Origin of the sequence: Methanobrevibacter sp., assembly GCF_045539575.1 — an archaeon.
Lineage (GTDB): Archaea > Methanobacteriota > Methanobacteria > Methanobacteriales > Methanobacteriaceae > Methanocatella.
The window spans coordinates 1-57,671 of the sequence record NZ_JAZQFM010000011.1 but is presented as its reverse complement, the minus strand read 5'-3'; the positions used below and the strand labels follow the sequence as shown (position 1 = coordinate 57,671).

The following is a 57,671-nucleotide window of genomic DNA, read 5'->3' as shown; positions in this document are numbered from 1 at the left end:
GTTTTAAAGGTCGTTGAAAAAAGAAATATGGGATTTTTACTCGTTAGTCATGATATGGATTTGGTTGATACAATCTGTGACGATAAAATTTACTTAAAAGATATTAATGGTGCTTAATCATTAATATTCATTAATTTTTTAATCTGCCAATCTGCCCAAATCATAGTAATGTTATTTGAAACAACCTCGCCTAAAACAATACCCATCCAGGCTCCCCAAACGCCATATCCTAAAACGACACCCAACAATACCGCAAAAAATATTGTGAATCCTGTTTCACGCATAATTGTCTGAAACATTGCAGTTATGCCTTTACCGATACCCTGGAAGACATATGTTGATGCAACACCAACCGCCATTGTAGGATAATAGATTACAATCCAAGCAAGAAAACTTGTCAACTCAGGAGCAATCCTTACGCTGCTTCCGCTTGAAGCGAAAACTGACGCAATATCTCCCGCAAACACATTTGTCAGAATAGCTACGATTACAGCAATGACAATTGAAACCTTCATTGCATACCTGTGGGCCACCTGAATGTTTTTATAGTTTTTGGCACCATAATTTGCCGCAATGACACTGATTAAAGCAGTTCCGATTGCCAGAAGAGGAGTTGTTCCTATAGTGACTATTCTCCAGCCTGTTGAGTAGACCGCCACAGAATCAGTTGAGCCGACGAAGGTCAGTAATGCTGAGAAAACCGCTGCAAAGAATGCATTGTTTAAAAGCTGAATGCTTGCAGGAATTCCCACTTTGACAATGTCGATTGAAATCTCCTTTTTGAAATCAAAGTTGGACACATTTGGCTTCAGGTAAGTGTCCTTTTTGACATAAAACCAATACAGCAAAACTAAAATGACAAATATTGATGAGATTATTGTTGCAATAGCCGCACCCTTAACGCCCAGATTCAATGTGTAGATGAAAATAGGATCAAGAATCATATTGAGAATAGCCGATGCAATCATCGCATACATAGGGCGTGTGGTGTCGCCTTCCCCTCGGAAAATGCCGTACAGTGCATTTGAAAGAATTATGAAAATTGACCCCAAAAGGATAATTACTCCGTAGTCTGTTGCATAACTGATTGTTTGACCAGCACCCATTGCATTCAATATCGGATTTAGGAAAATCAATAGAATTACCGTAATTAAAACTGATACAATAACATCTATAACTATGGAATGAAATGAAGCGTTATCCGCCTTCTTTTTGTTGTCCTCACCGAGATACTTTGACAAAGCAAATGCCGCACCTGAACCCAAACCGTTTCCAAATCCCACCAGAATCATGAAAATCGGCGTGAAAAAACCTACTCCCGCAAGCGCATCCGCTCCAAGGCCAGAAACCCATGCAGCATCGATTAAATTATAAAAACTAGTTATAAGCAATGAAACAATAAGAGGTATGGACATGCTGATTAATGCCTTTTTAGGATTTTGAAGCATTAAATCCACACTATTTGAAGAATCATTACTTAACATATGTAATTATTAAAAGTTATTCAAATATAAAAGTAGTTATTTAAAAAAAAAGAATAAGTGAAATGTCCTAAAGACATTTCAAGCAATTAAAGATTATTTATCTCATCAAATTTCAGGATATCATCGCACAATACGTCGAGCAGTTCTTCATCATGGCTAACGGCCAATATACCAATATTATTTGCTTTGCAATGATTTATAAGCGCTTCCCATATCTGCACCTGAGTTACTGCATCAAGCATTGTAGTTATTTCATCAGCAATTATGAATTTTGTGTTGGGATTAAGTGCTCTCAATATGCTGAAACGTTGCAATTCTCCTCCAGAAAGTTCACTTGGCCAACGTGTTAACCAGGAATCTTTTAAACCAAAAGTATTTTTTAAATCTTGAGGAGGATTCCAGGATTCATTTAATACCTTTTCCATTTTCCATTTGGGATTCATAGTTTTTTCAGGATGCTGAAATATTAATTGTACCGGATAAAATCCTTTATCCTGAATTTTGTTACCATCTAAAGTAACCTCACCTGAATAATGAGATATATGGCCGGATAGAATTTTACATAATGTGGATTTACCACTACCACTATCCCCCATTAACCCAATTATTTCATTGCTGTTAAGAGATAATGAAACATCTTTTAATATTTGTCTTTTTTTAGTATATGAAAAAGAAATATTGCTTGCCTTAAGATTCATCATTAACCCCCTCAAAATTAAAACATCTAATCATTACCCCATCTTGATCAACTAATTTTGGCTTATTATTTTCACATTTATCCAAACGTATCGGACAATTTTCCCAATAAGGACATCCTGCAACTGCATCCAATGGCTGAACACCCTCAGTTAAGTTAAAACCATTTTTAGGAAGTGAATTAATCAATGCTTTAGTATATGGGTGCAATACATTATCCGCATTTTTGAAGTTTTCAACAGTGTTTATCTCAATTACATAACCTGAATAGAATATTGCAATTCTGTCTGCAGTTTTTAAAGCAACATCTATTTCGTGAGTAATTAATAACACGCCTTTACCATTTTCCTTTAGATTTTTAATATCTTCAATAGTTTCTTCAACACTTTTTTTATCAAGTCCTGGTGTCGGTTCATCTGCAATTAATAACTTAGGATCTTCAATTAATGCTGTGGACAATAAAACTTTCCTTGCCATTCCACCAGACAATTCGAATGGATACAAATCATCCACACTTTCATCCAAACCGTATTTTGCAAAGATTTCCCTTTGTTTGATTTTTTTCTCATCATGTTCTTTTTCATCATTGCATTCACCAATTGCCTGCTCAGATACTTTCATGAGAGGATCTAGGAAATTTACTGATTGAGGTATTAAGCATATTTCATTTCCTCTTAATTTTTCTTTTAGTTCCTGATTTAAAACATTGCCCTGATATTTTATTTCCCCTTCAACATGAGAGTTATAAGGCAGGATCCCTAAGATTGAATGAGCTAAAAGGCTTTTACCTGAACCGCTAGAACCTAAAATGGCAACAATTTCACCTTCAGCAACATCGATTGTTAAATCAGAAATCACCTTTAAATCGTGCCTATTCAGTCCTTGAACATACTGTGTAAAAGATATTGATAAATTATTTACTTCTAATAATTTTTCCATAACATCACCCAATCTATTCGTTTGCCTGTGAAGGGTCAAATAATCGTTTTAGATTATCCCCAATAATATCAAACAATAATACAACAATCAGCAATGCAGCACCAGGGAAGAATGCCAACCACCAAGCGCCCATTGCAAGATAAGACATGGATTCTGATAAAATAATACCAATTGCAGGTTCATGAGGTGATAAACCGAATCCCAAAAATGTTACGCTTGATTCGTGCATTATTGCATGAGGGAACACTAATAAAGTTCCTACAAATATCTGAGACAATACTAACGGCAGGATATGTTCTTTTGCAATCCAGAGTTTGCCTTTACCGAATCTCTTAGATAATGCAACATATTCTGATGTATTAATCTGCAATACTTCAGCTCTAAGAACCCTTGTCAAATTCACCCAATGTGTAAATGCTACTGCCATCATTACACCAAATGCACCTTTACCCAATCCAATAGATATCATCATGATTAACAATATATGAGGTACTGATGCAAATAAATCAATTAACCAAGATATGAATGAATCACAGAACTTATTAACACTTGCAACAAATGCTAAAATTGTAGCAATGACACTGGATATAACTGAAGCCGCCAATCCAATCATGATACTTAAACTTAAACCTTTCAATGTTCTTATGAACATGTCCCGACCCATCCAGTCAGTACCAAAAGGATGTTCTAAAGAAGGTGGTTTCATTTTAATGGCAAAGTCTGTTGGTAAATTGGCATCGATTAAATATCCGCAAATAAATATTACCGCTAAAACTAATCCTGTAAGAGCAATAGTTAAAAGAGTTTTTTGCCTTAGATTTAGAGAACTGAAAAGACCCCTATTATACCATGGAAGTTCACTCATCATCCTCACCCCTTAGTCTTGGGTCTACATATTTATAAATCAAATCTGCAATAAGATTTCCCATAAATACAAAAATTGCACTGATAATTACAATTCCCAGCAATAATGGGACATCAGATCTCAATCCTGCAGCAACAGTAGCCTGACCAATACCAGGATATGCAAATACCTGTTCAACAAGGATTGTTCCACCAAACAATTCATTAAATGATAAGAATTGGATTGTAATTGCTGGAAGTAAAATATTTCTTATTCCATGATTTTTAATGATACCCCAAAAGCTTTCACCTCTTGCCTGTGCAAATAAGAAATAATCGCTTTTTTTAACGCTGATAAGTTTATCCCTAGTATACATTGTAAGAGATGCAATTCCCACAATACTTAAAGTTATTGCAGGCAATATCAACCTATATAACCATTGCCAAAATGTTACTGTATCAGACAATTGCCCAATTGGTACTGAAAGTCCAATAGGGAACCAGCCTAAATATACTGAAAAAACCATTAAAAGTACTAATCCTATCCAAAAGGTAGGTGTAGATTGTAATATGTAACAATAAGTTTTAATTGCCTTGTCAATCCAGGTTCCTTCTTTTGCACCGGCAATAACTCCCAAACCAAAACCTACAATCGCAGATATTACCCATGAAACAATCATGAGAGTAAATGAAGCGGTGAATTTTTGCACAATTACTTCAGTTACAGGAACCCTATAGATTAATGAGAAACCCATACTTCCAGATGCTAAAGTCTGAAGCCAACCAATTACTCTTTCACCCAAAGACAAATTTGTTCCCCAGTATTCACCCATAATTGCCAATTGTTCTTGACTTACAATTCTTTGGCCAAGATAAGCTTTAACAGGGTCAATAGGTGATAATTGTATCATTATAAAACTGATTGCTGCAATAACAATTAATAAAATTAGTAATCTAATAGCTTTAAATCCTAAAAACTTAGCTAATTTTTTATTGTTAATTTTAATCAACTCATATAATTTATTCAAAAAAAAGAATAAAAATGATTTATATAAATAAATCATTTATTTTTTCAATTATGCTTCTGTTTCGTTAATACGTTTCCAATCGTAGATGTTACCCCAGATATCTCCACCGTGCGGGTAGATGAGGTGAGTACTATTGGAAATATCTAAATCATCACTTACAAAGTAAGTGTAGTCAACTGTTCCAATCCATAAGTAAGGATAGTTGGATGTTGCTTGTTGAGCTGCTTGAGACCAAGTAGCATAAGAGCTGTTTAAGTCTTGAGCCATAGCTGCATCAATTAATAAATCAACTGCAGTGTCATTAAGACCTTCAGAGTTATCATATCCTACACAAGCTACTCTTGAATCATATTGGTGCTCAATTTCGAATGGGTCAGCTGAACCGAATCCCCATACTACACCTTGACTGTATTTATTAGGGTCGATGTCATCCCAGCTTCCACCAACAGGTTCAATTTCAATACCTATTTCTTTAGCTTGTTCTGCAACAGCTACTGCAATTGCTTGTCTTTCGGATGCTTGGGAGTTGTAGTAAACTGAGAAGGATGCTTTGGTACCGTTTTTATCAACGATTCCATCACCGTCAGTATCGTTCCATCCTGCATCTGCAAGAACTTGTTTTGCCTCATCAACTTTACCATCTTCAAATGTGGAGTCAAATGCCCAAGGCAATTGGCTAGCTACACCATTGTATGATACATTACCGTATCCGTTGAATGCACCGTCAAGCAATGCTTCTCTGTCAATACCTATGTTTAATGCTTCTCTGATAGCTGGATCTCCAGTGACATTGTTACCAATAGTAATATTGTCTTCACTTAATTTACCTTCGTCCATTTGTGTTGGTAATGATATACCACGTACATCAATGGAATCGAAGTATTCTAAATGATATCCTTCAACGGTTTCATTTGCATATGCTAATTGAACTTCAGCAATATCCACATCTCCGTTTTTAACTGCTGCAAATGCTGCATCTGGATCTAAGAAAAGATTTGTAATTTTTTCGAAGTATGGTTCTTCTCCGTAATAATCAGGATTTTTCTCTAAAATGAATTGTTGACCTTTATCCCATTGAGCCAATTTATAAGGTCCTGAACCTATAGGGTTTTGACCATATGTGTCTTCATTATAGTTAGCTTCCGGAACAATACCAACATCAGTTAATTTATTGATGAATGTTGAATCAGATTTATTTAAAGTGAAAACAACTTTATTCCCATCTGCTTTAGCTTCATTCATGGAACTTAAGTCTGCTCCTTCACCCAATTCTTTTGCTTTATTGTATGAAAATGCCACATCATTTGCGGTTAATTTTGAACCGTCAGTGAAGTTTACATCATCACGAATTGTCACAGTGTATGTTTTATAATCGTCTGAAATTTCATAATCTGTAGCAAGGTCATTTACGAAATTATTGTCCTTGTCTCTTTTGAGAATTGTACTTTGAATTAGTGGCTCTGTTCCTGAGTCATGATATCCCCAACCATGCATTGGGTCAAAACCGAATTCCGGTTCTTCACCATGAGCCGCAACACAGGCTACCAATTCATTAGCAGCATGTTCTGTGCTTCCGCCTCCTAAGGCAAAAGCCGCTACACCAATTATTGCAATTACTGCAACAACTGCTCCTATAATAATTTTGTTATTCATTTTAATTTTCCCCTTAAAAAATTACTCATAAATTAATTCAAATAATATCATTTAATAGTATTACAAAATTATAAAATTATAATATTTTAGTAATACTTTTAATAATAAAGATATTACAATTAATAAATTGTAAAGTTAAAGTATATAAAAATTACTATCAATTTAGAAAAAATCAAAAAAAGAGAATATTGTTAAGAAAGTTAAACTTTGATAATGTCAATAAAAATAAGATAAAATAAAAAAAAGAAGGGAAAAAATGAGAAAATTATTCTTTTTTCTCAATATAAATTTCTTGCTTTGTATCCATGTTTGCATCATAAACTATGTCTTCTGCGTTTTCCCTCATGTCCTGGAATGTTTCTTCTGCATCTTTTTTAGCTGAAATCACACCAGCCATTCCTTTGGTAGCAAGGTCTTTGGTAGTTTGTGATTTTAAGATGTGAGCGCCAATGATTGCAGTAGCTATTCCTCCAGCAAAAAGCAAAGCATGTTTATGTTCTTTAATGAATGGATGTAATTCTCTTTGAACCATACTGCCACCCCTGAAAACTATTTTTTAGATTTTTTGGATTTTTTTGAAGTTTTTTCTTCTACTTCCTCAACTTCAATTTCCACTTTTTCTTCTTCGCATTCTTCTGCGCAAGCGATTGCTTCTGCATCTTTTTTAATTTCATCCACTTTTTCTTCAGCGTCTTTTTTAACAGATATTACACCTGCAACAGCATTGGTGGTGGCTTCTTTTACTGCATCGGATTCCAATATTTTTTTACCTACTACAGCAGTAGCTATACCTGCAGCGAAAATTAATGCATGTCTATGTTCTGTTGCGAAATCAACTATTTTTCTATGTACCATAATAACACATCTCCCGTTTTTTGAAAAATAGTTCCTCAACAAAGACATTTAATAATGCCTAAATTTTTATTCCTCAATAAGTTTTCCTCAGTTAATATAACATTAAATAAATCATAGTATATAAACTATTCGTTTTTTAAAGTGTTTTTAGGTTCAACAAAGAATAAATATTTAGTTATACCAAATTTAAGGCAGTCTAAATTCTTTAAAAATTTTTGATATCCTAAAAAAATTTTAGGTTAAAAAAAAGTTAAAAAATTAGAATAGTGGATCTTTCACCATTCCAATTCTAAATGAGTTCAGAATAACAAGCAAGGTCAATCCCAAATCTCCAAATCCAACTGACATCATCAGAGTGATGATTCCTAAAATTGCAAGCACTACACATAGCAGCTTAACTGCAATGGCCACGGTGATGTTCTGCTTGATGATTCCCATTGTCTTGTGAGATAATGAGAAGAGATATGGAAGTTTTGAAATGTCATCCTGCATCAGTGCAACGTCCGCTGTTTCAATAGCCACATCGGAACCTGCAGCACCCATTGCAATACCTATGTTTGCACGTGCAAGTGCCGGTGCGTCGTTGATTCCGTCACCAACCATTGCGACATTACCGAATTTGTTTCTGATGGTGTCAAGGAGATTCAGCTTGTCTTCAGGCATCAGGTTGGAATATACATAGTCGATTCCAATGTCATCAGCTACGCTTTTTGCCGCAAGCTTATTGTCCCCTGTAAGCATTACAGTCTGTATTCCTTTGTTTCTTAAATCACTGACGACCTCATGAGCATTGGACCTGATTTTATCAGATACTGTAATGATAGCTAAAACTTTTTCTGAATTTCCAATGAAGACTATTGTTTTACCTTCCGCAGAATACCTGTTGATTTCATCTCTTGAAATGTCAAATGAACTTCCTTCAATCAGGGATTCGTTAGCCGCATAATATTCCTCTCCGTTAATGTTACCGATGATTCCTTTACCCGGAACATTCCTGAAGTCATCTATTTCACTGAATTCTATGTCATTCATTGTAGCATAGTTTACGATAGCTTCTGCAATTGGGTGAGATGAACCCTGTTCAAGTGATGCTGCAATGGAGACAATATCATCTTTAGAGCAGTTTTCATCTAAAACTTCAACTTCACTTAAAACCAATTTACCTTCTGTTAAAGTACCGGTCTTATCAAAGATAACCGCTTTGATATCACGCATCTCTTCAACATATGTACTTCCCTTAATCAGTACACCGTTTCTGGTTGCTGAAGTAATAGCTGACACCATACCCACAGGTGTTGAGATTAAAAATGCACATGGACATGAAATTACGAGAAGTGAAAGTGCCTTATATACCCAATCAACTAACGGTTGGCCGAACAGCAATGGAGGAATGAATGCAACGCAAGCCGCTGCAACCATCATTACCGGAGTGTAGTATTTTGCGACCTTTTCAACCAGAGATTCTGTTTCGGACCTGTTGAGCTGTGATCTTTTAACCAGTGTTACGATTTTTGAGATAACTGAATCTTTTGCCTTTTTGGTTACTACCATTTCAAAGTATCCGTCGACGTTTACAGTACCTGAAAATACCTCGTCACCGATTTCCTTATGTACAGGCACGCTTTCACCAGTAATTGAAGCCTGGTTGATTGAAGATGAACCGGAAATAACATTTCCATCAAGTGGAACTTTATCTCCAGGTTTAACAATTACTATTTCACCAATGTTCACATCATCAACGTTTCTAAGCTCTTCCCCGTCACCGACTTTGACCCTTGCGGTTTCAGGAGCGATTTCAACTAAGGATTTGATGGAACGTTTTGCTCTGTGTTCAGCATAATCTTCCAGGAATTCTGCAATATAATACAAGAATGTTACAGCAGCACCTTCTTCAGGGTGTCCTATGATAAATGAAGCTACACATGCAATACACATTAACATTGCCGGACCGACAGTGTGTCTTTTAACTAAAGATCTGTATGCCATAATGGCTATTTCGTAACCTGCAATTAAAGCGCCCAACATGAACACTAAGGTTACCAGAGTCGGATTAAATGATAAGAATTCTAAAATGTGACCTGCCGCAAAACAAATTCCGCTCGCAACGATGATTTGAATCGGCCTGTTAGCTATCAGTGGTTTTCCTTCAGCCAATAACTCTTCTTCGCCATGTTCGTGGTCATGGTCATCGTCCGCACAGTCAGGACAACCACAGATGCTTATGTCGACAGCATCATGGTCGTGGTCATGACATCCGCAATCAGGGTCGCTGCAAGTGTCTTTTTCTTCATGTTCATGATGGTGATGCTCATGCTCATCATGACAACCACAATCAGAATCAGAACAAGAATCCTCCTCATGCTCATGGTCGTGGTCATGTTCGTGCTCATGCTCATCATGACAACCACAATCAGGATCAGAACAAGAATCTACCTCATGCTCATGATGATGGTGGTCGTGGTCATGATGGTCATGGTCGTGGTCATGATCATCTGCACAATCAGGACAGCCACATATACTTATGTCAACATCTTCATCATAGTCTATTTCTTCTCTGTGGTCAAATACGCTTAAATCAGTTTTTGCCTGATAATCTCTTAGTAACTGTTTATCATAATGATTAGAATCTTCACAATGAGTTTCTTCACATTCAGGGTCAAAACAGATGTAGTTGTAATGTTCTGGATTGCGGCAATTTTCATCCATACAATCCGCATCATAACATCTATTTTCTGCCATGCTATCACCAATTAAAAATTATTCTAATATATGTTCTAACCCTACCTTGTAAATCATTTCTATATGAAGGTCTGTGAGTGAATATCTTGCCATTTTACCTTCTTTTTGGTATTTGACAATGTTATTTGCCCTCAATATTCTCAATTGATTTGAAACAGTTGTCTGGTTCAAGTCAAGTGCATCGCAAATATCACAGACACACAAATCCTCAATACTTAGCAGGGAAATAATTTTTAATCTTGTCGGATTTCCAAATATTTTGAAGAATTCTGACAGCTCAGCGAATTCAGTTTCATCAGGTATGCGCTCTTTTACACGGTCAACAACATCCTCATGAGAGTTGAAGACCTCACACATATCATCATTATTATTTTCAAGATTATTATTTTCCATAGTCATCACATATATTATATATTTACATATTATGATATGATTATGTATTTAAATGTTTTCATATCATGATATCGTGATATGTTAATTTGAAAAAAATAAATGAAAATAAAATTATTTTTTAACGACACCAGTCAGTGTTCCATCGATAATCAAATCAAAATCGACCTTTTCAGGCCAACCCGCTTTCACAAACATATCCATGAAGCAAAGGCCAACCAGTTTTCCGTCATCTTTTAAAATCTCATCGACGACACCGTTCAGCTCATCAGTATCAATATCTGCCTTAGGCATGCTGAGGCCACCCAAAAGGACAACCACATCTGAATCATGAGGATCGGATACCTCTTCCTTTAGACTCATACCCCAAGGTTTCAGCTCAAATTCATGGCTTGTATCAACATCTATGAAACTTATGAAATGATTTTCCTTATCCCTTACAGCATATGCCATCAGTGCTGCAAATGGAGTGCACACGCTTGGTGAACCCATAAAAGTTATTTTCTGCGCATCGCCAACTGCATTTTTGAATGCTACAATCTGACCGTTGATTCCTTTCCAATTTTCAATATCTTCCACATTAACACCTCAAACATCATAATAAGTTATATTTTCATATAGATACTTCACATCCTCAACCAATAGAACATCCTTAGGATATTTTACATTCCCCATTGAATGGTTTTCCAGAACTTTACATTCGAAAACCTCTGTAATAGCCACATCGGTAACAAATTCAGAGTGAAGCTGGCCTGCATCATGAGAGTCCATTATCACAAGGTAGTCAAGTGAATGAAAAACAGACTTATTTCCAAGAGATTTCATCCAATTTAAAGTCTCATTGTCATAACCCTCATAATACGGTTCGGTTTCAACGTCCTCAATCAATTGGGAAAGGTTAAAAGGTCCTTCAGATGATACGTTCAATTCAACTTTTTTTGAAGAATCATTTATTACCTGCGGATTGTCCATGGAATATCCTACAAATACTGCAAAAACAAGTACTAACAAAGCCAAAAGTATGATTAAAATTTTTTTGTTCATTTTATCACCCTTTGTGAAACTCAAACTCGAATTTTAAAACTTACTTAAAATTATCTATATAATATAATATTATTTAATAATTATTATAAAAATGATTAAATTTAAAAAAAAGTTTATATAAGGTAATAATAAAATAAATAATTAAGAACAATTTTAATTGTTATATTGTAATTTATTTTTAAATTAAAGGAATAGGAATTGAAAAATGAAACGTTCAAAGAAACTGATTATAGCTATTTTACTGGTAATCCTTATCGGAATATGGGTCTTTATAGCTGGAGCATTATTCATCTCTGGTCCGGACTTGACTTCTGAAAGCAAGGATATACTTGTTTTAGCTGGAGACAAATATGAACAGCCAAATGGTGCAGTCGACATGGCATTCATGGTTCATTTGGAAAATGGATCATTAGCTAATTACACACCAGTATACCCAGGAGGAATGTCTCACCCTTCACGAGCCGCTCCGGGAGGAATTGGTGGAAATATGATGCTTCACGACTGTCTATGGGACGGTGCAGACCAGGGTATGACCTATGCTCAAGAAATTGTTGAGGCAAACACAGGAATGCACTCCGATGCAGTGGTTGTTATTTACAGTGAAGGTTTAGACAACATTATTGATTCCATTAGGCCTCTTTATATTGACGGTGAAGTAAGTAACCTCAGTGCAGAAGACATGGTTAGGCAAAATGACGCATATAACGGTTATGCAGGTAATGAAAACGTTCAAGGAACAATGTCCAGAGGAGATGCAGTAATGGTATTGGCTAAAGCATTGGCTAACGTTACAAAAGACCCTGACAAAAAGAATACCATGATTCAAGAAGCACTTAACCAATATTCACAAGGAAACATCCTCATGAAACCTGAAGGTTCATTCGTGAAATTGATGGCTACTAAAGGAATCGAAAAACTAGCGTGACGAATTTAATCTTTAAAGAATTTATTTCTTTAAAGAACTTTTTTTATTTATTATTCAACATCTTTCAAGGCTTCAACCATATTCAAGTCACTTATTTTATCTGAAAACAACAGATTTACGCCTATTGATATTGCAAATGTTATTGCCGCAGACAACAGTATATTTCCCCATGTCAATGTAGGAATATAGTATAGTGAATCACCGGCCGCATCAAGCATCAGTGTCATGAAGTAAAATCCAATAGGAATTCCCAAAACAAATCCGATTGAAGTGAATATAACGTTCTGTGTCAGCAGCAGTTTTCTTAAAACTTTTGTCTTGAAACCCAATACCTTCAAGGTTGCTATTTCCCGTTCCATTTCTGTAAATGACAATAGGGTCAGATTATATAAAACCAGAATAGCCAGCGCAACTGCAACAAATGTAACCACATAAACCATCATCATCACTGCAGTGGTCATCTGATCCCAGCTTTCCTCCATCTTATCAATGCTTGTGACCGATTTGATTGACTGGAAGTTTTCCCCGAAGGAATCATTAGTCAAAATGTTGGTTGGAGTGAAATCCAGGCCCTGGTCTTCCAAAGTGTCCGGAGACATTATCAGCCCTTGGGAAATCGGTTCTGCATGAATCTGACCTATTTTTGATGATACCCATTCATCATCTCCGACAATATGCCACCTGATCTTATCGCCGACAGTGAGATTGAACTTGTCTGCAAGCTTTTTGGAAATGGATACGTCCCCCTCATCGATATCAATCTGATTTCTATCGCTGTCCGTGTATGATATCAAATCCGTGTTGTTTGAAACCAGAAGCGTGACCGTGTCCTCGCCCTCATCAGTCTTGATTTCCATGGATTGCTGCATGATAAAGCTCCCATTGGTTTCATTTAAAATATAATACAGCTCCAAAGGATTGGCCTCATTTGAAAGCAGCAGCTTAGATTCATAATGACTTATGTCGTCATATTCCCATGATTTCAGCTCGGCCATACTGTCATTCATACCGAATGCCGCAATCAAAAGGGCAACACAACCCATCACACCAACAATTGCCATCAAAGCCCTGAACTTATTTCTCCTCGCATCCCTCCAATTCCAGCGGAGATTGAAACTCAAACGATTCCAGAGTTTTGATTTTTCAATGAAAGTTTTTGAGGAGGTGTTTGGAGCTTTAGGCCTTAAGGCGGTTGCAGGATTTTCCTTTGAAATCCTCCTGCATGACAGATAGGTCACCAACACTGACAAGACCACCATCAGAACTGCAATATAAACAAAGCTCATGTCAAATCCCGGATGCCAGCTCGGCATGCTGTAGCTTGTCATCATTGTAGGGTAAAACATCTGAGGAATTATCATCGGTCCGGTTATCAAACCCAGAATGGCGCCTGCCAGAACCGGCCAGAATCCGAAAGATATGTAATGGAGGATTATTGATTTATCCTTAAAACCAACAGCCTTCAAAATACCAATTTGAGTACGCTGATGAGTGATGATTCTGTTCATAGTTGTCAGAAGAGTCAAAAAGGTAACCAAAACAAAAACAATCGGAAATACGTCCCCGATCATCTTGTGCTGTGCCATTTCATCAGCGAATTTGGATACGCTGAGATGATCCTCTTTTTTGGTAAATGACTGGTAATCAATGGAATCGTCCAGCTTTTTGGTAAACTCATCATCTGAAGAGTCATATTTAACAAGCAGGGTATTGTACTTTAAGTCTTCAGGATATGCCTCATATGACAGATAAGCAAAGCCCATTTCATTAAAATCAGGAGTTAAAGAGCTGGGAGACACTTCATAGACATACTCCGGCGAATATCCGAGCCCCATGATTTTTTTAGTGATTGTGATATTGTCAAATTCAAAAGTTATGCTGTCTCCAACATTCAAATCCCTGGCATCGGCAAATCGTTCATCCAGCCACACTCCGGAAGCATCCTGAACGTTGAAATCCTCACCGTCAGTCGTGTAAAACTTCGATATGTTTCCCTTTTCTGTAAAATGCAGCGTAATGTCGGGCTGGTTTTCCATATCTGCTACGGACTGCACTACTTCCTGCCGCTCCGCCTGTGTTGAAAACTCACTAATTTTATCTAAAGCGGAATCATCAAAATCAGTATTGTAAATCCAACCGTCGGCAATGTTGGTTTGGTCGTAAAATTCATCGGAAGTTTGCACCAATCCATAATACTCCCCATAGATTCCACTGTAAGCAAAAATGCCTAAAAATGCCATTAGAAATATAGCAATGAACTGTGTCCTATTGATTTTTATATCTCTCAGCATCTTTTTGGATAATGACATAATATACTATATGGAAAATGGAATATAAAAAAGCTATTTTAAATTAACAGATGCATTCACTAAAAACATGTTTTGAAAGAAACTATTAAAAATAATGTTATCCCCACAACATTAACATCACGATATATCCAATGATAGTCAAATTTAAAATGGGGATATATATCACGCACAGCAATAACAATTAAAAATTGAAATATCAAATGTTAATGTCATCAATATGAGTTAACCAGCTCACTGAAAAGTGCTACAGTTTCCTCTACTGACAGTTCAGCCTTTTCGCTGACTTCAGCAAGATTTGCATCCCATAGTGAAATTTTACCCATCGGAGTTACCAAAAATTCAAATTTCCAATTTTTTTTGGCCAAATCTCTTTTTAAAAGAGGATAAGTATTCAACAAGTCCATATATTTTGAATCAGCAGTAATTTCAACCATGTTTTTAGATTGGAAGCGGCCATTCTTAAATATTTTGTCACTAATCAAGTATTACAAGAGACATTGAAAAAAAATAAGTAAAGAATAGGAAAAACCTATTCATTTTCCTTGAGGGATTCAACCATGTCCAATTTCTTAAGCTTGCCTGAAAACATTAAGTTAACAACCACTGATGCCACATATGTGATTATGAATGTTATTATTAATGTTTTAATGGAAATTGAAGCTTTCAGGTAGAATGAATCTCCCATTGTACCCCACAAGTATTGCAATGTTTCAATACCCAACGGAACACCTAACACAAAACCTACTGTTGTAAACCACAGGTTCTGGCTCAGCAATAGCTTTCTTAAATAAGATGACTTGAAACCTAAAACTTTCAGGGTTGCAAATTCACGCTTAATTTCAGTGAAAGACAAGAGCCCCAAATTGTACAATACAATAACTGACAATAATGCCGCAAATCCTGCAAGCATGTATATTATGGTCATTGAAGATTCCATCATCTCATCCCAACTGTCTGTTAGGGAATCCATTGAGAATATTGTATTGACACCGGTAAAGTTATCATTGACCTCCTGGGAAGTTATGACACTTGTTGGAGTGTAGTTCAAGTCCAACTCTTCCAATTTCTCTTTTGTTACAACTATTCCCTGTGAAGTCGGATCTGAATGAAGGCGGTCAACTTTTGTTGAAACCCACTTATCGGAACCCATGATGTGCCATTTTATGGTGTCTCCCTCTTTAACATCCAGCAATTCAGCCATCTTTCTTGAAAGAGAGATTTCATTATCCTTGATTTCAATAGGATTTTTATTGTCGTCAGTTGGTGAGTACAACTCGTTGTCATCAAGTACTGTTATCACACCCGATTTTTTAACGTCATTCACTTTGATTTCAATGGCAGATTCCATCAATCTTTCACCATCAACTTCATCAACAATATTGTCAATCTGTGAAGTTGTAGCATTATCATTCAAGACCAATTTTGATGAATAATGATTTATATCGGTATATGACCATTCTTTCATTTCATCAAAACCGTCCATACATCCAAATGAAGCAACAATAATCATTGTACATGCCAACACCCCAACAATGCTCATCAGTGCCCTGAACTTGTTTCTTTTGGCATCACGATAATTCCATCTTACGTTGAATGAAAATTTCTTCCAGATTCCCAATTTTTCTAGAAATCCAGAAGTGGATACTTTAGGAATTTTAGGTTTTATTGCAGTTGACGGAGACTCATTGACAATTTTTCTGCAGGCAAGATATGAAATTATCACTGAGAGAACAATCATCAGCAAAGTTACCAGTACAAAACTCACATCAAAGCCGGAAATCCATTTTGGGAATGAATACAGCATGCTCATTTCATCAAACATTATTGGAGGTAAAGTCAAAGGCCCTAAAATGAAACCTAAAATTGAACCTGCCAATACCATCCAAAATCCATATGATATGTAATGGAACATTATTGTGCGGTTTTTGAATCCCAATGCCTTTAAAATGCCCAGTTGAGTTCTTTGGCTGTCAATGATTCTTGTCATTGTTGTCAACAGGGTCAGCATTGCAATGACAATGAATATTACCGGAATAACGTCAGTCATCATTTTATGCTGTTCTGTTTCATCGCGAAACTCCGCAAAACTTGGATGCTGATCCCTTGACTGGAATGAGGAATAGTCCCTGTCCAAATCATTGTCAAGCTGTTTTTCATATTCTGAAGCGTTTCCGTCATGCTTGACCAGCAGCACATTATATGGAACGTCATCCAGTGGGAATGCCTTATATGACATGTATGCAAAACCCATCTTGTCATAATCAGGTATCATTGAAGAGTCTGATGTCTGATATACATGCTCCGGAGAATATCCCAAACCCTTGATTTCCTTTTCAACTTCAATTCCTTCAAATTCAAAGGTTATGTTGTCTCCAACTGTCAGATTTTTGGAATCTGCAAAACGGAGGTCGAGCCATACGCCATCCCCATCAGACAGATTGAACTGCTCACCTTTCATAACATGAAATTTCGATATGTCGTCATCCTCTAAAAAGTGCAGTGTGATATCCGGATCGTTGTCAAAATCGGCAATCGAATTTACTACAAGCTGACGTTCAGAGTCTTTGGTAAGGCTCAGGTTGTTTACCTTGTCTACAAAATCATCATCAAGGTTTGAAGTATAAATCCATCCGTCTGCGAGATTTGTTTCATTATAGTATTGGCCCGCAGTCTGTTCAAAACCAAATGATTCCGCTCCAAACCCTGTAAATACATAAACCCCTAAAAAGGCCATTAAAAAGATAGAGATAAATTGAATCTTATGATTCCTTATATCCCTAATCATCTTTTTCGCTAACATTTACTCACCGCTCTTAAGTGATTCAACCATGTCCAATTTCTTGATTTTACGTGAAAACATCAGATTCACAAGTATGGACAGCACAAAGGTTATTACTGCTGTCAGTATGAAGTTTGTAAGGGAAATTGAAGGCAGAATGTAAAATGAATCACCTGATGATTCCCACATTATTGCCAGGATATAATAACCTACAGGAATTCCCAATATGAATCCGATAGCTGTAAACCATAAGTTCTGTGTCAACAATAATTTCCTGAGAGCACTGGTTTTAAAACCAAGCACCTTCAGGGTTGCAATTTCACGTTCTATCTCTGTAAATGACAGCAATCCAAGATTATACAGTACCACAACAGCAAGCAGACAAGCAAAGAATATCAGTATGTAAATCAAAAGCCACATTGACTCTGTCAGCTCGTCCCAGCTTGATGTCATGTCTTTCATGGAATTGGCTGCCTTGACACCGTCATAAGTCTCATTTACATGCTCGGATGTTATGATGCTTGTTGGAGTGTAGTTTAAATCCAAGTCTTCAAGCTTTTCAGATGACATTATGAATCCCTGTGAAATTGGGTCTGCATGAATCTTGTCGATTTTTGTGCTGACCCATTTGTTTGAACCCATAATGTGCCATTTTACAGTGTCTCCGACCTTAACGTTTAACATGTCGGCCATCTTCTGTGAAATGGAAACCTCATCATCCTTGATGTCTACCTCATTCCAGTCATAGTCAGTAGGTGTTATCAAATCAGTGTCATTTAAAACCAGCAGCGAACCTGACTTTTTGGCATCATCCGACTCTATTTCAATCGCAGATTCCATAATCTTGTCACCATTGACCTGGCTGACCACATCATCAATTTGGGAGTCTGTTGCATTTTCATCAATGACCAGTTTTGAATCATAATGATTGATGTGCGAATATTCCCATTCCTTCAAGTCATTCATTCCATCATACATTCCGAATGCACATACCAGAAGAGCACTGCATCCTATTACACCTATAATTGTCATCAATGCCCTGAATTTATTCCTTTTGGCATCACGATAATTCCAGCGGATGTTGAATGACAAATGATTCCAGATTCCGAATTTCTCTAAAAGTCCTGAAGTAGATACCTTAGGTACTTTAGGCCTTATTGTATCTGCAGGCTTTTCCTCTGATATGTTTTTGACCGCATAATATGAGACCGCAAGTGACATCAGCACCATCACTGCCGCAACATAAACAAAGTCCATGCTCCATGCAGGATTCCATGAAGGAAGCTTATATGTCGCACTCATGGATGGGTAAAACAGTTGAGGCAGTGTCATTGGCCCTAAAATTAAACCTAAAATTGAACCTGACAAAACCAACCAAAACCCATAGGACACATAATGCAATATTATGGAACGATTTTTAAATCCGCTGGCTTTCAGAATACCGATTTGAGTTCTCTGATGGGTTATAATCCTTGTCATTGTTGTTAATAAAATCAACATTGCAATTAGAATAAATACAACAGGGAAAATATCTCCCATCATCTTGTGCTGATCCATTTCATCGGCAAACTGACTTACGCTTGAATGTTCCGCCCTTTCGACAAATGTGCTGTAATAGCCATCCATATGATAGGAGAGAATGTCATTATAATTTTGGGCAGTTCCATCAAATTTAACATTTAAAACGTTGTAAGTGATATTGTTTTCAGGAAATGCCTTATAGGACATGTAAGCAAAACCGATTTTATTGAAATCCGGAATTACAGATGATGTTGATGCATGATAGACATATTCCGGAGAATAACCCAATCCCTTAATTTTCTTTTCGATTTCGTATCCTTCAAACTCAAAGCTTATGTTGTCACCGATTTTCAATCCCTTTGCATCGGCAAAGCTTTTATCTAGCCACACTCCTTCACTGTCATTGATATCCAGCTTTTCGCCTTCAAGCAGGTAAAATTTAGAAATTGTATTGTTTTCCACAAAGTGCAGTGTAACATCGGGGTCGTTTTTAAAATCCGCTACCGAATCCACAACATACTGCCGTTCCATTTGGGTGGTTGCACCCAGACAATCAACCTGATATAAAAACAGATCATTGATATCAGGTGAATAAATCCAACCGTCAGCCAGATTGGTGTCATCATAAAACTGATTAACATTGACTTCAAGGCCGACAGATTCTCCACCGACACCAGAAAACACAAATACGCCTAAAAATGCCATTAAAAAAATAGATATAAACTGTGCTTTGTGCTTGCTGATGTCTCTTAACATCTTTTTTGCAAGCATATGCTCACCATTCTAAATCGGCGACCTTCTTTGGATTTTCATTAACGACAATACTTTCTATCTGGCCGTTTTTAATCCTGATTACCTTGTCTGCCGCTTCAGCTAAGATTGCATTGTGTGTTACAATGACGACAGTTGTATTCTGATTATTGCTCATATCCTGAAGCAGATTTAGGATTAAAACACCAGTTTTTGAGTCCAATGCCCCTGTTGGCTCATCACATAAAAGCATGGTAGGCTGTTTAGCAACTGCTCTTGCAATTGATACCCTTTGCTGTTCCCCACCGGATAATTGTGCCGGAAACTGGTTTGCGTGGTCCTTAAGACCAACTGAATCCAGAACATTCAAACCATTGATATTAACGTCCACAATATCCTTCATGAGCTCAACATTTTCGAGTGCAGTCAAATTTGGAATCAGGTTGTAAAACTGAAATATGAAACCGACATTCCTTGCCCTGTAGGCGGTAAGCTGATTGTCATTGAATGACTCGACATGATTTCCCTTCACAATTATCTCGCCAGAGCTGACAGTGTCGAGACCGCCCAACAGGTTCAAAAGTGTTGATTTCCCCGCACCTGACGGTCCTAAAATTACAACGAATTCTCCTTCATCAATTGTGAAGTTTACATTATCCATAGCTTTTAAAATGTGATCTCCGGACTTATACTCCTTGTTCACATTTTTAAATTCAATAATTGTACTCATTAATATTGCCTTCTTAAACTTTAATTATCTAATTTTTATATATATTAATTGAACTATTTAAAATTTAGGTATACCTAAAAATTTTATTTTATGGTGAAGATTGTTAAATTGTTTTAAGTGTAAAAAAAATGATTAATCCAAGAAAAACTCTTGAAGTTTCTGTTCATCCATCTTATAGCTATCAACTATTTTTCCATCTTCAAAATGAAGCACATGGGAACAGCACTCCATTATCAGTTCATAATCATGAGTTATGATGAATGACGTAATACCCAAGCTTTGAAGATATTTCAGATTTTCACTAACCTTCATCATGTTTTTAAAATCAAGCCCGCTTGTAGGCTCATCAAATACCAATATCTCCTTTTTAGAGGCAATGGCAGATGCGATAGCAACCCTTTGCTTTTCACCGCCTGACAATGCCATAGGATGTGCATCTTTGAGATGGACCAGATTCAGATTTGTCAGAATCTCTTCGGCCAATGAGACATCCTCCTCATCCATACTCAGCAGAACCTCATCCAGAACACTTTCGGTGAACAGCTGATGGTTAACATCCTGCATTACCATATATGATTTTTTAAGACGGTCCTTTGATTTTAGGGAATTTCCGTCAAGGATAAGTTCTCCCTTACATGACCTCTTAAGTCCGCACAGGCAATTTGCAAATGTTGATTTTCCGGCGCCGTTTTTACCGATGATTGCAATTATCTCATTTTTTGGAACCTTGACATTGTCAATGTCCAGCGCTCGGGTCTTGCCGTAATTGAATCTGAAATTTTTAAATTCCATGAACTCTGAATTATTTGAATAGTATTCATTATGCTTAGCTGCAAGATCATCAAGGTTGAGCTGTCTCAGTCCCAGGTCCCTATAGTTTAGCCTGCTGAATTCATCCATAGACCACTCGTGAGTAATTTTTCCATCCTTTATGAATATTGCCCTGTCAACAACATCCCTTAAAAAGAATAGCTTATGTTCAGCAATGACCACTGTTTTTCCGCTTTCCTTCCATCTTTTAATGATGTCTCCCAAATCCCAGCTTGATGCTGAATCCAGGTTAGATGAAGGCTCATCCAGAATAAATATATCCGGGAAAACTGCAGATACCGATGCACATGCAATCTTTTGCTTTTCGCCTCCGGACAGTTTAAAAATGCTTTTGTCAAGAAGGTTATCTAAATTGAATTCATCAACTACATAATCCAGTCTGTTTCTAATCTCGCCAACTTCCATGCCTAAATTTTCACAACCAAAGACAATCTCGCTTGTTGTATCGACATTGAAAAACTGGGTCTTTGGGTTTTGAAAGACAGACCCTACATGTTTTGATATTTCATAAATGGGCATTTTACTTATCTTTTCACCCTTTAAATAGACTTCACCTTCCCGTTTTCCATCAAAAAAATTTGGAACAAGTCCGTTTAAAAAACGTGTCAGAGTGGTTTTTCCGCATCCGGATTCACCGCAGAGCAGAATAACCTCACCTTTCTTAATATCTAGATTAATGTCTTCCAGATTATTGTTAGATTCAATGTCATCATATGAAAATGTAACATTATCAATTTTAAGCAATGAAAACACCTCTTAAAAAATAATATGCATAAATCCCCAACCCTACAAATGAAATTGCCAGCATGAGATAATCAATTTTATTCAGACGCACTTCAACCAGATGAGTTCTGCCGTCGGGATTGCTTAATCCTCGTGTCAGTGAAGCAGCAGAAAGTTCATCTGCGGTTTTAACGGCACTGAGCAAAATAGGAATCATGTAAAATTCAACCAGTTTCAAAGGATTTTTCAATGATTTCAGGCTCAGTCCAAAACCTCTCATCTTCATTGCGTCAGTTATCGATTTGATTTCCTCGTAAACAGAGGGAACATATCTAAAAATTACAGAAAGGGGAATGGTTATTTCTTTTGGAATACTGCTTTTTTCCATTGAAGCAATGAATTCGCTCACTTTAGTTGAAGTTACTGTATAATAACCCATCATTAAAATCGGCAACATTCTGGTGGCAGTGTAGCTAAAGACTATCAGTAAAATAGAAACAATGCCTGTGGCAGTTGGAAGAATTTGAATCTGAACATATTTTGCAACAACATAGACTAAAATATAAACCAATGCTATTTTCTTTTGATTTGAAAAAAAGAGGCATATGGCTGGAATTAAAACTAAAATTCCACTGATATACAACGGCACTTCATTGAACACCATGAAACTTATCATAATCAATATTATTATTTTTGTTCTTGGATCTATGCTGAAATTTAGTTCTAATCCCATAGTTATCACTTTATGCTATGCCCGCTTTTTCAAAATGCTTTTTAAGTACGACTTTACCAATATATGCTCCGATTAAACCGGCAATGAATGTTACAGCAATCAATACGACCAACATTTCATTGGTTAAAAACGGCAATATGACATTGACATAGTCATTTCCCATTGAGGAGCGTATGGATTCCACAAAATAGTCCCTTAAAATGTAAAACGGCAACATGTTACCGAATACACCTAGAGCAAATACTGCATAACCCACAATTGAATGTTTTATTGAGGAGTAATCTCCCATTTTTATAATTACATCCGCAATTAATGCGCATAATGTAAATACCAATATAGGAATCCATGTGTGACCGCTTAAAAACATCACTAATCCCAAAATCAAACCCAGCAATGTGACCATTCCGAATTTGGAAACTCTAGTTAAAAATAACATGAATGGAATTCCACAAACCAATGCTGAGATTATTGGCAGCCCAATCATTAAAATTGGAATATATCCCAACATTCCGAAAATAAATATTACAACTATCAAGATTACTGCAAATATACCTACAGTAATCAAGTCTTTTACGTTTAACATATCGCTCATAAAATACCTCCGCTTTTTTTAAAAAAATTATGAGAATTAAGGGGAATTTAAATTTGCCATTCCCCGCTTAAATTTTGTAAATCGACCATTTTCTTGAATAGCCCATCTTTTTCCAACAATTCTTCAGGTGAACCTTTTTCAGCAATTTTTCCATCATCGAGAACAACAATCTTATCTGCATTTGCGATTGTACGCATCCTGTGTGCAATGATAATTACTGTTTTGTTCTTTATCAGCTCGGACAGCGCCCTTTGAATTTTGGATTCATTTTCAACATCCAAAAATGAGGTCGCCTCATCCAAAAGAATCACATTTGCATCCTTAAGCATTGCCCTTGCAATTGATATTCTTTGCCTTTGGCCTCCAGACAAAAGCTCCCCGTTTTCACCGATGACAGTATCATATCCATCCGGAAGTTTGGATACGAATTCATCACATTCTGCCAGTCTTGCAGCTTCTATAACTTCTTCATCTGTTGCATCTTTTCTTCCGACACGAATGTTTTCGAGAATTGAATTGTTAAATAGGATTACGTCCTGGAAAACTATGGAGAAGTTTTCCAAAAGCTTTTCAGAATCCAGTTTTGATAAGTCCTGACCTCCCAAAGATACGCTTCCATCCACAGGATCCCAGAATCTTGCAGCCAATTTTGATACGGTTGATTTTCCACCGCCTGACGGACCGACAAGTGCTGTAACTTCCCCCTGACGGGCAGTGAATGTTATATCACTCAAGACATCCTTCAAGTCATCATAATTGAAATTGACATTCTTGAATTCGACATCATATCCGTCCAGGGAATAATCGGTCATTCCTCCCTCAACGACAAGACTTTCAATCTCCTGAGCCCTAGCGATCTTATTGTCCATCATGAATATCTCTGCTAGAAACATCAGTCCGTTTTCCAGTGGAGAGTAAACTGTTGCGGAAGCTATCAGGAATATTAAGAATGTGAAAAGTGAAATCTGTGAGTTCATAATCAGGTATGAACCTACAAGAATTACTGACACGATTCCCAGATTCAGTACCACCTTGCCTGTGATGACACCTGCTGCAGACATCAGCTCTGCCCTAAGTCTTGATTTTTCTATTGTTGAAGTCAAATCAGTGATTTTGCCGTAATATTCATTTTCATAGCTGTATGATTTCAAATCCCTGATTGATTCAATGCATTCCTGCATGGCATCACCGCAGTTAAGCAAATCAGCCATTACCACATCTCCACCCTTGTAGATAAGCCTTTTGGAGATGAACAGTATTATGAATGCAACTGGAACAACCCATAAGAGTGCTATGGACAATCTCCAATCAAAGAAAAACATTCCTATTGAAACTAGGCATAATGAAAGAATTGAACCCAAAAGCTGCGGAACGGCATGTGAGAAAACATGCTCCAGGTCAGTGCAGTCATTCATGATTGTTGCTGTCAGGTCAGCCAAGTCCCTGTTTTCAAAAAATGACAATGGGAGCTTTCTTAGGTTTTCACCGAGATTTATCCTCCTGTTTTCACTTTCAACATATGTTGTATTGAACACGAAGTGATATTGTTTCCATGCAAATGCAAATATTATTCCCAGGACAATCAGTATCAATAAAATGAACATTCCCAAATTTGGATCAATGATTTCGCCACCTGTCAACGGCTCTACCCACATGTAAATGAGCAGCGCATATAAACCAACAGGAAACATTAAAGAAATGTCTAAAAGCGCTGTGTAAAGAATTCCCTTGATTAAATTATCGGAACCTTCTTTTGTAAGTCCAAATCTTTTTATGAAAAACTCTGATATCATCATATCGCCTCACTTTTAACTTTCCATTGTATGGACTGGTTAAATTCATCCCACATTCTTGAATAAAGCCCTTTGCTTTCAACAAGGCTGTCGTGGTTTCCCTCTTCAACAATTCGGCCGTTTTCAACAACATATATCTTATCGACATTTTTAACTGTGGACAGCCTGTGGGCAATCATGATTACAGTCTTGTCTTCAGTGATTTTGGAAATTGCCTTTTGAATCAGGTATTCATTTTCAGGATCCGCCAATGCTGTGGCCTCATCCAGGATAATGATTGGAGCATCCTTAAGTATTGCCCTTGCAAGTGCGATTCTCTGCTGCTGGCCTCCTGAAAGATAAGTTCCCTCAGTTCCGATAACGGTATCGATTCCATCGGGAAGCTCCTCGATGATGTCGTCACATTGGGCCAGGCTCAATGCATTCCTGACTTCATCCCTTGAGGCTCCTTTCCTGCCGATAGCCACATTATTGTAGATGGAATCCTTGAATAAGGTAGTATTCTGGAACACGAATGAAATGTTTTTCATCAAATCCTCTGTTGAGATATCTCTCACGTCGATATCACCTACCTTTATTGAACCCTGATTAACATCCCAGAATCTTGGAATCAGTGATGCAATTGTGGTTTTACCTCCTCCGGAAGGTCCGACCAGCGCAACTGATTCATTTTCATTGATTTTAAGACTGACATCATTAAGAATATGCTCATCTGAGTCTGTCTCATCATAGTCGAAGTAAACCCCTTCAAATTCTATTGAATGGTTTTTAGGTTTTTGAGGATTTTCAGCTTCTTTCAATGGTTTTTCATTCAATATAGCTTCTATTCCCTCCAAAGCATAACTTGCAAGCATCCAATCCTGTGAAACTGTCATTATCCTATTCATCATGACAACGCATATCGGAGTGAATATTATATAGAACATGAAGTTTGCAAAAAATCTTGCATCAACAACAGATCCGGCAAGCAGTATTCCGGCAGGAATAAGCAATGCAAAAAATCCATTGATGGATACTGTGAATGCAGTCATCGGAAGTTGAGTTGAAAGGGAATATTCTGATGAGAACTTCCCATAATTTCTGATTGCATCAATGAAATTTTTAAATGAAAAAACACTTTGCTGAAATGCCTTGGTTACCGGAATTCCCCTTACATATTCCACCGCTTCTGAATTCATTTTTTCCAGGTATTTCTGGTATTCAGCCATGAAATTTTGAGATTCACCTGAAAACATCGGATACATGAAAACGAAACATAATATTATTGGAATCAAACAGACCAATCCCAAAAGCCAATCAAAACTAAACAGCAAGATTATGAATGCAATCGGGGTTACAACAGCTCCGGTCAAATCAAAGAGCTGATGGGCCAGAAATGTTTCTGTCTTGGCAGTGCTGTAATCGATTACCTTCCTTAAACCTCCGCTTGTGTGATTTGAAAAGTATCCCAAAGGAAGCTTAAGCAAATGCTTGACAGCTGCATCTTTCATATTTTTTTCATTTTTAAATGCAGATAAGTGGGTTCCCATTAAACCGAAGAAATTCAATACTATCCCAAGCACTGCAAATGCAAATGCATTGAATGCATATGTATCCAGGTTTTGGGCCTGAGTGAAGTTAGGAGCAACCGCTAAAAGAGCATTGACTACCTCCCAAATATAAATAAATGGAATTAACAAACTTATTGCACTTAAAGCTGATAATGCCATACCTATGATTGTAAGATATTTGTAATTACCAGAATAATTCAATAATCGTATAAATTTATTTTTACTTTGAGTATTTGACATAATAAACTCCTTTTGATTTAATTTAGGCTTACCTAAAAATTTTAACAGTCCTAAAAAGACAAAACACTTAAAATCACTTAAAAAACAAATAAAAGACAAATTTAAAGTATTTTTGTTAAAATTGAATAAATAAACCAATATTCACTATAAAGTATATGAAAAATAGATATATAAATCTATTTGAACTAAAAAGTCAAAAATTGTACCAAAAAGACAACTGTTAATTTTTGTATTGTGAAGGGGTGCATCCGATATAATCCTTAAATGCCTGGGAAAATTTTGAAGGTGAAGAATAGCCGACCATTTCAGATATCTCGGAAATGCTGTGTGTGCCCTCATCAATAAGTTTGCAGGCATAGTCCATCCTATAATCCTTTCTCCATTTTATTATCGGCTTTCCGTAAACTTCCTTGAAGCAATTTTTCAGGGATGTTTTGCTTATACCATATTTGCTTGCAAGCTCGTCAAGAGTTATTTTACCATCCAAATTTGAAATCAAATCGTTTTTGACATTTTCGACAATTTCAGCCTGTCTTTTGGAAAGTGAAATTGATTTTTCCTGGTTGAATTTGGTGATTGAAAAAAACAAAAGCAGTTCCAGACATTTCAGCTTATGATAAGACTCCATTATTCTCTCATCGACATTATACAGCTCACCTATAACATGATTAATCTTTTCATTTGACCTTATGAGAACGTAACCTCTGGATTTATGCAATTCTTCATAAAACTCAATCAAGTCAAAATCAGGAATATATTCCTTTACGTAATCATTGGCCACATCTACATCAATGAAAATCTCCAAACCATTATAATATCCCAAAGGAAAGTCTGAAAGGGTTTTTGTCAAATCATAAACGCTTATACATAAATCCCCCTTACCGAAATAGACTATTTTGTCATCTCCCACTGCATAGGAATATCTTCCATCAGCACAATGGTTAATTTCCAATAATCTGGCATTGAGTTTGCCTTCAAAAAACACTTCATCAATATTTTTCATTTGCATATCAATATAAGCCAGTATGACCCCTGGAAAAACAGAATAAGTTACCATCTTACCATATTTGGCATTTGGACCCAACTCAATTATTGTTTTATTTGATTCCTCTTTAATGTTGAAATCAGAAACCACCACTTCATCAAAAAGGCCGTAAAGATTTTCATTCATGATATTATCTTTAATTCAAAATCATATTTAAATTGAGAGTAGTAAAACATATCAGATTTAGTCAATATAATGGACACACCCCATACTGAAAACCGACATAATATTTAAATATTCATATTAAATAAAAATAGTCATAAGTAACTTTTATTGCACAAAACGAATTATAAGCAATGTTCAATAAAAATTACAAATTTTAAACTATTATTAATTTAATAATATTGGTGAGTTGATGAATTATAAGAAATTAGTCATTTTGTTTTTAGCCTTATTTTTAAGCATCAATTTCGTTTGTGCAGCCGATAATTCCACCAGTGAAATATTGGACACTAATCTAATTGAAATAAATGAAATTACAGCAAATGACAATGAAGATAATATAAATATTCAACAAAACGGAAATATTTCAGACAATGACTTTTTAGTAGCAGGTGCAGAACCTCAAAGTACAGATGCATTGCTGCAAAGCGAAGACGATTCCACTAAGGAAAATTTAAAACTTGTTAATTACACTAATTTTGTTAAAAATGGAGATACATATTATCTGTATTTGACAACTTCCGACGGAAAAGCAGTTGCAAATAAAAAATTAACTGTTGATTTTGATGGAAAAACCTACGAGAAAACTACCGATTCCAATGGCCGATTCGGCATTGCGGTTACATCCACTGCAACCAACAGTTCAATGAACGTTACTTTTAATGGAGACGATACCTACAATGCATTTAACAAATCAATTGAATTTTATATTGACAAATCACTTTCAATCACTATCGGAAATACAAAACTGCTTACCAAAGGATACTTGAGAATTTATCTGTCCGGACCAAAAAATTCCGTTGCAGGTAAAACAGTGAAGATAACCATTGGAGATAAAGTATTTACAACAAAGACAAGTGCAGAGGGATTTATTGTATTTAAACCTAATCTCAGCGCTAAAACATATACCGTGACAGTGAACTACAACAATTATTCCGTCTCCAAAAAGATCAAATGCATAAACGGCAATATAAAAAATCCGTTCACTACAAAAATCAAGACAGTGAATGGAGTTCCGGACATTGACGTCATGCCTAAAAACTTTGTCATGGCAGATAATGATGCCCAATACACACTTACAAAAGCACAATATCAGCAAGTGCTTAAAAGAGACAGCAATACCCTGTTCTTATATGGAAAACTGTCAAAATACACATTCTTTAAATCAAAAGCTGCATCTACATTTTACCATATCATCAAACGTGAGAAGTGGAACGTAATCGAACAGGCAATCAACATCAAAATGGTTAAAAAGAACAGCTATAAGTATTGGCCGGGCTCAATTACCGTTAATCTTAAAGGAAAATCACTGACATACTCTGAAGTTCGAGATATTCAAAATACCGAATATACCTGCGGACCAACATCAGCCAGTGTTTGCAGCCAGGTTTTAAAGAATTATTTCTCTGAAAAATACTTCCAGACTAAAGCACATGTAACCCATGGAGTCAACATTAACGTTCTTAAAAGTGTTCTGCAAAAGAACAACTTCAAGGCAACTTATTTCTACACAATGAGTTCTGCAATAAAACAGCTGGCTAAAGGCGGAGCTGCATTAATTGCGTATTTGCCTAACCATTATGTTTCAGTCATTGACGTGAGCAAGGACGGCAAAAAGATTTTAGTGAGCAACTCCTATGGAGCGTATAACGTAGGCGGAGACACCAAGATCCCGACAAACTGGGTGACACTGAAAAAGTTCAATGCAAAATTCAAAGGTGTCGGTTTAGTAGTTAAACTGAATTATAAATTGACCAAAACTACAAAAAACAAAGTCAAAACCTGCTATTTGAATATGGGTTCAAATTGGTCTAGACAGAATACAAATGAAAGAATTCCGGATGTTCCGATTTAAAATAACTCATATATATTAAGCGGTTATAATATTAAACTTCAAATAATAGTTAAGGTGCAAAATGCCGAAACTATTATCTTTAACTTTTTTTTTGAAAAAATAACATTTAAATCAAAATATTATACTTCAATCAATACATATAAAAACTTTTAAAACAAAAATTTTATTATAATAAAAAATTACAGGAAAAATGTAAATGTCATTCAATAAAGATGAAATGTTAATAATGCCTGCAGTTGACATTAAAGATGGAAAATGCGTTCAACTCGTTCAAGGCGAACCTGGAAGTGAAATGGTTAAAATTGACAATCCTGAACTTGTTGCAAAACACTGGCAGGATTTGGGAGCTAAAAATATCCACGTCATTGATTTGGACGGAACCATTAATGGAGTGGCAAGCTTTGAGATTATCAAAAAGATATTGAAAGAAATTTCAGTTCCAATCCAGCTTGGAGGCGGAATCAGAAGCGTTGAATATGCTCGCCAACTGTTGGATTTGGACATTGAAAGATTGATAATCGGAACCATGGGAATTCAGCATCCCGAAACCATTGAAGAGCTTTCAGACGAATACGGATCTGAAAGAATCATGATTTCACTTGACAGCAAAGACAACAAGGTAGTCATAAAAGGATGGCAGGAAAAAATTGACAAATCCCCAGCGGAAATTTCACAGAAATTCAAAGAGCACGGAGCAGGAAGTATCCTGTTTACAAATGTTGATGTGGAAGGCCTTTTGGGCGGATTTTACGCAGAACCTGTAGAAGAGTTGAAAAAATCTGTTGACTTGCCTATCGTTTATTCCGGAGGAATTACAACAACAGATGACCTTAAAAAATTAAATGAAAGCGGTGTGGAAGGAGTAGTAATCGGTTCTGCACTTTATACTGATAAAATTGATTTGACTGAAGCTTTAAAATACCAAAAGAGGTTATGAAATGAAGATAATGGCGACCGGAACATTCGACATACTCCACCCGGGACATGGAGTTTACCTGGAAGAATCTAAAAAACTAGGTGGAGAAGATGCCGAGCTTTATGTTGTTGTTGCAAGAGATGCAACCGTTGAAAGGCGTAAAAGAGTGCCTATCGTTGGAGAAGAACAACGACTGGAATTAATCAAAATGTTAAAACCCGTAACTGATGCTTATTTAGGCGATGCGAACGGTGACGTGTTTAAAATCGTTCGTGAAATCGACCCTGACATAATTACTGTAGGAGCTGACCAAAACCACGATATTGGCAAACTGCAAGAGGCAATTGACAAAAGAGGCCTTAAGGCAAAAGCCGTACGTATAGAAAAATATCGTGACTGTGAGCTTGACAGCAGTTGTAAGATTATTAGAAAAATTCAGAATACTGATTTTAAAGGAAAAATTATGGATCATTGTGAAGATTAGGAGATTATAATATGTTTAAAGTAGCTATAATAGGAGCAAGCGGATATACTGGTGGAGAACTTTTAAGAATGCTTTTAAACCATCCTGAAGTTGAAGTGACCGATATCACCTCAAGACAGTATGATGGAATGCCAGCACATAAGATTCACCCACACATAAGAGATTCCGGACTTGAATTTTCAAATAAAAGTCCATCCGAACTTGACGTAGACGTTGCATTTACCGCAACTCCACACGGAGCATCAATGAAAATCGTTCCTGAACTTTTAGAAACCGGAATGAAAGTAGTTGACTTAAGTGGAGATTACAGATACAGGGACACTGCAGTATACGAAAAATGGTATGGAATGGAACACACCGACAAGGAAAACAAAGGTGCGTTCGGACTTCCGGAATTGTACAGGGATGAAATCAAAAAGGCAAACCTCGTTGCAAACCCAGGATGTTTCCCAACAGGAGCAATTCTATCCTCATATCCATTGGTTAAAAACAATTTAGTGGATAGGATAATTATCGATTCCAAAACTGGAGTCAGCGGTGCTGGAGTCAAAGCATCTGCAACTACACATTACCCTAACATTGCAGATAACGTCAATCCATACAAGATATCCTCACACAGACACATGTCTGAAATCCAACAGGAATTGCATGGATTTGAAGATGTTAAAGTATCATTCACCCCACACCTGGTACCAGTGATTCGCGGAATCCAAACCACAAGCCATAGCTTTTTAAATGATGAAAATATAGATATTACCCCAGAAGAAATTAGAGAACTTTACATAAAGGAATACGGTGAAGAATTCTTCATAAAACTTATGGATGAAGGCGAAATACCTCATTTAAGTGCTGTTAGAGGATCTAACTTTGTACATATCGGTGGATTTGAAATAGATGAAACCGGAAGAGTAGTGATGCTTTCAGCAATAGATAATCTTGTTAAAGGTGCATCAGGCCAAGCTATACAGAACATGAACATTATCCTTGGCATTGATGAGACCGCAGGATTAACTCACTTTGGTCTTCACCCTTAGGAGAGTACAATGACAACTTTAATAATTTATTATTCACAGGGAGGAACAACCGATTTGGTGGCTAGAACACTAGCTAAAAAATTAGGTGCATACCTTCTTAGAATTCAAGACTTAAAAAATCGTGAAGGATTTGCAAATAGATTATTATCTTCAATAAGTGCGTTTAGAGAAAGCAAAACAGAAATTGCCCCTGAGAGTGTTGATTTGACACCATATGATACAATTTACTTTGGAACACCTACATGGTCAGGAAATCCGACACCTGCAATATTGACTATGATTGACAGATGCAATTTAAGAGGAAAGGACGTTGTCTTATTTGCCACCATGGATTCAAACCGTGGGGACGCAAATATCGAAAGGCTTGAAGAAAAGGTTAAAATGCGTGGAGCACGTGTAATTGAAAGCTTTACCATTGCAACCAAAAACAAAAGTCCTGAAAAATTAATCTCCGACACTGAAGCGATTATTGAAATGAAAGATTTGATGATGTATAGAAGGTAGTTTGAATGACCAAGAAAGACAAATCAGAACTAAAAATCAAGGCTATTGAAAACGGTACAGTAATTGACCACATCACTGCAAACAAGGCAATATACATTTTAAAAGTTTTAGGTCTTCCTGACAGTGAAACACAAAACGTCACAATAGCTATGAACGTTTCTTCTGGTGAAATGGGAAGAAAAGACATTTTAAAAATTGAAAACAGGGAACTTGATTATCAGGAGTTAAATCAAATAGCTTTAATTGCTCCTCAAGCTACAATAAACATTATCAGGAATTTTGAGCCTGTTAAAAAATACAAAAGCGTGTTGCCTGACAAGATCACTTCAATTTTGAAATGTACAAATCCTAAATGCATTACAAATTATGAAAATGAACCTATAACACCAATTTTTAATGTTATCCAGGATTATCCTCCTGTCGTCAGGTGTCATTACTGTGAAAAATTAATAAAAACAGAAGATATCGAAAAACAATTCGAATAATCTTCTAATTTTTTAAATAATCTGCTAATCTTTTAGATAATGCAAGTATTGTTAATATTGGTGGTTTTCCAGGTGATATTGGCAATACGCTTGCATCACATACAAACAAATTATCTATTTCTGTTTCCAAATTACTGTTTACAATTTTTCCGATAGGCGCAGTTCCTCCAGGATGCGCACCGCGGTATACTGTTGAACCTATAGTTTTCGGGTCAACTCCGGCTTTTTCTAAAATGAAACCTGCAGTAGCTACCCCTTCTGCAAGATATCTTATATCAGTGATTGTATTTGTTTTTGTGACATTGCCTTCGCTGTCCACACTACCTACAGACTCATCAGGTGTTTTAACCATGATTGAAAGAATATCAGTATCCTCAACATCCCCATATGGAATGTTTGCCCTGATAAATGATGAAAAGTGAGGAGATAATACGAAGTTTTTACCCACAACCAATCCTGCCATCTGAACTTCAGTGTTGAATTTAACGTCCTTGAGGTATCCTCCGACACTGACGAAAGGATCAAAGAACAGCTCTTCACCTGCAGCATCTATTCCTGAATTTTTCAAAATCACAGCAGTGCTTATTGCACCGGCACACAAAACGACCTTGTCCGCTTCAAGAATATTTTCCTCCCCGTCTTTGACATATTTAACGCCGCATGAGCCAGAATTACTGATTACTTCGATTACTTCTGCATCGGTGATTAATTCTGCACCCGCTTCGACAGCCTCATCAACAAAATCCTTTCCAGTCCATTTTGCATCTACAGGACATCCGAATGCACACCTTCCGCACTGAATGCAGTCCTCTTCACGGATTGCCTTAGGCATTTTGCATACTTCAAGACCCAATTCGGAAGCGGCATCCAAAAATAGCTGGGTTCCTTTGCCTATGTGTGAATCATCAAGTTCATGAACACCCACAAGGTCTTCCACATATTCATATTCATTTGTCAAATCGATGCCGTATTCGTGGAGTTCCTCATCAAGTGCCCTTACCATATTTGCCATTGATACCGCTGTAGAACCTCCTACACAGGTTGTTGACAGCAAATCAACGCTTGAATCATATTTATCATAACAGTTAAGGGCATCCTTAGTATCTATATAAGGGCCTTTTTCTAAAATTATTACTTTTTGACCGTTTTTAGCCAGTTCACGAGCTAGAATCCCTCCGCCAGCACCGGTCCCAACAATGCAAATCATATTCTCACCAAAATTATATCACTTGTTATATAACTTGCTTTTAATATAAAAAACTTGGCAACAATCGACAAATTTATTTAGGCATGCCAAAAATATATTATATTGGTGATAAAATGAAATTCTCAAAAATTTTGATTGCAGCTTTACTTTTAATCTGCGCAATAGGAATAGTATCCGCTGCAGCATTGCCTGAAATTCAAGTACCAAATACCTTTAAGGATTTAGGTGACGGAAGTTACAGCAATGAAGCGGATGGCATAGACATAGACATATACAACGACACCGACTTAAAAGATTATTTCACAAACGACACCGCAGTAAAACACACTGTTGCTGCTGGAAAAATCAATAACACATATACTTTTACCGACGGTGTTAACGATATATCTGGAATTAACGAACTTGTGACAATCAATGGTGAACAATTTGTCATAGAAATTTCTACACAGGGCAATTTTACCGACTCCCAGCTTGACAAATTCTATAACGCACTGGAAGAAGTAAACAAGTTAAACAAATTAACTCCAGAAGACCCATCCACATTATAAAATAATGTTATATCCCAACATTATTTATTTTTCTTTTTTTAATTTTACCACACAAAATCATCGCTGAAAAAAACTTTTATTAACATTAAAAACAATATATATTACATTAATAAAAGTTTGAGGGATTTAAATGGAAGAATATATTGATTTATTCGAAAAAGTTATTGAAAAAACAACCCCCAAAGTAGATTACATAGATATCCGCTCCGGAATTGGTGAAAATACTTCCATAGTAATGAAAGATGGAGACGTAGATGAAATTAACACTGGAATGAGTTTAGGAGCAAGAATCAGAGTGTTAAATAACGGAGCATGGGGTTTTGCATATACAACAGACTTATCAAAAATTAATGAGATAACCGAAACCGCTATCAAACTATCCGAATCACTTAAAGGAGACGTCAAACTAAGTGAAAGCGACGTCGTTAAGGACAACATAGCAGTGGATGTGAAAATACCTTTCAAGGACATATCAATTGATGAGAAAAAAGAGATCATGAAAGATGCAAGCGATGCTGCTTCAATTGATAAGGTAAACAGTACCACAGCAGGATATTCAGACAGCGAAGTGAAAGAGCTGTTCATGAACAGTGAAGGCTCAGAAATCCAGGTTAAAACATCAAGAGTCAGAATGGCATTGAATGCATCTGCAACTGACGGCGAGATTATTCAATTTGGTCACGGCAGCCTTGGTGGAGTGAAAGGATTTGAAGTGATTGGCGATGCTGACATTGAAGAGTTTGGAAGAAAAATAGGTGAAAAGGCCGTAAGATTGCTTGATGCAAAACCTGCACCTTCCGGACAGTTTACAGTAGTGGCAGACCCTGAACTAACAGGCGTTTTAATCCACGAGGCATTGGGACACGCTACAGAAGGAGACTTAATCCTGCAGAACGATTCCATCCTCAAAGACAAGATTGGTGAGCAAATCGCATCAGACATTGTCAATATCTTTGATGACGCAAGCCGCAAGGACGGATTCGGATATTTCCCATATGACGTTGAAGGAATTAAAACCAAACCTAATCAATTGGTAAAAGACGGAAAACTGATATCCCTTTTAAATTCAAGGGAAACAGCATCACAACTTGGCATGCAATCATCCGGAAATGCAAGATCACTTATTGCAGACAAGCCAATTGTCAGGATGAGTAACACTTACCTCCAGCCTGGAGACAATACCTTTGAAGAGTTGCTTGAAGATATTCCAAACGGAATATACCTCAAAGGTTCAAGAGGAGGGCAAGTGGATACAGGTAAAGGAATTTTCCAGTTTAACGCAGCTGAAGGATATCTTATTGAAAACGGTGAGCTGAAAACACCTGTAAGGGACGTTTCACTTTCCGGAAATATCCTTGAAACCCTAAAAAATATTGATGCAATTGGAAATGACTTCAAACTTAGCGTAGGATTCTGTGGAAAAGACGGTCAGACAGTTCCTGTAGGAGACGGCGGACCTCACACAAGAATATTAAATGCATTAGTCGGAGGAATGGGATAATGATTAGTGAGAGAGCTGGAAATTATTTATTGGAACTTGCAAAAGAAGCTATCGTATATTATTTAGCAACCGGAAAGAAATTAGAGGTTCCAAGTGATTATCCAATCGAATTGGATGAAAAATTAGGCGTATTCGTTACATTAAATGAAAATAACATGTTGAGAGGCTGCATCGGATATGCAGAACCAATTGAACCTGCAATAACCGCAACAATCGAAGTTGCATTAGCGGCCGCATTCAACGATCCAAGATTTAATGCAGTTACAGAAGACGAATTTGAAAATCTTGACTTTGAAGTTACAGTCCTTACAAAACCTGAAATGATTGTTGTGGCCCATCCGGACCAATACTTTGATGAAATTGAAATTGGTGTTGACGGTTTAATCATTCAGAAAGGATATTCAAGAGGACTATTGCTTCCGCAAGTAGCAACAGAAAATGCATTCGGCATTGAAGAATTTTTAGAACATACCTGCATGAAAGCGGGAATCAGTGCGGACAGCTGGATGGATGAAAGCTGTGACGTGTACAAATTCCAAGGACAAATATTTAAATAAGTGATTAAGATGATGATTCCAACAATACCTACGCCTGAAGAGATATTGGACAAAGGATTCAGCCGTGGTAAAAAACAAGCAGACCTCATGAGGTCCCAAAAGATACCTAAACACCTGAAAGGTAAAAGGATTGAAGAGAGAAGAGTGGTGACCTCCTGTCAGGTCATTAAAGACAAACTAAAATCAATCATTGATGCAGTTCCTGAAATTGAAAGCATGCATCCGTTTTATCAGGATTACATAGACATTACAGTCGGAGTGGATGATTTAAAACAATCCCTCGGAGCTTTGAATTGGGCTTATGGGATTATTACCCAACTTGAAAAGGAATACGGTTCCAAAATTAGGAAAAATCCGTCTGAAAAGGCTACAGCTATTCAAAAACAGGCATACGGTAGGATTTCCTCTGTCGTAAACAAGATCAAAAAGGATTTGGACTTTTTGGATTTTGCAAAGCAGAACCTCAGAAACATGCCTACAATCGATTTTGATGCAAAAACCATTGTTATTGCGGGTTTTCCTAACGTAGGTAAATCAACACTTCTAAAACAGATTACCGGAGCGGACCCTCAGGTTGCAAACTATCCGTTTACAACAAAAGGTATCCAAATCGGTCACACCGAAAGACACTGGCAAAACGTTCAGATTATCGACACTCCAGGGCTTTTGGACAGACCTGTTTTGGAAATGAACGACATTGAGATGAATGCGATTGTAGCGCTGGAACACCTGGCCGATGCAATCCTGTTTATTTTTGATGCATCCGAAACCTGCGGATTCCACTTGGACAATCAGTACAATCTCCTAAAGCAAATCGAAAAGATATTTTCTGAAATTCCGATAGTTTATCTGTTCAACAAGATGGACCTCATTGAAGACAGGGAATATCTCAACGAATATATTGACGATGAGGAAAATGCAATTTTCATCTCAGCGATTGAAGGGGAAGGTATTGACATAATCAACAAGAAAATTGACACCATCAAAAAAATAGACCGCAGCTTTGAAGCTGAAGAAGAATACGATGACGACGATGATGAGTACTATTAAGCTAATTGAATATTAATTAAAATAAAAAATGTATGAAAGGAGAAATTAAAAAATGAAAATTACAGTTGCAGGTGTAGGATATGTGGGGCTTTCCCTTGCAGTTCTTCTCGCACAAAAACATGAAGTTACAGCAATTACAACAACCGAATCCAAAGCGGAAATGTTAAACAAGTTCATAAGTCCAATACAAGACGATGAAATAGAAAGATTCTTTGAAGAAGTGCGCAATGGAGAAAGAGAACTGAATCTCCACACAACTACCGACAAGGAAGCAGCCTACAAGAGCGCTGAGCTTGTCATTATAGCTACACCAACAAATTACGATGACGTAAATCATTTCTTTGACACATCCGCTGTTGAAGATGCAATAGAATGGACACTTAAGGTCAATCCGGATGTCTTGATGGTTATCAAATCAACAATACCTGTAGGATATACCGAATCAGTGCGTGAAAAATACGGAATAAAAAACATCATATTCTCACCGGAATTCCTTCGTGAGTCCAAAGCGCTTTACGACAATCTCCATCCGAGCCGTATAGTTGTCGGATGCGATGACGACCAAAAAGAGGAAGGACAGATGTTTGCAGACCTTCTTTTGGAAGGTGCAAGGTTAGAGGAAAAAAGAGCAGGTTTGGCTGAACAGGACATTCCAATATTACTGGCTCACCTAACAGAAGCAGAAGCAATCAAGCTTTTCGCAAACACATATCTTGCAGTAAGGGTCAGCTACTTCAATGAGCTTGACACCTACGCACAGACCAAAGGCCTTGACACCCAGATGATTATTGACGGAGTATGTATGGATCCACGTATCGGCGGACACTACAATAACCCGTCATTCGGATATGGAGGATACTGCCTGCCTAAAGATACAAAACAGCTGCTTGCAAACTACAAGGACGTTCCTCAGACCATGATCAAGGCTGTTGTAAATTCCAATGACGTGCGTAAGGAGTTCATTGCAAGCCAAATCATATCAAGAAACCCTAAAACCGTCGGTGTCTACAGACTAACCATGAAGAGTAACAGTGACAATTTCAGAGCATCCGCTATCCAGGGTGTAATGAAACGTATCAAAGCTGAAGGAATTCCGATTATCATCTACGAACCTACATTGGATGACGGAAGCGAATTCTTCAAATCCGAAGTGGTAAATGACATTGACCGCTTCAAGTCAGAAAGTGATGTAATCCTTGCAAACCGTTTTGATTCAGACATTCTTGGCGATGTTGCAGATAAGGTTTACACAAGAGACCTCTTTAGAAGAGATTAAATAATTTACTGGTGTTTAATTACTTAAACACTAACTTTTTTTTATTTTCCTTTTTTTAACATGATTTGAACAATAACATGCAAATCAACCAAATATTAAAATAATCATTAAATATAATTAAATTTATATAAATAATTGTAAAAGTCATGGAGGGGAAAAAATGGAGAACTGGCATTGGAGTCTGATTGCAGGGATATTATTCCTGATTATTACAATTTTCCTTGTGGTATTTAATCAAAAAATTACATTTGGGGCTGTCGCATCATTCATAGTAGCCGTATTCGGTATGTACCATGCAATGAGATCAAAGCCTTGAGTGATATTGAAACACTTAAAAATTATATCTAATTTTTACATTTTACACATAATTGCTTTAAAAGACAATAGTGAAAAAAATGACATATGAAAGAAGTTATAATCTGTTAAATTCAAAGTTCAGAGAATTGTTCTTTCCGACATTGCTTGCTGCAATAGCCGGTAATTTTGCGCTTATAGCTGACGGACTCATAATCAGTGCGCTGTTAGGTCCGATGAATCTGTCAGTCATTCAAAGTATAGAGCCGTTAGCCCAGTTTGCCAATGTAATTTATTGGATGATAGGATTTGGAGGAACTATACTTGCAACCAGTGCAAAGGCAAATTTCAAGGAGAAAAAAGCAAATCAGATATTCACGTTGTCACTTATAAGCATACTAATTATCTCACTTTTAGTTACCGTATTGGGACTGCTGTTTCCAGACATCTTCCTGCAGGCATTATGCAATTCCAGTCAGCTAAGACCGCTGGTTAGCGGATATTATATGCAGTATCTCATTACAATACCAATAATGTGTTTTTTTATTGTTCTGGCATACTTCGCTAAAACAGATAACTTTGTCCAGCTGCAGTTCAGGGCGTTTCTTATGGCCAACATATTAAATGTGGTGTTTGACATTGTCCTCATAAAATATACTAATCTGGGAGTGAGCGGTGCCGCATTAAGCACTACATTGGGATATGTCGTAGCAACAGTATACCTTTCCAAATATATTTTTGACTCAAAGCGCACACTAAAACTTGTTAAAATTGATATTGGCGAATCAGTGAAGGATCTCTTGAACATCTGTAAAACAGGATTTTCCGCATCTTCCGTCGCACTATATCAGTCAGTGAAACTGATTATTGTTAATTTCCTGATTCTTGGAGCTTTAACAAATGTAGGACTGGTCGCATACAATATGTGCTGTAATGTACAATTGCTGGTAAGCATATTCATATTCGGTACGGCACAGTCCATTTTACCTATTGTAACTGTTTATTTCCAGGAAAAAGATTATAACGGCGTAGAATATGTTGCAAGAAACTCGTTGAAGATTACAGTATTATTCGGAATAGTTTTCATGTTGCTCTTTACAATATTCCCTCAATCCATACTGTTCGTATTCTCTGTAAAAAATCCGTCAGACATTCCAGTCGTGATGAACGCAGTCAGAATTTTCTCATTATGCATATTGGCCTATTCAATAAACTTCTTATATATTTTCTATCTCCAGTCAATACAAAACAATAAAATTGCAAACATTGTCACACTATTAAACGGACTGATATTGCCAGTGGCATTCGTGTTCATTTTCTCAACCGCCAGAAATGAAAACGGAATATGGTTTGCATTCGTGCTTACAGAAGTAGTTACACTGATATTCATTTACCTATACTCAAGATACATTAACAAAAAGACTGACGGAGAATACTCCGGATTATTCCTGAAAAAACAAAATGACGCAAATGAGAAGATGATGGAATATACAATTGAGGGCAATGAAAATGAGGGAGTCTACCTGTCAAGACAGATTCAGGAATTCCTGCCGAAAAGCAAATCCTACACTTTTGTTAGTTTAGCGGTTGAAGAGATAACCGTTTACATTATGGACATAAATGATAAACTGGACTGGATTGACATAATCATCAGGGACAACGACGAATCCACAATCATTTCAATAAAGTATTCCGGAAAAGGATACAATCCCGAAGAAGATCCTAACTTGGATTCAGACAATATCAGAATGCTGCGCTCCATTTCAGACAATATAGACTATTCCCAGATATTAGGTTTAAATAATACAGTCATAACCATCAACAAGTAATCATAAAATTTCAATAATCCACCCAATTTTCTTTTTTATTAAAATTTTATTTTTAATATTTAAACTAATTTAAACTACCAGATATTAATTTAATTGAATTTACTACTGTTTTTTTAAGTTTAAAGATGCAAGTGAGTGCTTACATTCGAAAAACTTTATAAATAATGTTTGATATAGAAATAAACAATGAAATGAACTGATAAAAAAATAAGGGATTAAATTCAAAGTAACTGGTGATAATATGAACTTAAAAAATTTAATTAACACAGGACTTAACAGTATGCAAAATTCAAATGAAGGAATTAAAAAACAAAAAATATTCAATGATCAATACTGCGAAAAAAAATCATTTGACGTTAAAATTCAGGAAGTAAAACACGGAATAAACTGGAAAAACGACTTCTTTAAATTTAAAACCCAAATATTTTAATTCCGAATTACTTCATGAAAAACAATGAATGGGGATGGCTATATTAACATCCCCTTATTAATTTTAAAAAAAAATCTTAAAAAAAACATTGAACCGTTTATTATTTTTACATTGAGAATCAAAAAATAAAAAAATAGTAAATGATAGAACTTAATCACCACAATTAGTCGTAAGGTCCATCATTGTCATTGTAATCATCATAATAATATTCTCTTTCACCATCTTCATCGATATAATAATCATTAGGACCTGGTGCATTTGAAGTAGTATTTTGTGTTGCATTAGCAGCAGGAGTTGTGTTAACAGCATTGTTAGATGTATTAGCTACTTTATTAGTGTCTGCAGGTTTTACATTCTTATTTTGAGTGAGGAATACGCCTGCACCAATTGCAACAATTAACACTGCGATTACTGCAATAATTGCTATTGTCTTTTTGTCCATATTTTCACCTCCAAATATACTCTTTTTTTAGATGCATATATATGTTTTGAAAAAAATTCAGAAAAAATATTCAAAAACAATAAATATGACAAATAAATTTAACATTATGAAAAATAAGTTCAAGTTTTCTTTAATTTCATTAACACTATTCAAAAGTACCTTAAAAAAATTAAAGAATATGAAAACGGAGTTTGTTTAATTTCACTCCAATCAAACAGCACTATGTCAACTAAGAAAATAACCTCCAAAATTCTTCAAATAAAGCACCACAACAATATAAAATAAAATATAAAAAGAATTACTTTTTAGTAACTTTTAGTAAATTTAATCGATAAGTTTATATACTAACAAAAAGTAAATAAAATACAATCATACAAAAATCCTTAAAAGGAGTGTGAAAAATATGGTAGATTCAGATACAATCGAAACCAAAATTTCTGATAAAAAAGAAGAATTTGATGAAAAAGTCGAAGACAAAAAAGAAGAATTCGACGATTTAAAAGAAGAAACCAAAGAAAAAATCGAAGATAAAAAAGAAAAAGGCAAAAATCTTGCTGACAATGTTATCAACGATTTATACAAAAGCATTGATGATTTCAAAGAAAACATCAAAAACATGCAAAAAAATGCTGATCAAAGATATCAAGATTACAAAAAATCAACTGTTCAAACTTTAGACATCGATTTAGTAGAAACCAGTGATGTTTACTACATCAAAGCAGCAGTACCAGGTGTCAACAAAGAAGACATCTTAATCGAAGCTGGCGACAATGACATTACTATTGAAACCACTTTCACCCCTTACATCGAAGAGTTCGATGAAGAGGACGAAGCTGAAGTAATCGTTTCCGCTATTAAATCAGGCAGATGTGTAAAAACAGTCAGATTTGAAAACAGCATTGATATCGAAAACATCAAAGCTAAATTCAAAAACGGAACTGTTGTCATAACACTTCCAAAACTAATCATACCAAAACATAAAGTAAATGTGGAATAGATTTTTCCACACTTTTTCTCTTTTTTAAAAGGATTTATCATTAAATCGATAAGTTCTTAATTTTTCTTATTTTGTAATTTTCCCAATTGTTTCATATTTATTTTTCCAAATTAAGCATACTCATAGATTATTTTTTTATTTTTAAATAATTATTATTTTCATTATTTTTTCAATGCAAAAATGGATAATAACATTTAAATTTAAAAACAAACCAAAATTAACATAAATAATAAAAAAATGGCAAAAAACTAAATAACTGACAAAGCACTTACTAAAAATAATGCCAAAAACTTGGAGAAGCTACAATGACTAACAGGAAAACATTAATACTATCTGTAATTTTTGTGTTTCTTTTTTTAATAATTTCATCAGTTAGTGCCAATGAAAATGTGAGCTGTATTGAAGATGCAGGAGCAGATATTGTTAACATTGATGAAAACACAAAGACATTTAGTGATTTAACGAAGGAAATAGAAGATGCGCCGGACGGAAGTGTAATCAACCTCACTAGTGATTATGTTTATGATTCCGGTGATAAAACTGGAATTGTAATAAACAAAAGCATTACGATTAACGGAAATAATCATAAAATTGATGGAAATTCACAGTCAAGAATTTTCAGAACCTTTGAAGGCAACATTACTTTAAATAACCTCATTCTGACAAATGGATTTTCAAACCGAGGCGGAGCAATTTATAACGACAACACCATCCTATTAAATAATATAATTTTTAAAAACAATCATGCTGATGAGGGCGGAGCAATTTTTAGCGGTTTTGACTCCACCAGGGAGGATATTCAAACATGCATTAACAATTGTATTTTTGATGGCAATTCTGCAAAATCCGGAGCTTCAATATATGTGATTTCTGTATATTCCCCTAGCGGCGAAGATAGTGATGACGATTCTGATTATAATGACAGCTATGATGATATGAACAGTTCTGATATTGATTACAGTTACGATAATGTGGACGGTTCTGATTTTAATGAAAGTTATGATGATGAAAATACTTCTTATAGTGATGAGGAAGATTATGATGATGAAGATTATGAAGAGCCCGAAATTTTAGACGCTGTCATCATTAACGATTCAATATTTAAAAACACTGATAACTGTTCAAACGGATTGATATTTTTCAATATTCCTCGTCCTATAAAAATCATAAATGCCACTTTTGCAAATTCCACATCAATATATGGAACTGCATTTACAAGTAGCGTAGGTGCGGAGTTAAGCTGCTTTAACTGTTCATTTGTGAATTTGCATGCAGATATTTCAGGAGGAGCAATATGCGGCAAAGGTATTGCCTGCCTATTTGACAATTGCAGTTTTATAAACACCTCCTCCAAAGGCAATGGTGGAGCAATATGTGTTAATTGCAATGGAGGTAATGTTGAGATTATGAACGATATGAAAATCAGGAATTGTAAATTTATAAATACACAAAGTAATTATGCGGGAAGTATTGCATATTCCGGATCAAAACTGAACATTTCAGATACAATTTTTGAAAACAGCTCTGCTGCATATTCAGGAGGCGCCATTTATACGATACTGTCTGAAGTAAACATCAATAATTCAACATTTAAAAATTCCAGACTCACTTCCAAAGTTGATAAAGAATGCAATGGAGGTGCAATAAGAGTATTTCATGGAAAACTGTATGTAAATGATACAAAATTCATCAACAACTCCTATAATGCAATATACAGTGAAATGAATGAATATCATATAACAAACTGCTTCTTTAATAATAATACAGAAGCTGTTCGCAGCATATTCCCCAAAAATGCTGATTTGAACAATAACAATTATACAAATGATGCATTGGCAGAAAATATTGACCCTGAAGGTTATTATACTTTTATAGTCAATACAACAGGTCTTCCTTTGAATTTGGTTAAAAATGAAATCATTGTAGAAAATCTTCCTTCACGTTTCAATTCATGTGATTTCGGATGGATTTCATCTGTTAAAGACCAAAGCATTTCCGGTGCATGTTGGGTCTTTTCAACTTGTGGAGGAATTGAGGCCGCACTTCTGAAAGCTACAGGCATTGAATTTGAATTGTCTGTAAACAATATTGAGAAAAATTTGTTGTATCCTCAAAGATATTGCATAAACAGCGAAGAAAACGGAGGATATGCGACTGTTGCCAGTGAATATTTATTGAGCTGGTACGGTGCAATTTCTGCAGACAAGGAGCCTTTTGATCCATATGGATTTATAACCAGACCTGTAATTGCCTCTGATGCAATTCATCTTCAGGACATTATATGGTTTGACCCGAATGTAAATTTAACCAGAAATGATGAAATCAAAAGAAATATCCTTAAATACGGTGCAATAACAACCACCATGAGTTTTTTCTTTGTATCTGAATATCTGAATAATGAAACAGGTTCATGGTATTCTCCGGAGTTTTCAATGGGAAATCATGCAGTCTGCGTAGTTGGATGGGATGATAATTATTCTGCAGATAATTTCAATGTGATTCCTCCGGGTGACGGCGCATGGATTATCAAAAACAGTTATGGTCCTGAACTCTATGACCACGGATACAATTATGTTTCATATTATGACAAAACATTCTTCCAATACACTGAAAACGTTGCATTTATTTTTGAAAACACTGAAAACTACAATAAAAATTATCAGACTGACATTTCAGGCATAGTAAATATTGTTAATGGAACATATGACGCATATAAAAATCAGTACACAGCAATTGATGATGATTTTATAAGCGCTGTGGGAACATACTTCGGCTGTGAAAATGAAGAATATACATTGAAAATTTATGTGAACGGCAAATTGAAGATTACACAAAGCGGCAAAGCACCGTTTAAAGGATTTCACACAGTTCCATTGACAAAAGACATTCCTATTAAAAAAGGAGATAACTTCACTGTTGTCATGGAGAAATCTTCAGTGCCTATAATTACTGATTTTATTTACCCTACATTTAAGGGCCATTCCTTGGTTAGAAATGAATCAGGATGGTATGACTTATCTGATAATTCAACTACCGCTTCTTTAAAAGTCTATACTAAAGAATTAGTTAATTTAAGTGTACAGATTAACGCAGCTAATGTAAATACTGTTTACAATGGAGGCAAATACCTGACTGTCACTGTTAAGGATGTTTTTGGTGATGCGCTCAATGGAGTTAAGGTCACAATCAAGCTTTCAAACGGTAAAACAAAAACTTTAACAACAAATTCCAAAGGGCAGGTTAAATTTTTAACCAATTCCCTGGCTCCAAATACATATCGTGCAACAGTTACCGTTAATGCATTTGAAAAATACATTAAAACAACATCAACCGCTAAGATTGTTGTTAAAAAAGCAACTGTGAAATTAACCGCCAAAGCTAAAACATTTAAAAAATCCGTGAAAACTAAAAAATACACTGTAACTTTAAAAACCAACAAAAACAAGGCAATGAAAAATACTAAAGTTACCCTGAAAGTCAACGGTAAGACATACACAGCTAAAACCAATTCCAAAGGTCAGGCTACCTTTAAAATTACCAAATTGACTAAAAAAGGCAAGTTCACCGCAACCATTAAGTATGCGGGAAGCAAGTATTATAACTCAAAATCTGTAAAAGCTAAAATTACTGTTAAGTAGGTGGATATCCATCTACAAACCTTATTTTTTTCACAAGATAGCAGTGAATTTTCAGAGATTGCAATAAAAATAAGAAAAATAAAAAATAGTAATGTAGGTAAACTACATTTTTTAATATCTGACTTTTCCGATGTGTCTTGTAGCACCAGGATCTTCATCATTGAAGTGTGCCAGGTAATATACAAACCATTCAAGAGGAATTACAAGTATGAACGGAGACAATAGCTTGTCAACGCTTGCATAGTCTTCAAGGTCATATATTATTGTTTTAGTCTCCAGATTTTCACAAAAATCAATGGTTTTTTGGGTAATTTCATCGGATTCCAAATCAGATTTCAAGATTATTACAGGAACGTCCTTTTCTACCCTTTCAATTAAACCATGCCTGAATTCAGCTGAGTATTCAGGACATGCGTGCTTGATTGCACCTTCCATAAGCATTGTCATTGCAAGCTTGTATGCAAGACCGAAGTTCGGACCGCTACCCATACAGTAGAATATGTCCTCATCGGCGTATTTTTCAGCCAATGCCTTGTTTTCATCTTCAGTAAGCAACAACAGTTTTTCAATCATTTTAGGCATGTCTGCAAGTTCTGCCAATAGCTCGGTTTTATTTTCATAATCTGATGCCTTGAACAGAATTTGGTACAGGCAGGCAAGTTGAGCAATATAGGTTTTTGTACCTAAAATAGCTGTTTCAGTTCCACCTCTAGTCACAATTGGAGTTTTAGCTTCTTTGGTCATTGAACTATCAGGTTCATTTGAAATTGAAACAGTGTGAATGCCAAATTCATTAGCTCTTCTAAGGGATGTTAATGTATCGGCAGTTTCACCAGATTGAGAAGTAAATATTGCTATAGAATTTTCATTTTCGATTAGTTTCTTGTTATAGTAGAATTCGTAACCGGTATATACTTCAATATTGATATTGGTACTGGACATTCTGATTGCATCACGGACGCTGTAACAAGTGGAAATGGAACTTCCACAACCGATTAAATAAACTTTATCAGCTTTTGAAACCAAATCAGAAACTTCATCCATTTTTTTAAATTCGGATTCGAAAGTCTTTTGAAGCGCTTCCGGCTGTTCCATCATTTCGTCATACATTTTATACGTCATAGCTTAAACTCCTTAAAATTAAATAATATTAATAATATATTGTTAATCAATATATAAAAATGTTTTTTTTAAAAAATCAGACAACGATTATTATGCAAATCAACTTATCTTTAATTGGAATGGAAAAGGGCAGACAGTACGAAACAATAATTACCACAAAAAACGATGACGGCACATACCATGCCGCTCCAATGGGCGTCTTGTGTTCAGGCAGTGACATCATCATAAACAGAATCTTTAAGGGAAGCCATACCCTGGAAAATATTCTAAAACAAAAGGAGTTTTACGTAAACATCACAAACTCCCCTCAACTGTTTACATATAGCATGATCGGTGATTTGGATGACGATTATTTTGCAGACAACAACACACTAAGGGATGCTGACGCATATTTCAAATGTGAAGTGATAAGCTTTAAAAATGCGGTCAAGCAAAGTGACCCTGTCAAGAAAAAGGGCGAAGCTATTGTTTTCAAATCAAAGGTTGTTGAACTGGTAATTAAAAAAGAAACAGAAGCGTTCAATCGTGGTTTCGGCTATGTCATCGAGTCTTTAATTAGCTTTTTGCGTTTTGACCTTGTTGACAGTGAAGAAAAGGAATTTTACACCAAGCGCTTCAAGGAAGCCTATCGTGTCGTGAATAAGGTGGGCACTCGCCAGGACATCGAAGCGATGCGTAAAATAAAAAAAGAATTGAAAAATAAAGGTTGTGACCTTTAGTTTCTTATAACGTCCATAAATTCAAAGGAATCTCCGTCAAACAGTCCTTTGTCTGATATTTTAATTGAAGGAATTACAAGCAGCGCCATAAATGCCATTGTCATGAACGGAGCATCCTGCTTACATCCTAAAGCTGAGGCCATTTTCTGTAAAGTAACTAATTTTTCAGCTATATCAAATGCGTCTTCATTGCTCATCAGTCCCGCAATCGGAAGGGACAGTGATCCTGAGAAGTCCTCACTTACAACGGCAATTCCACCCCTGTTTTCTATTACTGTATTGACCGCTTCAGCCATCATTTCTGATGAGTATCCGACCACAATTATATTGTGTGAATCGTGGGCTATTGATGATGCTATTGCACCTTTCTTAAGTCCGAATCCTTTTATGAATGCATTTGTTATTGTATTTCCGCCGTAACGTTCAACGACAGCTATTTTTAAAACATCCTCAATAATGTCCGGCTGGATTATGCCATCTTTTGTTTTTAGTGTTGCTGTTGTCTTTTTGGTCAGGAGTTCTCCGTTGTAACATTTGATGACATTAACTTCACATTCATCGCCGTCATAGAGAATGTCAAAGTCTTCGGGAGACTTCCTGTCAACATCCATTGAGTCTGCAACATCCACATCCTCAACATCAAAGAGAACATCCTCACCGTCAAATACACATTCTCCGGAAATATATGTTTTCAATACATTAAGGTCATTCAGATTGTCGACAATGACGAAATCCGCTTTTGCACCTGTGACGATTGAACCTCCGTCAAGGCCGTAATGAGCCGCAGGATTGATTGTAACCATTTCAATGGCTTTAATCAAATCTATTCCAAGGTCAACTGCCTTTTTGACTGATTCGTTAAGGTGACCTTTGATTAAATCCTTCGGATTTTTGTCGTCACTTACTATGAAGTCGAAAATTGGTGAGTGAAGTCTTCTTGAGAGAACCTCATTTGGTATGATTCCGAAACTGTCCTGATTTTTGTAGTGTTCTATACGTTCAGAAAAATCAAAGAGAGCTTCCATATTTTTAGCAGATGATCCATCACGAACCATAATTTTCATACCTTTCTGCTTTTTCTCAATAGCTTCCCTGAAATTACTGCATTCATGGTCAGTGACTATACCTTGTTCAATATATTTATCCAATTCTCTTCCAGAAACAAGAGGTGCGTGACCGTCAATAGGCTTGTTGTACTTTCTTGCAATTCTCAGTTTGCTTAAGACTTCCTCATCAGCACCAATGACTCCCGGAAAATTCATCATCTCAGCAAGCGCAACCATTTCAGGCTTTTGAAGTAGCCGTTCAATGTCTCCCGAATCCAGTATTGCACCTGATGTTTCAAATGAAGTTGCAGGAACACATGATGGCGCTGCAAAATAAAAATTAAAAGGAACTGTTGAAGCGTTGTCAATCATGAACTCAATACCTTTGATTCCACGGACATTTGCAATTTCGTGAGGATCGCAGACAACAGCAGTGGTACCGTGCCTGACGGCAATCTTTGCAAACTGTGCAGGTGTCATCATACTGCTTTCAATATGAATGTGGGCATCTATGAAACCCGGAAGCATGACACCTTCAACATCGATTCTGGTTTCCTCAGTGACATGAATCGGAACAATCTCCTTAAAAATTCCATCGGCTATTGTTATCCTTGCAGGATATACTGAATCTGTTAGTACATCTAGAATATAAGCTGTGAACTTCTTCATTTCTATTCCTCATGTAAAGCATTGTAAAGAAGTGGCAGGAATGTGCCTATATCTGTTACGATACCTACAACCTGCGCACTGCCCCTGTCGGATAATTTGGTAACAGTGGAAGGATTGATATCTACACAGATACTTTTAACCCTTGAAGGAAGAAGGTTACCTGTTGCAATTGAGTGAAGCATGGTTGCTATCATCAGCACCATGTCAACCTCCTGAGCGTACTTCCTCATAACCTTTTGGGCTTCAATTACATCAGTCATGACGTCTGGAAGTGGTCCGTCGTCACGAATGGAACCTGCAAGAACGTATGGAACGTCATTCTTGATACATTCATACATGATTCCTCCGTTCAGTGTTCCGTCCTCAACTGCATCCCTGATTGAGCCTGACTGGTTGATTCTGTTGATTGCCCTCATGTGGTGGGTGTGACCGTGAGCCACAATCTTTCCTGTCTCAACCTCAATACCGAGGGAAGTTCCAAAAAGATTGGATTCGATATCGTGGGTGGCAAGTGCATTACCTGCCATGATTACGTCAATGTATCCTTCCCTGATGAGGGCAGCCAGATATTTTCCGGAACCTGTGTGAACAATAGCCGGTCCACCGACTATTCCTATCTTTCCTCCTTTGGCCTTGATTTCCTTCATCTCTTGTGCAATACCGTTGATTAGGCTCATCAATGGCTTTTCGGAAGACACTTCACTGTTCATGAACTCGAAGACCTGCTGCTCGTCCCTTGATCTGTGTGGTGGGGTTACCCTGACACCGTCAAGACCGACTACAACCTTGTCTCCTGCCTTAATATCGGAAATTGGTTTTACATAGGCTCTAGGAACCTCTTCATCGACAACGACAAGACAGTCCATCTCGATTTGTTCCACAAGCATCCAGTTTCCCTTATAGAAAATGTGAGTTGTGTGATTGGATGATGAATAAAAACCTTCAGGAGCAACCTTATCCTTGGTTGATGCCACCAATTTCACTTCCTTGATTTCATCGATGGAAGCACCAAGAACAGACAGTTCATCCAAAATAGAATTCAATAACTCGGGAGAATCTGCAGAAACTTCGATTTTAGCTCTGCTGACATCTGATTTTTTTCTTCCAATATCAATTTCCAAAATATCAAATTCTCCACCATTGTCCATAATTATGCCCATTGTTCTGGTTAAGGTCAATGAGTCGATAATATGGCCTTTGAGTTCTATTGTACGTTTATTCATAATATTTGCTCCATATTGTTAATATTATAATTATGTTTATGGTGATATTTAATGGTATTGTTAGGTTAAAAAAAGAGAAAAAAAAGTTATAGCCAAGAGAGGAAATTTCCTGCAATCTCCTGGATATTCTTTTTTAAATAGATATTTGAAACGTATGCGATTATGACCCCTAAAATGATTAGGAATATGATCTGTCCGCCGTAAACCCATTCATAGACTCCGGCAGCAAATGATCCCCAGACCAATTCAATGATTGGATTTTCAAAAAGACCCAATACCAATCCTACAAAAAATCCTGACACTACGGCATTAGCTTCATTGTCAATGAAACCTGCAAAGAATCCTACACTTATTAAAATGGCTATTATGAATGAAACCCATGACAGACCCAGCCACACGCCGATTATTGAGAGAAGTATCGAAACGACCAAAGCAACAACGGTCGGCTTTATGATTTTGCTAAGATTAATTTTGTCAACAAAACCCTGATTTTTATTGCTGGTCTGAATTTCAGGTTTTTCACCTGTAAATATGTTTACTCCACATTCCGGACAGAATGTGACCTCCTCTTCAATTTGAAATCCGCAGTTGCGGCATATGTGAACCTGTTCGGAAGCCTTAGGCGGTTGAACCTGCTTGACTTTAGTTCCGCAAGTCGGACAAAACAGTACTCCTTCAGGAACTTCAGAACCGCAGCCTTCACATCTGTTTGAGGCATTCTGTTCGAATTTTGTTCCACATTCAGAGCAGAAATCGGCATTATCCATTATAGGTGCACCGCAATTGCTGCATGTCAAATCACCGGAGGTTTCATTGACCGGCTCCTGAGGTTCTGCCAAAGAGTTTCCACAATTGGGACACATGTCAAATGAGTCTGCAACTTCCACTCCACATCGACTACATTTAACCATTTAAACACCTAGCCGAATAGGAGATCTTTTTTGAGCTGATCGAATTCTTCCTGTGTGATTGCACCACTTTCAAGCAATTCCTGGAATTCCTTTAGCTGCTGTGCTTTAGTAGGTTCTGCTGTTTGATTTTGAACAACAACAGTTTGCGGTTTTCCTCTTAAAGTTTCAAATAAGTCAACCAGGTTTTGACCGAACTGGTAGCTTGGAAGCCTGATTTCATAGGATGTATTGTCAACCAATTTGATGAGCAGCCTGTCAAACATGTCTGCGCTGTCATTGTTGGCTATCAGGTCTTTAAATCTTGTAGCCTTAAGTGACTGGATATCATTTTTAATGGATCTTCTGATGTCATCTGGAGATGTCCATACCCTTTTGGTAATGTCTGCGTATCTGCTGTCATCACCCAGACGTTTTGTTACTCTCATTGAAACAATCTTGTCAAAGTAGAAGTTGTTTATTCCTGCATTTACTTTTTCCCAGTCCCTGTTATCGATTTCCATAAAAACAAATTTTTCTTCTTTGATTAAGAAAAATCCATCAATTATGGTTTCGTTACCTTCGTAATTTTTACTCAAACTGGAAACAGGAGCTCCAACAAGGGCGGTTTCAACAATGTCTCTTGTAAGACTGTGTTTTGTTGTGCTCTGCTCAAGCTTGTTGAATCTTTTGACACTGGTCAGGAAATAGTCCTCATCCTTAATTCCAAATTCTTCTGCAAGCCTATCATATCTTTCAATGACTTCATTACGTTTAATTTCCCATTCCCTTTGATTTCTTGATGAAGGAAGTCCACCTGATAATTTGTTTCCACATTCTGCACAAAATGCAGTGTTTTTCCTATTTTTTGCTCCGCATTTTGGACATATGCTGGAATCGCTTTCAAATTGCTCTACCTTCTCGCCGCATGAAAAGCAAAAGTTGGATCCGACAACCTCTGCTCCGCAATTTTGACATTTAACCATAATCTAACCCCAATTATTCTGATCGATTGATTTTTTAATCTTGTTTCCCCATTTGTTTTCTTCAATATTATCAACAGCGGACTGAAGGTTTGATGAAACATCGGAAATGGATGAATTCAATGCATTAATCTTATTGTCCATAATATCAATTTCCAACTTCATGAAACCTTTTTCTATGTCTGTGTAGATTTTAGAGTTTTCTTCTGATATCATTTCAACACCGTTGCCTTCATTCAGCATGTCCATCAATCTTAAAAATACATGTTCCTGGTGCTGTTTTTCATATTCCTTAATGTCACTAACGCTGTAAATTCTATCCAAAAGCATTTTGATGACATTTATAAAGTCTTCCCTGTCTGAATGACCATTTACGTTGCTTGGTATAATGTCTGTCTTAAGCAGGAACACTGAACTGATAACATTTTCATCTTTCAATACCAATGAATAACCTTTGTTTTCAATATACACTAAAGCGATTGACTTATTGTCATAAATTTCGATTTCAACTTTAGCAAATTCCTTCGGAATTGATAAAAAGTCCAAATTTCTAACTAACATATTTCAACCTCATTTAAATTCAATAGTATTTGCATACTGCTTTGCATCATCAAGGTTTCTACAACCAACAAAAACAATTTCGCTTCCGTCATAACTCTCTTTGCCGACAAGATACGGCGGCACGTTTTTCATGTCGAGATCATTAGTCAATATCATCAAATCACCCTCAGCGGGCCAAACCTGATACATATAAGTTTTGTTTAAAGTATTGATGGTTTGCCTCAATAGACTTGTTTCATCATCGCATAGCAGAGACTCATTATAATAAAAGACAATCATCTCGCCGTCACTGAGTTCGCAACCGGCATAGTCTTCCCAATATTCACATCTGCATCCCAGTCCGCCGCCATCCCAACACCATGCCACATTGGAGTAATGGCAGTTAAATGGAACGTCCATCGTGAAATGGCCGTCAAAATCCTGTCTCGGATGACCTACAACAAACTGGGCCATGAAAATGATAATGGCAAGAATTACTATGATTAGCAAAACCTTTTTGTTCATTTTAAAAACCTCTCTATTGTAATATTAATTATTTTACACACAACATATAAATATTGCTATTAGCATGCTAATATCATATAGATATCTACTATATAGCTAAAAACCAAATTAAAAATCATGAGCAAAAAAGATGATATGAGCATTGTATCCCTGCTTGCAAGGTCTAAAAAAAGAATTAGCGTGCTTAAATCTCTTGAAAAGGAAGACAAGATACCTTCAAAAATCAGCAAGGATATCGATGACAACAGCAACCATGTTTCAAAATACCTAAAAACACTTAAGGATGCCGAACTGGTTGAATGTCTGAATGAGGATGACAAACGCTACAGATTCTACAGCATCACCGACAAGGGCAAATATTACCTTAACAAGGTTGAAAATGAGTATAAGGATTAGTTAATCCCCATTAAATCTAATTTTTTACATTATTAAAATTATCTGATGAAAATTTAATAGTATTTGCATAATGTTTTAAGTCATCTGGATTATTTCCACCGACAAAAACAACTTCACTACCATCATAATTACTTTTACCCACCAAAAATGGAGGCATATTGCTCATCCCAATATCATTGGTCAAAACAATCAAGTCATCATTTTGAGATAGCTGATAAAGATAACTAGTAGTGAGACCATTTAATGCATGTTGCAGAGCATTGGATTCACCTTCAATCAAAAGCGAATTATTATAATAGTAAACAACAATATCCCCTTTAGAAAAATCCCAATCATCATTGTTTGGCCTATATTCCCCCTTGCAGCCCAAAGCACCATTTGGAAGACACCATGCCACATCACTGTAATGTTTTCCCAAAGGAACATTCATTGTGAATTTACCATCAAAATCCTGATTTGAAAAGTTAAATAGATTTATAGCCAAAACGGCGATGATTGCTAAAAGAATAATAATAATCAAAAGTTTCTTACTCATTTTAAACACCCCTCCTATAACTTTAAAGCATCCTTTTTACAGCCGTGAACACACTTAAGGCATAGTATGCATTCAGTACCATTGACTCTTTTTCTTGAATTGTCCAGCATATCCACATCCATAGGACATTCTTTTATGCATTTGCCGCAGTCAACACACTTATCACCGTCAACAGTGACTCTCAGCAATGAAAAATAGCTTGATATCTTTAAAAATACTGTTATAGGGCAGACATATTTGCAGAATGCACGATTGTCCTTGAGTTTGTATGCCAAAATAATCCCAACTGCATAGTATATCAAGTTTCCAATGATGAATGCATAGAATATTATCAAATCCAGATTGTTGACCTTAACTATGAACAACGCTGCAACAAAACAGAAAATCAACAGGAATAATATGTATCTAACATGTCCCCAACTTTTTCTCTCGCTTTTGGGAGTCTTGTACGGAAGCAGGTCCAAAATCATTGCCGTCCAGCAGGCATATCCGCACCATCCCCTTCCAAAAAGCAATGGCCCGACGATTTTTGCAATGAGAAAATGAACAACAGCCGCTTCAAAAACACCCAATCCAAGATAATACCAAAATCCGGAGATGGAAATATTTTCATGACCTAAAATTCCAACATATATAAAGAGATAAGACCCAATAGCCAGCAATATTATGTTTCTTGCATAATCCTTTCCTTTTGCCATGAAAAACAGACCTATTGCAATAGCAGTTCCAATATAAAGGAAGTTGAATATGAAAAACATGTTTGCGGTCAACAGATAGACAATGACTGCAATTATTATGAAAATTATCTCCATCACGATTGGTGCCCTCATATTCATGGTTAAATATTTTTACACCAATTATGTTAAATTTTACTTTTTAATGGAAAAATCGATAATTAAAAAAAGTGAATAAACTAGTCAAATCTATTCTATCAAAGTTAAAAAGTCATAGATTATCTTGGCTGCAACGACTGCAGTATTTTCACCTAACCTGTCAGTGGCGGTTTCAACGACATCAAATCCCACTATATTTTTACGGCACAGGGTTTCAAGTATGTTTTCTATTTCTGATACAAAGAGCCCTCCAGGTGTAGGATTTCCAACACTTGGCGCAATGGCCGGATCGACAACGTCCATATCTATTGAAATGTAAATCGGACCGTCAATGTTTGCTATGTAATATTCAATGGCGTCCATGTGCTTGTGGGTGTCCTTGTTCTTGAATGTCTGGATGTCATATGTGGACTTTACGTATTCCTCCTCTTCGGCAGATGATGACCTGATTCCAATCTGGACGAGATTCACACCCATCTCATGGGCCCTTCTCATTACTGTAGCGTGTGAGTATTTCTCGCCTATGAAGTCAAATGCAAGATCTCTGTGGGCATCCAGATGTATCACTGTCAGCTTTTCATATCTTTCGGATAATGCCTTTATGGAACCTATTGAAGCTGAGTGCTCTCCGCCGATTATTATAGGTTTAAGGTTCAAGTCCAAAATCTCATTGACCGTGTCCTCTACGATTGCGCATGTCTGCTCGCAGTTTCCGGGAATGACATTGACGTCTCCGAAATCGTAGAATGTGGTTGTTAATTCCTTGTTAAAAATAGTATTGTATTTTTCAAA

At 36.4% G+C, this 57,671-nt stretch carries 55 protein-coding genes (1 of these 55 running past the window's edge); 20 read left to right on the top strand and 35 right to left on the bottom strand.

Annotated elements, in window-relative coordinates; translation table 11 throughout:
* Positions 1-117 carry the 3' portion of an ABC transporter ATP-binding protein gene (locus tag ACKI30_RS01275; protein WP_407409203.1) on the top strand. Its footprint begins 498 nt before the window's first position, so the window shows 117 of its 615 coding nt (coding positions 499-615); the start codon falls outside the window, past its left edge; it ends in the stop codon at positions 115-117.
* Here ACKI30_RS01275 and ACKI30_RS01270 read toward each other — a convergent pair.
* The 12 genes from ACKI30_RS01270 to ACKI30_RS01215 form a co-directional block, all read right to left on the bottom strand.
* Positions 114-1,484 carry an MATE family efflux transporter gene (locus ACKI30_RS01270; protein ID WP_407409201.1) on the bottom strand — a complete coding sequence of 457 codons (1,371 nt, stop codon included), beginning with the start codon at positions 1,482-1,484 and terminating at the stop codon, positions 114-116. The genes ACKI30_RS01275 and ACKI30_RS01270 overlap by 4 nt on opposite strands.
* Before the next feature lie 86 nt (positions 1,485-1,570).
* Positions 1,571-2,182, bottom strand: a complete 612-nt coding sequence (locus ACKI30_RS01265; RefSeq protein WP_407409215.1) for an ABC transporter ATP-binding protein — start codon at positions 2,180-2,182, stop codon at positions 1,571-1,573.
* Positions 2,172-3,119 carry an ATP-binding cassette domain-containing protein gene (locus ACKI30_RS01260; RefSeq protein WP_407409199.1) on the bottom strand — a complete coding sequence of 316 codons (948 nt, stop codon included), beginning with the start codon at positions 3,117-3,119 and terminating at the stop codon, positions 2,172-2,174. The genes ACKI30_RS01265 and ACKI30_RS01260 overlap by 11 nt, the downstream gene beginning before the upstream one ends.
* Positions 3,120-3,132: 13 nt before the next feature.
* Positions 3,133-3,987, bottom strand: coding sequence for an ABC transporter permease (locus ACKI30_RS01255; RefSeq protein WP_407409197.1), 855 nt, complete (start codon positions 3,985-3,987; stop codon positions 3,133-3,135).
* Positions 3,977-4,873, bottom strand: coding sequence for an ABC transporter permease (locus tag ACKI30_RS01250; RefSeq protein ID WP_407409195.1), 897 nt, complete (start codon positions 4,871-4,873; stop codon positions 3,977-3,979). The genes ACKI30_RS01255 and ACKI30_RS01250 overlap by 11 nt, the downstream gene beginning before the upstream one ends.
* A 165-nt stretch (positions 4,874-5,038) precedes the next feature.
* Positions 5,039-6,643: an ABC transporter substrate-binding protein gene (locus ACKI30_RS01245; RefSeq protein ID WP_407409193.1), complete on the bottom strand. Its 1,605-nt coding sequence runs from the start codon at positions 6,641-6,643 to the stop codon at positions 5,039-5,041.
* A gap of 265 nt (positions 6,644-6,908) precedes the next feature.
* Positions 6,909-7,175 carry a DUF6110 family protein gene (locus ACKI30_RS01240; protein ID WP_407409191.1) on the bottom strand — a complete coding sequence of 89 codons (267 nt, stop codon included), beginning with the start codon at positions 7,173-7,175 and terminating at the stop codon, positions 6,909-6,911.
* Between the two features lie 17 nt (positions 7,176-7,192).
* Positions 7,193-7,498 (bottom strand): hypothetical protein, encoded by a 306-nt coding sequence (locus ACKI30_RS01235; protein WP_407409189.1) that lies wholly within the window; start codon positions 7,496-7,498, stop codon positions 7,193-7,195.
* Between the two features lie 258 nt (positions 7,499-7,756).
* Positions 7,757-10,237, bottom strand: a complete 2,481-nt coding sequence (locus ACKI30_RS01230) for a heavy metal translocating P-type ATPase (RefSeq protein ID WP_407409187.1) — start codon at positions 10,235-10,237, stop codon at positions 7,757-7,759.
* An 18-nt stretch (positions 10,238-10,255) separates the two neighbouring features.
* Positions 10,256-10,630 carry an ArsR/SmtB family transcription factor gene (locus ACKI30_RS01225; protein WP_407409185.1) on the bottom strand — a complete coding sequence of 125 codons (375 nt, stop codon included), beginning with the start codon at positions 10,628-10,630 and terminating at the stop codon, positions 10,256-10,258.
* 111 nt (positions 10,631-10,741) lie between these two features.
* Positions 10,742-11,206 carry a DUF2124 family protein gene (locus ACKI30_RS01220; protein WP_407409183.1) on the bottom strand — a complete coding sequence of 155 codons (465 nt, stop codon included), beginning with the start codon at positions 11,204-11,206 and terminating at the stop codon, positions 10,742-10,744.
* A gap of 9 nt (positions 11,207-11,215) precedes the next feature.
* Positions 11,216-11,671, bottom strand: a complete 456-nt coding sequence (locus ACKI30_RS01215) for a hypothetical protein (protein WP_407409181.1) — start codon at positions 11,669-11,671, stop codon at positions 11,216-11,218.
* 205 nt (positions 11,672-11,876) lie between these two features.
* Between ACKI30_RS01215 and ACKI30_RS01210 the strand changes: the two genes are divergently transcribed.
* The gene (locus ACKI30_RS01210; RefSeq protein ID WP_292741320.1) at positions 11,877-12,596 is read left to right on the top strand and encodes a DUF4012 domain-containing protein; all 720 of its coding nucleotides are present in this window, start codon (positions 11,877-11,879) and stop codon (positions 12,594-12,596) included.
* 50 nt (positions 12,597-12,646) lie between these two features.
* Here ACKI30_RS01210 and ACKI30_RS01205 read toward each other — a convergent pair whose 3' ends face one another.
* From ACKI30_RS01205 to ACKI30_RS01155, 11 genes are all read right to left on the bottom strand, one after another.
* Positions 12,647-14,905: an FtsX-like permease family protein gene (locus ACKI30_RS01205; RefSeq protein ID WP_407409179.1), complete on the bottom strand. Its 2,259-nt coding sequence runs from the start codon at positions 14,903-14,905 to the stop codon at positions 12,647-12,649.
* 212 nt (positions 14,906-15,117) lie between these two features.
* Positions 15,118-15,339 carry a hypothetical protein gene (locus ACKI30_RS01200; protein WP_407409177.1) on the bottom strand — a complete coding sequence of 74 codons (222 nt, stop codon included), beginning with the start codon at positions 15,337-15,339 and terminating at the stop codon, positions 15,118-15,120.
* Between the two features lie 95 nt (positions 15,340-15,434).
* Entirely contained in the window at positions 15,435-17,705 is a 2,271-nt protein-coding gene (locus ACKI30_RS01195) for an ABC transporter permease (protein WP_407409175.1), read from the bottom strand.
* Positions 17,706-19,976 (bottom strand): ABC transporter permease, encoded by a 2,271-nt coding sequence (locus tag ACKI30_RS01190; protein ID WP_407409173.1) that lies wholly within the window; start codon positions 19,974-19,976, stop codon positions 17,706-17,708.
* A 4-nt stretch (positions 19,977-19,980) separates the two neighbouring features.
* Complete coding sequence (locus tag ACKI30_RS01185; protein WP_407409171.1) at positions 19,981-20,685, bottom strand: ABC transporter ATP-binding protein; 705 nt, start codon at positions 20,683-20,685, stop codon at positions 19,981-19,983.
* Positions 20,686-20,817: 132 nt separating this feature from the next.
* A complete protein-coding gene (locus ACKI30_RS01180; RefSeq protein ID WP_407409170.1) occupies positions 20,818-22,260 on the bottom strand; it encodes an ABC transporter ATP-binding protein in 1,443 nt (480 codons plus the stop codon).
* Positions 22,253-22,972, bottom strand: coding sequence for an energy-coupling factor transporter transmembrane component T (locus ACKI30_RS01175; protein ID WP_407409169.1), 720 nt, complete (start codon positions 22,970-22,972; stop codon positions 22,253-22,255). The genes ACKI30_RS01180 and ACKI30_RS01175 overlap by 8 nt, the downstream gene beginning before the upstream one ends.
* Positions 22,973-22,982: 10 nt before the next feature.
* Complete coding sequence (locus tag ACKI30_RS01170) at positions 22,983-23,564, bottom strand: MptD family putative ECF transporter S component (protein WP_407409168.1); 582 nt, start codon at positions 23,562-23,564, stop codon at positions 22,983-22,985.
* A gap of 47 nt (positions 23,565-23,611) precedes the next feature.
* Positions 23,612-25,357: an ABC transporter ATP-binding protein gene (locus tag ACKI30_RS01165; protein ID WP_407409167.1), complete on the bottom strand. Its 1,746-nt coding sequence runs from the start codon at positions 25,355-25,357 to the stop codon at positions 23,612-23,614.
* Positions 25,357-27,147, bottom strand: coding sequence for an ABC transporter ATP-binding protein (locus ACKI30_RS01160; RefSeq protein ID WP_407409166.1), 1,791 nt, complete (start codon positions 27,145-27,147; stop codon positions 25,357-25,359). Before ACKI30_RS01160 ends, ACKI30_RS01165 begins: the two co-directional genes overlap by 1 nt.
* Before the next feature lie 220 nt (positions 27,148-27,367).
* Entirely contained in the window at positions 27,368-28,318 is a 951-nt protein-coding gene (locus ACKI30_RS01155; protein ID WP_407409164.1) for a helix-turn-helix domain-containing protein, read from the bottom strand.
* Positions 28,319-28,547: 229 nt separating this feature from the next.
* On the opposite strand from ACKI30_RS01155, the gene ACKI30_RS01150 reads away from it, so the two are divergent.
* The 6 genes from ACKI30_RS01150 to pyrI all read left to right on the top strand — a co-directional run bounded on the left by ACKI30_RS01150 (position 28,548) and on the right by pyrI (position 33,632).
* Positions 28,548-30,209, top strand: coding sequence for a hypothetical protein (locus ACKI30_RS01150; RefSeq protein WP_407409163.1), 1,662 nt, complete (start codon positions 28,548-28,550; stop codon positions 30,207-30,209).
* Positions 30,210-30,405: 196 nt separating this feature from the next.
* On the top strand, positions 30,406-31,146 hold the full coding sequence (gene hisA / locus ACKI30_RS01145; protein WP_407409161.1) for a 1-(5-phosphoribosyl)-5-[(5-phosphoribosylamino)methylideneamino]imidazole-4-carboxamide isomerase: 741 nt from the start codon (positions 30,406-30,408) through the stop codon (positions 31,144-31,146).
* Position 31,147: 1 nt separating this feature from the next.
* The gene (locus ACKI30_RS01140) at positions 31,148-31,609 is read left to right on the top strand and encodes an FAD synthase (protein ID WP_292741341.1); all 462 of its coding nucleotides are present in this window, start codon (positions 31,148-31,150) and stop codon (positions 31,607-31,609) included.
* Between the two features lie 11 nt (positions 31,610-31,620).
* Positions 31,621-32,643 carry an N-acetyl-gamma-glutamyl-phosphate reductase gene (argC, locus tag ACKI30_RS01135; protein WP_407409160.1) on the top strand — a complete coding sequence of 341 codons (1,023 nt, stop codon included), beginning with the start codon at positions 31,621-31,623 and terminating at the stop codon, positions 32,641-32,643.
* A 9-nt stretch (positions 32,644-32,652) separates the two neighbouring features.
* Positions 32,653-33,147 (top strand): flavodoxin family protein, encoded by a 495-nt coding sequence (locus ACKI30_RS01130; RefSeq protein WP_407409159.1) that lies wholly within the window; start codon positions 32,653-32,655, stop codon positions 33,145-33,147.
* Between the two features lie 5 nt (positions 33,148-33,152).
* Positions 33,153-33,632 carry an aspartate carbamoyltransferase regulatory subunit gene (gene pyrI, locus ACKI30_RS01125; protein WP_407409158.1) on the top strand — a complete coding sequence of 160 codons (480 nt, stop codon included), beginning with the start codon at positions 33,153-33,155 and terminating at the stop codon, positions 33,630-33,632.
* A gap of 4 nt (positions 33,633-33,636) precedes the next feature.
* Here pyrI and ACKI30_RS01120 read toward each other — a convergent pair whose 3' ends face one another.
* Entirely contained in the window at positions 33,637-34,839 is a 1,203-nt protein-coding gene (locus ACKI30_RS01120) for a GMC family oxidoreductase N-terminal domain-containing protein (RefSeq protein ID WP_407409157.1), read from the bottom strand.
* Positions 34,840-34,952: 113 nt separating this feature from the next.
* On the opposite strand from ACKI30_RS01120, the gene ACKI30_RS01115 reads away from it, so the two are divergent.
* The 8 genes from ACKI30_RS01115 to ACKI30_RS01080 all read left to right on the top strand — a co-directional run bounded on the left by ACKI30_RS01115 (position 34,953) and on the right by ACKI30_RS01080 (position 42,324).
* Positions 34,953-35,387, top strand: a complete 435-nt coding sequence (locus ACKI30_RS01115; RefSeq protein ID WP_407409155.1) for a hypothetical protein — start codon at positions 34,953-34,955, stop codon at positions 35,385-35,387.
* Positions 35,388-35,517: 130 nt separating this feature from the next.
* Entirely contained in the window at positions 35,518-36,888 is a 1,371-nt protein-coding gene (locus tag ACKI30_RS01110) for a TldD/PmbA family protein (RefSeq protein WP_407409154.1), read from the top strand.
* Positions 36,888-37,445, top strand: a complete 558-nt coding sequence (locus ACKI30_RS01105; protein ID WP_407409153.1) for a TIGR00296 family protein — start codon at positions 36,888-36,890, stop codon at positions 37,443-37,445. The genes ACKI30_RS01110 and ACKI30_RS01105 overlap by 1 nt, the downstream gene beginning before the upstream one ends.
* 9 nt (positions 37,446-37,454) lie before the next feature.
* Positions 37,455-38,495, top strand: coding sequence for an NOG1 family protein (locus ACKI30_RS01100; protein WP_407409151.1), 1,041 nt, complete (start codon positions 37,455-37,457; stop codon positions 38,493-38,495).
* 52 nt (positions 38,496-38,547) lie between these two features.
* Positions 38,548-39,771, top strand: a complete 1,224-nt coding sequence (locus ACKI30_RS01095; protein ID WP_407409149.1) for a nucleotide sugar dehydrogenase — start codon at positions 38,548-38,550, stop codon at positions 39,769-39,771.
* A gap of 160 nt (positions 39,772-39,931) precedes the next feature.
* The gene (locus tag ACKI30_RS01090; RefSeq protein ID WP_407409147.1) at positions 39,932-40,087 is read left to right on the top strand and encodes a hypothetical protein; all 156 of its coding nucleotides are present in this window, start codon (positions 39,932-39,934) and stop codon (positions 40,085-40,087) included.
* A 79-nt stretch (positions 40,088-40,166) separates the two neighbouring features.
* Positions 40,167-41,894 (top strand): MATE family efflux transporter, encoded by a 1,728-nt coding sequence (locus tag ACKI30_RS01085; protein WP_407409145.1) that lies wholly within the window; start codon positions 40,167-40,169, stop codon positions 41,892-41,894.
* A 241-nt stretch (positions 41,895-42,135) separates the two neighbouring features.
* Complete coding sequence (locus ACKI30_RS01080; RefSeq protein ID WP_407409143.1) at positions 42,136-42,324, top strand: hypothetical protein; 189 nt, start codon at positions 42,136-42,138, stop codon at positions 42,322-42,324.
* Between the two features lie 163 nt (positions 42,325-42,487).
* On the opposite strand, the gene ACKI30_RS01075 is transcribed toward ACKI30_RS01080, so the two are convergent.
* Positions 42,488-42,766, bottom strand: a complete 279-nt coding sequence (locus ACKI30_RS01075; protein ID WP_407409141.1) for a hypothetical protein — start codon at positions 42,764-42,766, stop codon at positions 42,488-42,490.
* Positions 42,767-43,169: 403 nt separating this feature from the next.
* Here ACKI30_RS01075 and ACKI30_RS01070 point away from each other — a divergent pair, with 403 nt between their 5' ends.
* Both ACKI30_RS01070 and ACKI30_RS01065 read left to right on the top strand, forming a co-directional pair.
* A complete protein-coding gene (locus tag ACKI30_RS01070; protein WP_407409139.1) occupies positions 43,170-43,763 on the top strand; it encodes an Hsp20/alpha crystallin family protein in 594 nt (197 codons plus the stop codon).
* A 389-nt stretch (positions 43,764-44,152) separates the two neighbouring features.
* Positions 44,153-47,401 carry a C1 family peptidase gene (locus tag ACKI30_RS01065; protein ID WP_407409137.1) on the top strand — a complete coding sequence of 1,083 codons (3,249 nt, stop codon included), beginning with the start codon at positions 44,153-44,155 and terminating at the stop codon, positions 47,399-47,401.
* A 111-nt stretch (positions 47,402-47,512) separates the two neighbouring features.
* Here ACKI30_RS01065 and ACKI30_RS01060 read toward each other — a convergent pair whose 3' ends face one another.
* Positions 47,513-48,523 (bottom strand): SIS domain-containing protein, encoded by a 1,011-nt coding sequence (locus ACKI30_RS01060; protein ID WP_407409135.1) that lies wholly within the window; start codon positions 48,521-48,523, stop codon positions 47,513-47,515.
* Positions 48,524-48,615: 92 nt separating this feature from the next.
* On the opposite strand from ACKI30_RS01060, the gene ACKI30_RS01055 reads away from it, so the two are divergent.
* A complete protein-coding gene (locus tag ACKI30_RS01055; protein ID WP_407409133.1) occupies positions 48,616-49,242 on the top strand; it encodes a DUF447 domain-containing protein in 627 nt (208 codons plus the stop codon).
* Here the strand turns inward: ACKI30_RS01055 and ade are convergent.
* The 6 genes from ade to ACKI30_RS01025 form a co-directional block, all read right to left on the bottom strand.
* On the bottom strand, positions 49,239-50,957 hold the full coding sequence (gene ade, locus ACKI30_RS01050; RefSeq protein WP_407409131.1) for an adenine deaminase: 1,719 nt from the start codon (positions 50,955-50,957) through the stop codon (positions 49,239-49,241). The two genes, ACKI30_RS01055 and ade, sit on opposite strands and share 4 nt — an antisense overlap.
* 2 nt (positions 50,958-50,959) lie before the next feature.
* Positions 50,960-52,180 (bottom strand): TIGR00300 family protein, encoded by a 1,221-nt coding sequence (locus ACKI30_RS01045; RefSeq protein WP_407409129.1) that lies wholly within the window; start codon positions 52,178-52,180, stop codon positions 50,960-50,962.
* Between the two features lie 86 nt (positions 52,181-52,266).
* On the bottom strand, positions 52,267-53,091 hold the full coding sequence (locus ACKI30_RS01040; protein WP_407409127.1) for a double zinc ribbon domain-containing protein: 825 nt from the start codon (positions 53,089-53,091) through the stop codon (positions 52,267-52,269).
* Between the two features lie 8 nt (positions 53,092-53,099).
* Complete coding sequence (locus ACKI30_RS01035; protein WP_407409125.1) at positions 53,100-54,053, bottom strand: zinc-ribbon domain-containing protein; 954 nt, start codon at positions 54,051-54,053, stop codon at positions 53,100-53,102.
* 3 nt (positions 54,054-54,056) lie between these two features.
* Positions 54,057-54,611: a hypothetical protein gene (locus tag ACKI30_RS01030; RefSeq protein WP_407409123.1), complete on the bottom strand. Its 555-nt coding sequence runs from the start codon at positions 54,609-54,611 to the stop codon at positions 54,057-54,059.
* A 9-nt stretch (positions 54,612-54,620) separates the two neighbouring features.
* Positions 54,621-55,115 (bottom strand): hypothetical protein, encoded by a 495-nt coding sequence (locus ACKI30_RS01025; protein ID WP_292739562.1) that lies wholly within the window; start codon positions 55,113-55,115, stop codon positions 54,621-54,623.
* 117 nt (positions 55,116-55,232) lie between these two features.
* Here ACKI30_RS01025 and ACKI30_RS01020 point away from each other — a divergent pair, with 117 nt between their 5' ends.
* Positions 55,233-55,511: a winged helix-turn-helix domain-containing protein gene (locus tag ACKI30_RS01020; RefSeq protein ID WP_407409121.1), complete on the top strand. Its 279-nt coding sequence runs from the start codon at positions 55,233-55,235 to the stop codon at positions 55,509-55,511.
* Between the two features lie 16 nt (positions 55,512-55,527).
* Here ACKI30_RS01020 and ACKI30_RS01015 read toward each other — a convergent pair whose 3' ends face one another.
* The 3 genes from ACKI30_RS01015 to speB all read right to left on the bottom strand — a co-directional run.
* Positions 55,528-56,046, bottom strand: a complete 519-nt coding sequence (locus ACKI30_RS01015; RefSeq protein ID WP_292825132.1) for a hypothetical protein — start codon at positions 56,044-56,046, stop codon at positions 55,528-55,530.
* Between the two features lie 14 nt (positions 56,047-56,060).
* Positions 56,061-56,882: a 4Fe-4S binding protein gene (locus ACKI30_RS01010; RefSeq protein WP_407409119.1), complete on the bottom strand. Its 822-nt coding sequence runs from the start codon at positions 56,880-56,882 to the stop codon at positions 56,061-56,063.
* A gap of 87 nt (positions 56,883-56,969) precedes the next feature.
* Positions 56,970-57,671 (bottom strand): agmatinase (gene speB, locus ACKI30_RS01005; RefSeq protein WP_407409117.1); only part of this gene is annotated, 702 nt, incomplete at its 5' end.

Excerpts from the sequence above, each read along its gene's own strand:
- ACKI30_RS01230 (WP_407409187.1), bottom strand. The coding sequence starts at position 10,237 with ATGGCAGAAAATAGATGTTATGATGCGGATTGTATGGATGAAAATTGC.
- ACKI30_RS01235 (WP_407409189.1), bottom strand. The coding sequence starts at position 7,498 with ATGGTACATAGAAAAATAGTTGATTTCGCAACAGAACATAGACATGCA.
- ade (WP_407409131.1), bottom strand. The coding sequence starts at position 50,957 with ATGAAGAAGTTCACAGCTTATATTCTAGATGTACTAACAGATTCAGTA.
- ACKI30_RS01105 (WP_407409153.1), top strand. The coding sequence starts at position 36,888 with ATGATTAGTGAGAGAGCTGGAAATTATTTATTGGAACTTGCAAAAGAA.
- ACKI30_RS01215 (WP_407409181.1), bottom strand. The coding sequence starts at position 11,671 with ATGAACAAAAAAATTTTAATCATACTTTTGGCTTTGTTAGTACTTGTT.
- ACKI30_RS01225 (WP_407409185.1), bottom strand. The coding sequence starts at position 10,630 with ATGGAAAATAATAATCTTGAAAATAATAATGATGATATGTGTGAGGTC.
- ACKI30_RS01055 (WP_407409133.1), top strand. The coding sequence starts at position 48,616 with ATGCAAATCAACTTATCTTTAATTGGAATGGAAAAGGGCAGACAGTAC.
- ACKI30_RS01100 (WP_407409151.1), top strand. The coding sequence starts at position 37,455 with ATGATGATTCCAACAATACCTACGCCTGAAGAGATATTGGACAAAGGA.
- ACKI30_RS01120 (WP_407409157.1), bottom strand. The coding sequence starts at position 34,839 with ATGATTTGCATTGTTGGGACCGGTGCTGGCGGAGGGATTCTAGCTCGT.
- ACKI30_RS01265 (WP_407409215.1), bottom strand. The coding sequence starts at position 2,182 with ATGAATCTTAAGGCAAGCAATATTTCTTTTTCATATACTAAAAAAAGA.
- ACKI30_RS01090 (WP_407409147.1), top strand. The coding sequence starts at position 39,932 with ATGGAGAACTGGCATTGGAGTCTGATTGCAGGGATATTATTCCTGATT.
- ACKI30_RS01010 (WP_407409119.1), bottom strand. The coding sequence starts at position 56,882 with ATGAATATGAGGGCACCAATCGTGATGGAGATAATTTTCATAATAATT.
- ACKI30_RS01110 (WP_407409154.1), top strand. The coding sequence starts at position 35,518 with ATGGAAGAATATATTGATTTATTCGAAAAAGTTATTGAAAAAACAACC.
- ACKI30_RS01015 (WP_292825132.1), bottom strand. The coding sequence starts at position 56,046 with ATGAGTAAGAAACTTTTGATTATTATTATTCTTTTAGCAATCATCGCC.
- ACKI30_RS01160 (WP_407409166.1), bottom strand. The coding sequence starts at position 27,147 with ATGTCAAATACTCAAAGTAAAAATAAATTTATACGATTATTGAATTAT.
- ACKI30_RS01210 (WP_292741320.1), top strand. The coding sequence starts at position 11,877 with ATGAAACGTTCAAAGAAACTGATTATAGCTATTTTACTGGTAATCCTT.
- ACKI30_RS01205 (WP_407409179.1), bottom strand. The coding sequence starts at position 14,905 with ATGTCATTATCCAAAAAGATGCTGAGAGATATAAAAATCAATAGGACA.
- ACKI30_RS01150 (WP_407409163.1), top strand. The coding sequence starts at position 28,548 with ATGAATTATAAGAAATTAGTCATTTTGTTTTTAGCCTTATTTTTAAGC.
- ACKI30_RS01020 (WP_407409121.1), top strand. The coding sequence starts at position 55,233 with ATGAGCAAAAAAGATGATATGAGCATTGTATCCCTGCTTGCAAGGTCT.
- ACKI30_RS01080 (WP_407409143.1), top strand. The coding sequence starts at position 42,136 with ATGAACTTAAAAAATTTAATTAACACAGGACTTAACAGTATGCAAAAT.
- ACKI30_RS01245 (WP_407409193.1), bottom strand. The coding sequence starts at position 6,643 with ATGAATAACAAAATTATTATAGGAGCAGTTGTTGCAGTAATTGCAATA.
- hisA (WP_407409161.1), top strand. The coding sequence starts at position 30,406 with ATGTCATTCAATAAAGATGAAATGTTAATAATGCCTGCAGTTGACATT.
- ACKI30_RS01175 (WP_407409169.1), bottom strand. The coding sequence starts at position 22,972 with ATGGGATTAGAACTAAATTTCAGCATAGATCCAAGAACAAAAATAATA.
- ACKI30_RS01130 (WP_407409159.1), top strand. The coding sequence starts at position 32,653 with ATGACAACTTTAATAATTTATTATTCACAGGGAGGAACAACCGATTTG.
- ACKI30_RS01085 (WP_407409145.1), top strand. The coding sequence starts at position 40,167 with ATGACATATGAAAGAAGTTATAATCTGTTAAATTCAAAGTTCAGAGAA.
- ACKI30_RS01185 (WP_407409171.1), bottom strand. The coding sequence starts at position 20,685 with ATGAGTACAATTATTGAATTTAAAAATGTGAACAAGGAGTATAAGTCC.
- ACKI30_RS01195 (WP_407409175.1), bottom strand. The coding sequence starts at position 17,705 with ATGTTAGCGAAAAAGATGATTAGGGATATAAGGAATCATAAGATTCAA.
- ACKI30_RS01040 (WP_407409127.1), bottom strand. The coding sequence starts at position 53,091 with ATGGTTAAATGTAGTCGATGTGGAGTGGAAGTTGCAGACTCATTTGAC.
- ACKI30_RS01025 (WP_292739562.1), bottom strand. The coding sequence starts at position 55,115 with ATGAACAAAAAGGTTTTGCTAATCATAGTAATTCTTGCCATTATCATT.
- ACKI30_RS01255 (WP_407409197.1), bottom strand. The coding sequence starts at position 3,987 with ATGATGAGTGAACTTCCATGGTATAATAGGGGTCTTTTCAGTTCTCTA.
- ACKI30_RS01095 (WP_407409149.1), top strand. The coding sequence starts at position 38,548 with ATGAAAATTACAGTTGCAGGTGTAGGATATGTGGGGCTTTCCCTTGCA.
- ACKI30_RS01170 (WP_407409168.1), bottom strand. The coding sequence starts at position 23,564 with ATGAGCGATATGTTAAACGTAAAAGACTTGATTACTGTAGGTATATTT.
- ACKI30_RS01075 (WP_407409141.1), bottom strand. The coding sequence starts at position 42,766 with ATGGACAAAAAGACAATAGCAATTATTGCAGTAATCGCAGTGTTAATT.
- ACKI30_RS01155 (WP_407409164.1), bottom strand. The coding sequence starts at position 28,318 with ATGAATGAAAATCTTTACGGCCTTTTTGATGAAGTGGTGGTTTCTGAT.
- ACKI30_RS01200 (WP_407409177.1), bottom strand. The coding sequence starts at position 15,339 with ATGGTTGAAATTACTGCTGATTCAAAATATATGGACTTGTTGAATACT.
- ACKI30_RS01165 (WP_407409167.1), bottom strand. The coding sequence starts at position 25,357 with ATGATATCAGAGTTTTTCATAAAAAGATTTGGACTTACAAAAGAAGGT.
- argC (WP_407409160.1), top strand. The coding sequence starts at position 31,621 with ATGTTTAAAGTAGCTATAATAGGAGCAAGCGGATATACTGGTGGAGAA.
- ACKI30_RS01240 (WP_407409191.1), bottom strand. The coding sequence starts at position 7,175 with ATGGTTCAAAGAGAATTACATCCATTCATTAAAGAACATAAACATGCT.
- ACKI30_RS01045 (WP_407409129.1), bottom strand. The coding sequence starts at position 52,180 with ATGAATAAACGTACAATAGAACTCAAAGGCCATATTATCGACTCATTG.
- pyrI (WP_407409158.1), top strand. The coding sequence starts at position 33,153 with ATGACCAAGAAAGACAAATCAGAACTAAAAATCAAGGCTATTGAAAAC.
- ACKI30_RS01115 (WP_407409155.1), top strand. The coding sequence starts at position 34,953 with ATGAAATTCTCAAAAATTTTGATTGCAGCTTTACTTTTAATCTGCGCA.
- ACKI30_RS01070 (WP_407409139.1), top strand. The coding sequence starts at position 43,170 with ATGGTAGATTCAGATACAATCGAAACCAAAATTTCTGATAAAAAAGAA.
- ACKI30_RS01060 (WP_407409135.1), bottom strand. The coding sequence starts at position 48,523 with ATGACGTATAAAATGTATGACGAAATGATGGAACAGCCGGAAGCGCTT.
- ACKI30_RS01035 (WP_407409125.1), bottom strand. The coding sequence starts at position 54,053 with ATGGTTAAATGTCAAAATTGCGGAGCAGAGGTTGTCGGATCCAACTTT.
- ACKI30_RS01140 (WP_292741341.1), top strand. The coding sequence starts at position 31,148 with ATGAAGATAATGGCGACCGGAACATTCGACATACTCCACCCGGGACAT.
- ACKI30_RS01260 (WP_407409199.1), bottom strand. The coding sequence starts at position 3,119 with ATGGAAAAATTATTAGAAGTAAATAATTTATCAATATCTTTTACACAG.
- ACKI30_RS01270 (WP_407409201.1), bottom strand. The coding sequence starts at position 1,484 with ATGTTAAGTAATGATTCTTCAAATAGTGTGGATTTAATGCTTCAAAAT.
- ACKI30_RS01030 (WP_407409123.1), bottom strand. The coding sequence starts at position 54,611 with ATGTTAGTTAGAAATTTGGACTTTTTATCAATTCCGAAGGAATTTGCT.
- ACKI30_RS01190 (WP_407409173.1), bottom strand. The coding sequence starts at position 19,976 with ATGCTTGCAAAAAAGATGTTAAGAGACATCAGCAAGCACAAAGCACAG.
- ACKI30_RS01250 (WP_407409195.1), bottom strand. The coding sequence starts at position 4,873 with ATGATACAATTATCACCTATTGACCCTGTTAAAGCTTATCTTGGCCAA.